The sequence below is a fragment of the Pseudoalteromonas sp. c7(2019) genome, assembly GCF_011378625.1.
Classification (GTDB): domain Bacteria; phylum Pseudomonadota; class Gammaproteobacteria; order Enterobacterales; family Alteromonadaceae; genus Pseudoalteromonas; species Pseudoalteromonas arctica.
In genome coordinates, this window is record NZ_WTKS01000020.1 from 1 (window position 1) to 57,671 (window position 57,671).

Annotated in this window: 53 protein-coding genes (1 of these 53 running past the window's edge); 30 read left to right on the forward strand and 23 right to left on the reverse strand. The window is 39.6% G+C overall.

Translation table 11 applies throughout. From position 1 onward, the window contains the following. Positions 1–81 precede the first annotated feature (81 nt). From hemF to GQR38_RS17960, 6 genes are all read right to left on the reverse strand, one after another. Positions 82–1,032, reverse strand: a complete 951-nt coding sequence (gene hemF / locus GQR38_RS17935; RefSeq protein WP_165722839.1) for an oxygen-dependent coproporphyrinogen oxidase — start codon at positions 1,030–1,032, stop codon at positions 82–84. Between the two features lies 1 nt (position 1,033). Beyond that, complete coding sequence (locus tag GQR38_RS17940; RefSeq protein ID WP_004335153.1) at positions 1,034–1,597, reverse strand: L-threonylcarbamoyladenylate synthase; 564 nt, start codon at positions 1,595–1,597, stop codon at positions 1,034–1,036. A gap of 25 nt (positions 1,598–1,622) precedes the next feature. Beyond that, on the reverse strand, positions 1,623–2,198 hold the full coding sequence (locus tag GQR38_RS17945) for a topoisomerase DNA-binding C4 zinc finger domain-containing protein (RefSeq protein WP_010555162.1): 576 nt from the start codon (positions 2,196–2,198) through the stop codon (positions 1,623–1,625). Positions 2,199–2,312: 114 nt separating this feature from the next. Then, positions 2,313–2,786: a DUF494 family protein gene (locus tag GQR38_RS17950; RefSeq protein WP_165722840.1), complete on the reverse strand. Its 474-nt coding sequence runs from the start codon at positions 2,784–2,786 to the stop codon at positions 2,313–2,315. Position 2,787: 1 nt separating this feature from the next. Then, on the reverse strand, positions 2,788–3,879 hold the full coding sequence (gene dprA, locus GQR38_RS17955; protein WP_024591289.1) for a DNA-processing protein DprA: 1,092 nt from the start codon (positions 3,877–3,879) through the stop codon (positions 2,788–2,790). A 31-nt stretch (positions 3,880–3,910) separates the two neighbouring features. Further along, positions 3,911–5,029, reverse strand: a complete 1,119-nt coding sequence (locus GQR38_RS17960; protein ID WP_007584165.1) for a LysM peptidoglycan-binding domain-containing protein — start codon at positions 5,027–5,029, stop codon at positions 3,911–3,913. Positions 5,030–5,147: 118 nt separating this feature from the next. On the opposite strand from GQR38_RS17960, the gene def reads away from it, so the two are divergent. From def to trkA, 4 genes are all read left to right on the forward strand, one after another. Next, on the forward strand, positions 5,148–5,651 hold the full coding sequence (gene def / locus GQR38_RS17965; protein ID WP_007584168.1) for a peptide deformylase: 504 nt from the start codon (positions 5,148–5,150) through the stop codon (positions 5,649–5,651). A gap of 24 nt (positions 5,652–5,675) precedes the next feature. Next, positions 5,676–6,629 carry a methionyl-tRNA formyltransferase gene (fmt, locus tag GQR38_RS17970; RefSeq protein ID WP_165722841.1) on the forward strand — a complete coding sequence of 318 codons (954 nt, stop codon included), beginning with the start codon at positions 5,676–5,678 and terminating at the stop codon, positions 6,627–6,629. Next, positions 6,622–7,917, forward strand: coding sequence for a 16S rRNA (cytosine(967)-C(5))-methyltransferase RsmB (rsmB, locus tag GQR38_RS17975; protein WP_007584175.1), 1,296 nt, complete (start codon positions 6,622–6,624; stop codon positions 7,915–7,917). The genes fmt and rsmB overlap by 8 nt, the downstream gene beginning before the upstream one ends. Before the next feature lie 86 nt (positions 7,918–8,003). Then, positions 8,004–9,380, forward strand: a complete 1,377-nt coding sequence (gene trkA, locus GQR38_RS17980; RefSeq protein ID WP_004335170.1) for a Trk system potassium transporter TrkA — start codon at positions 8,004–8,006, stop codon at positions 9,378–9,380. Between the two features lie 81 nt (positions 9,381–9,461). On the opposite strand, the gene GQR38_RS17985 is transcribed toward trkA, so the two are convergent. The 8 genes from GQR38_RS17985 to GQR38_RS18020 all read right to left on the reverse strand — a co-directional run bounded on the left by GQR38_RS17985 (position 9,462) and on the right by GQR38_RS18020 (position 17,112). Then, on the reverse strand, positions 9,462–9,677 hold the full coding sequence (locus GQR38_RS17985) for an EF-hand domain-containing protein (RefSeq protein WP_007584177.1): 216 nt from the start codon (positions 9,675–9,677) through the stop codon (positions 9,462–9,464). Positions 9,678–9,775: 98 nt separating this feature from the next. Further along, positions 9,776–9,988 carry a calmodulin gene (locus GQR38_RS17990; protein ID WP_004335174.1) on the reverse strand — a complete coding sequence of 71 codons (213 nt, stop codon included), beginning with the start codon at positions 9,986–9,988 and terminating at the stop codon, positions 9,776–9,778. 139 nt (positions 9,989–10,127) lie between these two features. Next, entirely contained in the window at positions 10,128–10,340 is a 213-nt protein-coding gene (locus GQR38_RS17995; protein WP_004335175.1) for an EF-hand domain-containing protein, read from the reverse strand. A gap of 464 nt (positions 10,341–10,804) precedes the next feature. After that, complete coding sequence (locus GQR38_RS18000) at positions 10,805–11,464, reverse strand: flagellar brake protein (RefSeq protein ID WP_165722842.1); 660 nt, start codon at positions 11,462–11,464, stop codon at positions 10,805–10,807. A 44-nt stretch (positions 11,465–11,508) separates the two neighbouring features. After that, positions 11,509–12,960, reverse strand: coding sequence for a TrkH family potassium uptake protein (locus GQR38_RS18005; protein ID WP_007584186.1), 1,452 nt, complete (start codon positions 12,958–12,960; stop codon positions 11,509–11,511). A gap of 96 nt (positions 12,961–13,056) precedes the next feature. Beyond that, a complete protein-coding gene (locus GQR38_RS18010; RefSeq protein ID WP_007377640.1) occupies positions 13,057–13,671 on the reverse strand; it encodes a YigZ family protein in 615 nt (204 codons plus the stop codon). 88 nt (positions 13,672–13,759) lie between these two features. Then, positions 13,760–15,082, reverse strand: a complete 1,323-nt coding sequence (pepQ, locus tag GQR38_RS18015; protein ID WP_165722843.1) for a Xaa-Pro dipeptidase — start codon at positions 15,080–15,082, stop codon at positions 13,760–13,762. Between the two features lie 143 nt (positions 15,083–15,225). Beyond that, the gene (locus GQR38_RS18020; RefSeq protein WP_007584188.1) at positions 15,226–17,112 is read right to left on the reverse strand and encodes a transglycosylase SLT domain-containing protein; all 1,887 of its coding nucleotides are present in this window, start codon (positions 17,110–17,112) and stop codon (positions 15,226–15,228) included. Between the two features lie 192 nt (positions 17,113–17,304). Between GQR38_RS18020 and fadB the strand changes: the two genes are divergently transcribed. The 3 genes from fadB to tusA all read left to right on the forward strand — a co-directional run bounded on the left by fadB (position 17,305) and on the right by tusA (position 21,194). After that, on the forward strand, positions 17,305–19,464 hold the full coding sequence (fadB, locus tag GQR38_RS18025; RefSeq protein ID WP_165722844.1) for a fatty acid oxidation complex subunit alpha FadB: 2,160 nt from the start codon (positions 17,305–17,307) through the stop codon (positions 19,462–19,464). Between the two features lie 4 nt (positions 19,465–19,468). Further along, entirely contained in the window at positions 19,469–20,638 is a 1,170-nt protein-coding gene (fadA, locus tag GQR38_RS18030; protein ID WP_007584192.1) for an acetyl-CoA C-acyltransferase FadA, read from the forward strand. A 316-nt stretch (positions 20,639–20,954) separates the two neighbouring features. After that, the gene (tusA, locus tag GQR38_RS18035) at positions 20,955–21,194 is read left to right on the forward strand and encodes a sulfurtransferase TusA (protein WP_007377644.1); all 240 of its coding nucleotides are present in this window, start codon (positions 20,955–20,957) and stop codon (positions 21,192–21,194) included. Between the two features lie 101 nt (positions 21,195–21,295). Here the strand turns inward: tusA and GQR38_RS18040 are convergent, their stop codons facing one another. From GQR38_RS18040 to dnaA, 8 genes are all read right to left on the reverse strand, one after another. After that, complete coding sequence (locus GQR38_RS18040) at positions 21,296–21,781, reverse strand: transposase (RefSeq protein WP_101163030.1); 486 nt, start codon at positions 21,779–21,781, stop codon at positions 21,296–21,298. Positions 21,782–22,098: 317 nt separating this feature from the next. Further along, the gene (locus GQR38_RS18045) at positions 22,099–22,548 is read right to left on the reverse strand and encodes a hypothetical protein (protein WP_165722845.1); all 450 of its coding nucleotides are present in this window, start codon (positions 22,546–22,548) and stop codon (positions 22,099–22,101) included. Positions 22,549–22,623: 75 nt separating this feature from the next. Further along, the gene (gene glyS, locus GQR38_RS18050) at positions 22,624–24,693 is read right to left on the reverse strand and encodes a glycine--tRNA ligase subunit beta (protein WP_165722846.1); all 2,070 of its coding nucleotides are present in this window, start codon (positions 24,691–24,693) and stop codon (positions 22,624–22,626) included. A gap of 2 nt (positions 24,694–24,695) precedes the next feature. After that, positions 24,696–25,598 (reverse strand): glycine--tRNA ligase subunit alpha, encoded by a 903-nt coding sequence (gene glyQ / locus GQR38_RS18055; protein ID WP_007584197.1) that lies wholly within the window; start codon positions 25,596–25,598, stop codon positions 24,696–24,698. A 142-nt stretch (positions 25,599–25,740) separates the two neighbouring features. Then, the gene (gyrB, locus tag GQR38_RS18060; RefSeq protein ID WP_008172005.1) at positions 25,741–28,167 is read right to left on the reverse strand and encodes a DNA topoisomerase (ATP-hydrolyzing) subunit B; all 2,427 of its coding nucleotides are present in this window, start codon (positions 28,165–28,167) and stop codon (positions 25,741–25,743) included. Positions 28,168–28,179: 12 nt separating this feature from the next. Beyond that, positions 28,180–29,274 (reverse strand): DNA replication/repair protein RecF, encoded by a 1,095-nt coding sequence (gene recF, locus GQR38_RS18065; RefSeq protein ID WP_008138030.1) that lies wholly within the window; start codon positions 29,272–29,274, stop codon positions 28,180–28,182. A gap of 15 nt (positions 29,275–29,289) precedes the next feature. Next, the gene (dnaN, locus tag GQR38_RS18070) at positions 29,290–30,393 is read right to left on the reverse strand and encodes a DNA polymerase III subunit beta (protein ID WP_010555149.1); all 1,104 of its coding nucleotides are present in this window, start codon (positions 30,391–30,393) and stop codon (positions 29,290–29,292) included. 13 nt (positions 30,394–30,406) lie between these two features. Continuing rightward, positions 30,407–31,795: a chromosomal replication initiator protein DnaA gene (dnaA, locus tag GQR38_RS18075; RefSeq protein WP_010555148.1), complete on the reverse strand. Its 1,389-nt coding sequence runs from the start codon at positions 31,793–31,795 to the stop codon at positions 30,407–30,409. 518 nt (positions 31,796–32,313) lie between these two features. On the opposite strand from dnaA, the gene rpmH reads away from it, so the two are divergent. From rpmH to glmU, 21 genes are all read left to right on the forward strand, one after another. Next, entirely contained in the window at positions 32,314–32,448 is a 135-nt protein-coding gene (gene rpmH / locus GQR38_RS18080; RefSeq protein ID WP_004335215.1) for a 50S ribosomal protein L34, read from the forward strand. Between the two features lie 7 nt (positions 32,449–32,455). Beyond that, a complete protein-coding gene (gene rnpA / locus GQR38_RS18085; protein ID WP_007584204.1) occupies positions 32,456–32,878 on the forward strand; it encodes a ribonuclease P protein component in 423 nt (140 codons plus the stop codon). Between the two features lie 129 nt (positions 32,879–33,007). Next, positions 33,008–33,283: a membrane protein insertion efficiency factor YidD gene (gene yidD, locus GQR38_RS18090; RefSeq protein WP_101216553.1), complete on the forward strand. Its 276-nt coding sequence runs from the start codon at positions 33,008–33,010 to the stop codon at positions 33,281–33,283. A gap of 8 nt (positions 33,284–33,291) precedes the next feature. Beyond that, on the forward strand, positions 33,292–34,929 hold the full coding sequence (yidC, locus tag GQR38_RS18095) for a membrane protein insertase YidC (protein WP_165722847.1): 1,638 nt from the start codon (positions 33,292–33,294) through the stop codon (positions 34,927–34,929). 135 nt (positions 34,930–35,064) lie between these two features. Further along, positions 35,065–36,429 carry a tRNA uridine-5-carboxymethylaminomethyl(34) synthesis GTPase MnmE gene (gene mnmE, locus GQR38_RS18100; RefSeq protein WP_007584209.1) on the forward strand — a complete coding sequence of 455 codons (1,365 nt, stop codon included), beginning with the start codon at positions 35,065–35,067 and terminating at the stop codon, positions 36,427–36,429. 1,106 nt (positions 36,430–37,535) lie between these two features. Beyond that, positions 37,536–37,985: an FMN-binding protein MioC gene (gene mioC / locus GQR38_RS18105; protein WP_024591277.1), complete on the forward strand. Its 450-nt coding sequence runs from the start codon at positions 37,536–37,538 to the stop codon at positions 37,983–37,985. A 428-nt stretch (positions 37,986–38,413) separates the two neighbouring features. Further along, complete coding sequence (mnmG, locus tag GQR38_RS18110) at positions 38,414–40,303, forward strand: tRNA uridine-5-carboxymethylaminomethyl(34) synthesis enzyme MnmG (RefSeq protein ID WP_007585991.1); 1,890 nt, start codon at positions 38,414–38,416, stop codon at positions 40,301–40,303. Between the two features lie 15 nt (positions 40,304–40,318). After that, positions 40,319–40,939 (forward strand): 16S rRNA (guanine(527)-N(7))-methyltransferase RsmG, encoded by a 621-nt coding sequence (gene rsmG, locus GQR38_RS18115; protein ID WP_007585988.1) that lies wholly within the window; start codon positions 40,319–40,321, stop codon positions 40,937–40,939. Positions 40,940–40,953: 14 nt separating this feature from the next. Further along, positions 40,954–41,739, forward strand: a complete 786-nt coding sequence (locus tag GQR38_RS18120; RefSeq protein ID WP_004335235.1) for a ParA family protein — start codon at positions 40,954–40,956, stop codon at positions 41,737–41,739. 20 nt (positions 41,740–41,759) lie between these two features. Further along, positions 41,760–42,683: a ParB/RepB/Spo0J family partition protein gene (locus GQR38_RS18125; protein WP_024607965.1), complete on the forward strand. Its 924-nt coding sequence runs from the start codon at positions 41,760–41,762 to the stop codon at positions 42,681–42,683. Positions 42,684–42,825: 142 nt separating this feature from the next. After that, on the forward strand, positions 42,826–43,206 hold the full coding sequence (locus GQR38_RS18130) for an ATP synthase subunit I (RefSeq protein WP_165722848.1): 381 nt from the start codon (positions 42,826–42,828) through the stop codon (positions 43,204–43,206). 15 nt (positions 43,207–43,221) lie between these two features. Continuing rightward, positions 43,222–44,079, forward strand: a complete 858-nt coding sequence (gene atpB / locus GQR38_RS18135) for a F0F1 ATP synthase subunit A (protein WP_010555143.1) — start codon at positions 43,222–43,224, stop codon at positions 44,077–44,079. A gap of 61 nt (positions 44,080–44,140) precedes the next feature. Beyond that, positions 44,141–44,383 carry a F0F1 ATP synthase subunit C gene (gene atpE, locus GQR38_RS18140; protein WP_007585980.1) on the forward strand — a complete coding sequence of 81 codons (243 nt, stop codon included), beginning with the start codon at positions 44,141–44,143 and terminating at the stop codon, positions 44,381–44,383. Positions 44,384–44,424: 41 nt separating this feature from the next. Next, positions 44,425–44,895: a F0F1 ATP synthase subunit B gene (atpF, locus tag GQR38_RS18145; RefSeq protein WP_004335264.1), complete on the forward strand. Its 471-nt coding sequence runs from the start codon at positions 44,425–44,427 to the stop codon at positions 44,893–44,895. Positions 44,896–44,911: 16 nt separating this feature from the next. After that, complete coding sequence (gene atpH, locus GQR38_RS18150) at positions 44,912–45,445, forward strand: F0F1 ATP synthase subunit delta (protein ID WP_007585978.1); 534 nt, start codon at positions 44,912–44,914, stop codon at positions 45,443–45,445. Positions 45,446–45,459: 14 nt separating this feature from the next. After that, on the forward strand, positions 45,460–47,001 hold the full coding sequence (gene atpA, locus GQR38_RS18155) for a F0F1 ATP synthase subunit alpha (protein WP_007585976.1): 1,542 nt from the start codon (positions 45,460–45,462) through the stop codon (positions 46,999–47,001). A gap of 60 nt (positions 47,002–47,061) precedes the next feature. Beyond that, positions 47,062–47,922 (forward strand): F0F1 ATP synthase subunit gamma, encoded by an 861-nt coding sequence (atpG, locus tag GQR38_RS18160; protein WP_007585974.1) that lies wholly within the window; start codon positions 47,062–47,064, stop codon positions 47,920–47,922. Between the two features lie 33 nt (positions 47,923–47,955). Beyond that, positions 47,956–49,341, forward strand: coding sequence for a F0F1 ATP synthase subunit beta (atpD, locus tag GQR38_RS18165; RefSeq protein WP_007585971.1), 1,386 nt, complete (start codon positions 47,956–47,958; stop codon positions 49,339–49,341). Between the two features lie 13 nt (positions 49,342–49,354). Beyond that, the gene (locus tag GQR38_RS18170) at positions 49,355–49,777 is read left to right on the forward strand and encodes a F0F1 ATP synthase subunit epsilon (protein WP_007377666.1); all 423 of its coding nucleotides are present in this window, start codon (positions 49,355–49,357) and stop codon (positions 49,775–49,777) included. 164 nt (positions 49,778–49,941) lie between these two features. Then, on the forward strand, positions 49,942–52,044 hold the full coding sequence (locus GQR38_RS18175) for a winged helix-turn-helix domain-containing protein (RefSeq protein ID WP_165722849.1): 2,103 nt from the start codon (positions 49,942–49,944) through the stop codon (positions 52,042–52,044). A 243-nt stretch (positions 52,045–52,287) separates the two neighbouring features. Further along, the gene (gene glmU, locus GQR38_RS18180) at positions 52,288–53,646 is read left to right on the forward strand and encodes a bifunctional UDP-N-acetylglucosamine diphosphorylase/glucosamine-1-phosphate N-acetyltransferase GlmU (protein WP_101163105.1); all 1,359 of its coding nucleotides are present in this window, start codon (positions 52,288–52,290) and stop codon (positions 53,644–53,646) included. A gap of 27 nt (positions 53,647–53,673) precedes the next feature. Here the strand turns inward: glmU and GQR38_RS18185 are convergent, their stop codons facing one another. Beyond that, positions 53,674–54,516, reverse strand: a complete 843-nt coding sequence (locus GQR38_RS18185) for a LytTR family DNA-binding domain-containing protein (protein ID WP_165722850.1) — start codon at positions 54,514–54,516, stop codon at positions 53,674–53,676. Between the two features lie 144 nt (positions 54,517–54,660). Here GQR38_RS18185 and GQR38_RS18190 point away from each other — a divergent pair, with 144 nt between their 5' ends. Continuing rightward, positions 54,661–55,890, forward strand: a complete 1,230-nt coding sequence (locus GQR38_RS18190; RefSeq protein ID WP_165722851.1) for an acyltransferase family protein — start codon at positions 54,661–54,663, stop codon at positions 55,888–55,890. 83 nt (positions 55,891–55,973) lie between these two features. Next, positions 55,974–57,671: the 5' portion of a choice-of-anchor I family protein gene (locus tag GQR38_RS18195; protein ID WP_165722852.1), read on the forward strand. The gene runs 96 nt beyond the window's last position; only the first 1,698 of its 1,794 coding nucleotides appear in the window; the start codon lies at positions 55,974–55,976; the stop codon falls past the right edge of the window.

Consider the following 57,671-nt stretch of genomic DNA (forward strand, 5'->3'; position numbering starts at 1 on the left):
CTACGATTTAGCAAAATCTCTTGAGTCAGACTTGTGATCAAGAGACAGCTAATTAGCGCCTTTTTGATTACTGTGTAATTGTTATAATTGCCATTCTCTGGCTATCAGCTCACTTGGTTTACTAGTTAGCCACTCTTGCGGGCGTAAGTAATACTGATATAGGTTAGCTTCTCGGCTACTTGGCTCTGGTTTATAGTTATATTCCCAGCGTGCAAGTGGTGGCATAGACATTAATATAGACTCAGTGCGCCCGCCACTTTGTAATCCAAATAAAGTGCCTCTATCCCATACTAAATTAAACTCAACGTAGCGTCCGCGACGATAAAGCTGAAAATCACGTTGTTGCTCTGTGTATTCGTCATTTTTACGACGTTCAATAATAGGTAAATAAGCATCTAAAAAGCCATTACCCACCGATTGCATAAACGCAAAGCTTTGCTCAAAACCAAGTTCGTTTAAATCGTCAAAAAACAAACCGCCTACTCCGCGAGTCTCATCTCTGTGCTTTAAATAAAAGTACTCGTCGCACCATGTTTTATATTTTGGATAAACTTCACTACCAAATGGCGCACAAATGTCGTGAGCAACTTGATGCCAATGCTGTACGTCTTCTAATACTGGATAAAAAGGAGTGAGATCAAATCCGCCACCAAACCACCATATTGGCTCTTCGCCTTCTTTTTCGGCTATAAAAAAGCGCACATTGGCATGACTTGTTGGTACATGAGGGTTTTTAGGATGAATAACTAACGACACACCACACGCATGAAAGCTGCGCCCTGCAAGCTCTGGCCTGTGTGCTGTTGCCGAACCTGGCATTGAAGCGCCAAACACATGTGAGTAATTAACCCCACCTTGCTCTATCACTGTGCCATTTGTGGTTACACGTGTGCGGCCACCACCGCCCTCTGCTCGTTGCCAGTTATCTTCTATAAATTTAGCACTGCCATCTGCAGCCTCCAAACCTTGGCAAATAGTGTCTTGCAAAGCCATAAAGTATACTTTTACTTGATCTAATAATTCGCTTTGCATATTAACCTCTAAATATTTTGCCAGTCATGGCGTCTTTTATCGTGCTTGGTTGAGTATTGCCACCTAATGGCTCATCAACGTAAAAGCCAACTTGTTCTGCAAATTGTGCTTTAGCTTGCTCAATACTAATGACCGTTTCTTGCCCTGTTAAGTTTGCACTCGTTGATACAAGCGGTTTGCCAAACTCTTGGCATAAACGTTTTACTGTTGGATGGTTAGTTACTCTTACTGCGATAGTATCAAACTGCCCAGTTAACCATTTGGGTGTATTTTTAGAAGCAGGCATAACCCACGTAATTGCAGCAGGCCAACTCGAAAATATATCAGCGCGTTTATCCATAGGTATTTTTGCATCATCTACGTATTTTAATAATTGTCCGTAGTTATCAGCAATTAAAATAAGCCCTTTTTCAACCGGGCGCTGCTTAATAGCTAATAGTGCCTCAACGGCTTGTTGATTATCTGGATCACAACCTAAACCATATACAGCTTCTGTTGGGTATAAAATAACTTCGCCTTGCGTTAAGCATGTTATTGCAGTGGGCGTATTTGAAAGGTCTGACAAAGTAGTCTCCAGATATAATTAAACGTTATTCAGTTGGGGTGAGCTTATGCATGCAGCTTTTTTGTGGGCATTGCAATAATGTGCCGTTTGCCATATTTCTCTCTATGACTATGGGCCAGTTACATTCAGGACACGGGTGTTCAACCGGTTTATTATTAAGTGTGTATTTACAACTTGGATAGCAATCACAAGAATAAAATACTTTACCAAATTTATTACTGCGCGCGACTAAATGACCTTTTTTGCATTTAGGGCAACTTGGCAAAGTGTCTTCGCTTTGTTTTTCTTCATTTTCGTTAGCAATGTAATGGCACTCTGGATAACCCGTACACCCAATAAACATACCGTAGCGCCCATTTTTAACCACCAGCGGTTTGCTGCACTGCGGGCATGCTGAATCTTCAAGAACTTTAATTTCGTTACTATCGTGATGTGCCAACGGCCTAATAAAATCGCATTTGGGATAACTTGCGCATCCTAAAAAAGGGCCTGATTTACTATTGCGGATCACTAACTCTGAACCACACTGTGGGCATATCTCGTATTCTTTTTCGAGGGCGTGCTTGTTCGCCGAGAAAAGCGAATGGTCGATTTTACTCATGGTGATCCTAATAGGTTAGTGAATTTTCGCCTAATATACCCAAACCACTTAAAGATACAAGCAATGCCGTGCTTATCCGTTTAAGTAATTTGAGTACAATTAAGATAATTATCTCTAATGAAGAAGTTCGCTGGGTTCATCAAAAATCAAATCTTCCATTTGCTCATATTCCTCTTCAGAGCCAGGAACATTAAACAAAATAATAAGTACAATCCATTTTAAATCTTCTAGGCTTATGGTTGGTTTATCTAGTGAGGCTAAACAGTCCATTACCATCTCACGAGTTACATTGTTAATTACGCCTATTTGCTCAATAAACATTAAAAAGCCACGACACTCAGCACTGAGCCTTTGGCATTCACTATCGGTAAATATACGCACAGCATCTTTAGGGTTAGTAATAAGATAAGGAGACTCGTCACTGTGTTGTAAATCGGCGAGTTGCTCTAACCAATCGAGTGCTTTAAATATCTCAGGCTTATTAAAGCCCGCGCGCAGTAGCTCATCGGTTAATTCATTTTGCTCTGCAAATATATCCGCTTCGCTATGAATGTAATTTTCAAAAAGATATAAAAGAATATCAAACATATTACCTTCCTGCGCTTAACTTAATATAACCATCTAGGACGCGCTCAATCTGATCGTCTAATTCTAAGTCGAGCAACCTAGCGAGCACTTTGTCTATTGGCCACTGTGCGCGACGTACAATGTCGTCTACGCTGGTGACTTCAAAGCCAATACTATTTAACACCTCGCATTGAGAATTTGCCTGAATAGGCTGCTCTTTGTTACATACATTATTGTCGTAAGTAAAACTCACCTCATCAAGAATGTCAGCCACGTTTTCTACCAGCTTAGCACCTTGCTTTATTAAAAAGTGACTTGCCTGCGCTAACGGATTTTTAATAGAACCCGGTACTGCAAATACCTCTTTATTTTGTTCAAGCGCGTAGCGTACTGTAATTAACGAACCACTTTTAATTTCAGCCTCAACAATAAGCACTCCCAACGATAACCCGGAAATAATACGATTTCGGCGCGGAAAGTTATGCGCATGAGCAGCTGCCCCTGGTAAAAACTCACTCACCAACAGACCGCTTTCTAAAACTTGGTCTGTTAATAGTTTATGGCGTTTAGGATAGTAAATATCAACCCCAGTACCAAGCACCGCTATGGTTTTACCCGTACCAGCAAGAGAGCCCTTATGTGCTGCTCCATCTATTCCCCGTGCCATACCTGAGGTAACTGTAATACCCGCTAAAGTTAACTCGTATGCAAATTCTGATGCTATTTCAAGCCCGGTAGGTGTGGCATTACGACTCCCTACAATTGCAATTTGTGGAGTAGATAATAACGAGACATCTCCCCTACAAAATAGTAATAAAGGTGCACTGGCAATCTGTCGGAGATCTTCTGGATAAAGCGCATCAAAAATACAGACAACGGTAATGCCCTGCTGCGCAATTAGTTGCTCATAATGGCTGACTTGTTGCCAATTGGTGTTGAGTAAATTACTCGCTTGATTAGCGGTTAATCCAAGCTGTAAAAGCTTGTCATGAGATAAGTCGAATAACGACCCAAGGGAATAGTTTGTAGATAGTGCTAAAAGGGTTTTGATACCCAACCCTTTACACATATAAAAGGCAAGCCAGTGGGCTAGCTTGCCAGATGACTGATCCATGCTCTCTCCTAGAGCACCGACTCGCTACTTCTTAATGAATAACTGCAATATCTCCAATGCGAATTGGGTGCTGGTTTTTAGTTATTAATGCATAACTTATTTTGTCATACACTTTAAAGACAATTAGCTCGCCAACTTTTTCTTTAGGCATAGTCCACGTTGTGCTCTCTTCGTCAGACTCACCACCAAATAATTGGCTCACATCAGATAAAAGCTTCTCGTATTTACTAGAATCTTCTGGATAACGAGGGCCACGAGGACCATCAATAACCGTTGGCGATTGACGTTCTAGATCTAATACATGACCCGCTTCTATGTTTTGTTCACTGCCTAAGTTTAGCACTACAACATCCATTGTGCTGAATTCTCTAACTTGTCGTGGGGAAGCAATAATATTCCCTGTTACAGGCTCAGAAGGACGGTGAATATTAAAGTACGCAGGAAGCATTTGACCTTCCATTGCCGGCATTAAAAAATCGCCTTGCTGAATTTCTCGTTTAACAGATTCAACACGTAATGACGAAGGCACGCCATTGTGTTCATCACCCGCTCTAAACGCACGTGCGATACCAACGTAAGATGCACGCGTTGCTAACACTTCACCGGTTAAATCGGTGTAAGGGTCACCTTTATGGTAAATGGCATATGCTTTATGTACTTGTAAGTCGCCTTTAACATATAAAATATGGCCTAACGTTTGTGTTTTAGTATTTTCGTTAGCACCTAAAATATAAGGTTTGCCTTTAATATCGTCACTGTTCATTGCTTGCTCGTAACTGATATAAGGTTTGATCATTTCAAGCGGCAAAGTAGTAATAGCATTACGCCCTTTTGGTGTAATACGACCCTGAGGAGATAGCTTTCTATATCCTTTATTAATCACTAAACGTGGGTTTCCATCTGCATCGTATATCAGCGCTAATGCATCACCGGGGTAAATTAGGTGCGGGTTGTCAATTTGTGGATTCATTTGCCAAAGTTCAGGCCATAGCCAAGGCTCATCTAAATAGATGCCAGAAATATCCCAAAGTGTATCGCCTTTTTTTACAACATACTGTTTTGGTGCATCTTTTTTTATTTTAAGCACGTCAGCAATTGCGGGAAACGCAGCACTTAACGTAAGCATGATTGCAAGTAATGGAGATTTCATTGAGCTTCCTTGTATTGTTTTTTCATTATTATTGCCCAAAACCTGTTAAAGGTGAACGCGAATGGCTAAAATAAGAGCATACAATACCCTAAATTAAGCACAAGTGAAAAAGGTAACTATGGCTAGGTTAGAAGTTTTAAGATTTCCAGATGAACGTTTACGTACTATAGCAAAAGATGTTGCACAAGTTGACGACACAGTACGCCAAATTGTAAAAGACATGCTAGAGACAATGTACGATGAAAATGGCATTGGACTTGCGGCCACGCAAGTAGATATTCATCAACGAATCGTTGTTATTGATGTATCAGAAGAGCGCGACGAGCCACTGGTATTAATTAATCCACAAATCATTAAAAAAGACGGCTCTACCGTTAGCGAAGAAGGCTGTTTATCAGTACCTAACTCGTATGCAAAAGTAGACCGCGCTGAAACAGTAACAGTCGCTGCACTTAACGAAAACGGTGAAGAGTTTGTACTAGATGCAGATGAATTACTGGCTATTTGTATTCAACACGAACTAGATCACCTTCAAGGTAAGCTGTTCATTGACTACTTATCTCCATTAAAGCGCCAACGTATTCGTAAAAAGCTTGAAAAAGAAGCTAAATTTGCAGATTAGTAATAAGTACCTTAGGAAAACTCAGTGACTCAACCATTACGCATTATATTTGCCGGTACGCCGGACTTTGCAGCACGTCATTTACAAGCGCTGATACAAAGCGAACACCAAATAGTGGGTGTATATAGCCAGCCAGATCGCCCTGCAGGTCGTGGTAAAAAATTAAAAGCCAGTGAAGTGAAAGCGCTAGCGCTTGAGCACAACTTACCTGTTTTTCAGCCACAGTCATTAAAAAATGATGAAGCACTAGCAGAGCTAACAAGCTTAAATGCCGACATTATGATTGTTGTAGCGTATGGCTTAATCTTACCTAAAGCTATATTAGAAGCCCCACGTTTGGGTTGTTTAAATGTGCATGGCTCTATATTACCGCGCTGGCGCGGTGCTGCACCTATTCAACGCGCAATTTGGGCAGGCGATGAGCAAACTGGCGTAACAATAATGCAAATGGATGAAGGGCTAGATACCGGCGATATGCTACATGTAAGCCGCTGCCCTATTAGCGCCACCGAAACCAGCGAAAGTTTATATACAAAACTTGCTGAGCTAGGCCCAGACGCGTTGATTGAAACCATTAATAAATTAGCGAATGGTGAGATCACCCCTGAACCTCAAAATGATGAACTTGCTAACTACGCTAAAAAGCTTTCTAAAGAGGAAGCGAATATCGACTGGTCAATGAGTGCGCTGCAAATTGAGCGAAACATTCGCTCTTTTAATCCATGGCCAGTGTGCTTTACCCAAATGGGTGGGCAAACAGTAAAAATTTATCAAGCGCAGGTTGTGCTGCAATCAGGTGATCCTGGGCAAATTTTATCAAGCGATAAAAATGGCGTAGTAGTGGCGTGCGGCGAACACGCTTTATGTATTACGCAATTACAGCCGCAAGGTAAAAAAACAATGGCAATTAACGACTTTTTAAATGGTCGTAGTGACTGGGTTACCCCTGGCACAATATTAGGCGAAAACAATGAGTAATGTTCCAAACGTACGAGCGCTGGCCGCTGAAACTTTATATAACGTAGTTGATAAAGGCGCATCGCTTAATCAAGAACTTCCATTTGCAAGCCAAGGCTTGCCGCCTAAAGATAAAGCGTTGCTACAGCAAATTTGTTATGGCGTTTTACGCTACTTACCGAGCCTTGAAAATTACTGCCAACACTTAGTAGAGCAGCCATTAAAAGGTAAACGTAGAATATTTCAGTTTTTATTATACGTAGGTATTTATCAACTGCAGCATATGCGCGTACCACCACATGCTGCAATTTCAGAAACTGTAAACGCACTGGCTCAACTGCGCGCTTTAGGATTAAAAGGGCTGATAAACGCCATTTTACGTAGTTTTCAGCGCCAACAAGCAGAGCTTGAAGAAAAAGCGAAGCTTATTCCGGTATGTTTATACAACCATCCAAATTGGTTTATTAAACAGGTGCAAACAGCCTACCCAGATAGCTGGGAAGCACTACTTGAAGAAAACCAGCAACAAGCGCCAATGTGGCTTCGTGTAAACCAAGCACAATTTAGCACGCAAGAATACAGCGAAATGCTTAGCGCTAACGATATTGAACACACCTTAAACCCTGACTTTATTGATGGGATTAAGCTTGCCAAACCACGTGATGTATTTTCGTTGCCTGAGTTTGATACAGGTGCATGTTCAGTACAAGATGCTGCAGCACAGTTGGCAGCCCGCTTTTTAGAACCTAAAGCAGATGACTATATTTTAGATGCCTGTGCAGCACCTGGCGGAAAAACGTGTCATATATTAGAGCTTGCTGATGCTGATGTACTTGCACTTGATAGCGACTCAACTCGCCTTGAACGCGTTAAGCAAAACTTAACTCGTATTGGCTTAGGTGCAGACCTACAATGTGGCGACGCATCACAACCACATACTTGGTGGGACGAAAAATTATTTGATCGTATTTTGCTTGATGTGCCTTGTTCAGCCACTGGCGTAATTCGCCGTCACCCTGATATAAAATGGTTACGTCGCGCATCAGATATCGAAGACTTATCTAAGTTACAAAACGATATTCTTGATAGCATTTGGCCACTGTTAAAACCAGGTGGCACATTGGTATATGCTACGTGTTCGGTTCTTCCACAAGAAAACCAACAGCAAGTTGCTAAGTTTTTAGCTAATAACGATGATGTAGAACATATACCTCTACACGAAAATGATACCGTAACAACTCCAGGTTTGCAGTTACTGCCCGGTGAAAGTGATGGATTTTATTACGCTAAGCTAGTTAAAAAAGCCTAATAGCCGTACACTAAATAGTTAGCCATTTATGAAACATTAAATGGCTATTTTTTTAATTAAATTATGATCAATACCACGGGTAAATAATGAAAATAATTATACTCGGTGCCGGGCAAGTTGGTGCTACGCTTGCTGAAAACTTAGTTGGCGAACAAAACGAAATTACCGTTGTTGATATAGACGGTAACCGATTACGTGAACTTCAAGATAAGTACGACTTACAAGGGGTTATGGGCCACAGCGCGCACCCTGATGTATTACGCCGTGCAGGCGCTGAAGATGCCGATATGATTATAGCGGTAACCAGTTCAGATGAAGTGAACATGGTTGCATGCCAAGTGGCGTACAGTATTTTTAAAACGCCCACTAAAATTGCCCGCATTCGCTCAGAGCAATATTTAAAATACCGCGAAAAACTATTTCAAAACGATGATTTACCAATCGATCATTACATTGCTCCCGAAGCACTGGTCACTAAGTATATTCGCCGTCTAATTGACTACCCTGGTGCTCTGCAAGTATTGCAGTTTGCTGATGGCATGCTCTCGTTAGTAGCCGTAAAAGCTTACTATGGGGGTTTATTAGTAGGTTATGCGTTATCTGCACTTAAAGAACATATTCCTAATGTAGAAACTCGTGTTGCCGCTATTTATCGTCAAGGTAAAGCAATCAAACCACTGGGTACCACCGTTATTGAAGCCGATGACGAAGTATTCTTTATTGCCGCTACAAAACATATACGCGCAGTAATGAACGAGCTACAAAAACTTGAGCGTTCGTACAAAAAAATTATGATAGCTGGTGGCGGTAACATTGGGGCAGGCCTTGCCCGCTCACTTGAAAAAAACCACACCGTTAAACTAATTGAACGCAGTAAAGAACGTGCCGAGCAACTCTCAGAAATGCTCGATAACACGGTCGTTTTTTGTGGTGACGCATCTGATCAAGAACTGCTCTCAGAAGAACATATTGAACAAGTCGATGTATTTATTGCTGTAACCAACGACGATGAAGCAAACATTATGTCGGCCATGCTTGCAAAACGTATGGGCGCACAAAAAACCATGGTACTTATTCAACGTGGAGCTTACGTTGATTTGGTACAAGGCGGCGAAATAGACATTGCCATATCGCCACAACAAGCAACTATATCAGCGTTATTAACGCACGTACGCCGTGGTGATATTGTTAACGTGTATTCACTGCGTAAAGGCGCAGCAGAAGCCATTGAAGCGGTTGCTCATGGTGATGAAAACACATCTAAAGTGGTTGGTCGTGCGATTGCCGACATAAAACTTCCTGCAGGTACAACCATTGGGGCAATAGTACGTAATGACGATGTGCTGATAGCTCACGATGATACAATTATTATGTCGGGCGATCATGTCATCATGTTTTTAATCGACAAAAAACACATTACCGTTGTAGAAAAACTATTCCAAGTAAGTGCTATATTCCTTTAACTAGTTACTCTAATTAGTTAATTTAATACACAAAAAAGCCGCTGACTAAGGCGGCTTTAATGGAGTATGCTTAAATATTGATTACTGTACTTTTGAAAACTCTTCTTTAGAGATTTCACCATTACCATCAGTATCCAAATCATCAAAAATCTTTACAAGCTGAGGGTTAACCTTTGCTTCTTCCATTGTAATAGCACCGTTACCGTCTGCATCAAAAGAGGCAAAATCTACTGCTGCATATGCTGCTGATGAAGATGCTAAAACGATAACTGCAAGTGTTGTATTTAATGTTTTCATAATAATATTCCTAGTAATATGGGAAGTCCTTTTCAAAGATCCCTGACTGTGAAAAATGTTTAATCTGAAAAGATTAATTAGTAATTAGTAATTAGTAATTAGTAATTAGCGAATTCTTCTTTAGAAAGCTCGCCGCTACCGTCGGTATCTAGCTCAATAAATTCAGCCATTAAATCAGTATCGACTGCCGCTTCGCTTGGGCTAATTGTGCCGCTACCATCGATATCAAGACTGTCAAAATCTGATGCTGCAAATGCAGCGGAAGAAGATGCTAGTACTATAAGTGCTAATGCTTTATTTAAATGTTTCATAACTTAATCCTTCAATGTTCTATCAAAAAAATTGCTTCGTTTAACTTAAAACGTAATTTTTCACTTCCTTGTTATCCTCTTTCGTAAGCTCCCTTGCCTACTTAGGTGTCTTTGGCAACTCAGGATAAATACTTTTTAATTAAGCTTCTGAAAATTCTTCTTTTGATAACTCACCATTTTGGTCAGTATCAAGCTCAGAAAACATGCTCATTAGCTTTGCATCTACTGATGCTTCTGCTTGGCTAATTGTGCCACTGCCGTCTACATCCAGTGTGTCAAAATCTGTTGCAGCAAAAGCGGCTGAAGAAGATGCAATAGCGATAAGTGCTAAAGTTTTATTAATGCTTTTCATAATATGTATCCTTCAAATTTATGTGTGTGCGATTAAGTATTTCACTTTGAATCACGATTTCGTTCAGTACACTTAGACTATTACAACTTAGATGCCAACATTTAAAAGCTATTAATTTTCAATGAGTTAAATATAAAACGTACAACAAGAAGGCATTTTTAGAATAGTTATTGTTGCCCTTTAGCAACACGTTTTAAATGGTCTACATTAAAACCTTTAAAAACATATAGTTATGTTTATATAAAAAGATACATTTTTAAATGTATGGTTTTAAAAGGAGGGATTTAAAAGAATAATTGAGATAAATTTTAACGAGGTAGCTTTAATAACAAAAATAAGCTGTAAAAAATAATACGTAATCAGTTGTTTTATTTAAATAATAATTTTAATTATGAAAGAGAAAAAAAACATTTTATAAATACTGACGTAAAATGCCTTTTTGTTGCAAATAAGCGAAAAGCTACTTATTCAACGGTAGGCTCAAGCGCAGAAGGGTCTATAAAATGCTCTTTCATAAAGGCTTTCATTTCATCCTCGCTTGCTAGTAACTTAATTCCACAGTACACACCGGCGGCATGCTCTTTAACACTGCAAATTTCACCTTCAAAATCTTTATCACTGCTATTAAGTACGACAGTGCATTGCATATCTTTAATACTTTCAACTTGCTGATCGCCTCTAATATCAAACATTACACCAGTGAGTGAAATGTCTTTAATAAGGCCTTCAAGTACCCTATCGTCACTTAGCTTTAGCTTTGCAGGTAATAAGGTAGGTATGCGTGTTTGTGAGCGTAGCGCAAATAACTGCACTTGCTTTGGAAAGTTTATAAACACGAGTTTAGCGGGATGAGAGGCTACCGACATAATTTGCTGGCGAAACGCAATAACTTGCCCACCACTACCTTCAATAAGCGCTCTTACAACAACCATTACGCCATCACGTAAATAGTCACTCGCCACAGGTAAACGCTTTGCATTGGGATAATTTAAAATAATAAACTGTTTATCGAGTAAACCAACTAATTCAGTTTTAACACGCTTACTGCTTGTAGGTGTTAATATTTCTAGGTCGACTAAGCTGCCTACACTTATATGCTTTAGCTTTTCTAAATTTGTTGGCATATCCCTTTCCCAATAGTTCGTAATTTAAAACTTAAGCCGCTCGTTTATCCACGCCAAAATGTAGGCGTAAATAACACTAATAAAGTAAATATTTCTAAACGACCAAACACCATTGCAATGGTAAGCAACCATTTAGCACCATCGGTTATAGCGCCATAATGCGATGCTACATCCCCCAGACCTGGACCTAAGTTATTTAAACAAGCCGCAGTGGCTGAGAACGCAGTTATGTTATCCATACCCGTGCCCATAAGCGCTAGCATAATAATAATAAACACTAATGCATACGCAGAGAAAAACCCCCACACAGCTTCTACTACTTTGTCTGGCAACGCCTTTCGACCCAGCTTGATTGAATATATAGCCCGTGGGTGCACCAAACGATTAAGCTCACGCACACCCTGCAAGTACAGTAAGAACACGCGCACTACTTTCATACCACCACCAGTAGAACCCGCACAGCCACCAATAAAGCTCGAAAATATAAGTAAAATAGGTAAAAACAAAGGCCATGTTGAAAAGTTATCAGTAGCAAAGCCTGCTGTTGTACTCATAGAAACAGCCTGAAATAACGCCTGATCGAGGGTTTCATCGCCATTAGCAAATATTTCGTTAGAGGAAAGTACGGTAAAACAAATAACCACCAGCGCTAATTGAATACACAAAAACACCTTAAACTCAGGGTCTCGAATATAAACTTGTATGTTACGACTGGCTACTGCAGCGTAGTGCAGGGAGAAGTTAACAGCGGCAATAATTAAAAAGAACACACAAATAAAGTTAATTACAGGGCTGTCAAAGTGCCCCATGGAAGCATCGTAAGTAGAAAAACCACCTATCGCGACCGTTGAGAATGCATGACATATCGCATCAAACCACTCCATCCCGGCTGCCCAATAAGCCAGCATACAAGCAATAGTCAGTGACACATAAATATACCAAAGGTGCTTTGCTGTATCGGCAATTCGCGGGGTCATTTTGGAATCTTTTACAGGCCCAGGTATTTCAGCGCGATATAACTGCATACCACCAACACCTAGCATGGGGAGTATAGCGACAGCGAGTACGATTATACCCATACCGCCAAACCACTGGAGTTGCTGGCGATAAAACAACACCGACTTGGGTAAGTACTCAATACCGGTAAGTACTGTAGCGCCGGTGGTTGTTAAGCCAGAGAATGCTTCAAACACCGCATCGGCGAGCGATAAATTAGGTTCTTGTAAAAATATAAGCGGCAAGGACGCAAACGCCCCAAGTACCAGCCAAAACAAAACAACAATTAAAAAGCCTTCACGTGCTTTTAAGTCACCGTTTTCATGGCGGTTTGGGTAATAAGCCATCATGCCAATAACAACACTAAAGATAAATGCTAAAACAAAAGGAACACCACCACCGTCTTTATATATTAAAGACACCAGTGCCGGAGGCACCATGGTAATACTAAACAGCGCAACAAGTTGGCCAAGAATTTTTATGATGGTACGAAATTGCATTTAGCTTGTCGCTTTTATTATTAGTAAATTCAGGCTGAGTAGTATCAACCAAATTAAATAGGGTCAGTATGCATTACATGCAATTTGTGTAGGTTATTACTCTTTAATAGTTAACTCAACTGCGCCGTGACTTAAATCAAAAATATCTTTGATTGCTTGCTGAGCTTCGCGGCTATCTATTGTAATCACCCATTCAATATTAGCAGTAAATTGCTTATCAATATTAAGCACTTGATACTTTGTTTTTAATAACTGCTCAATCGCACCTTGCATGCTGTACTCACTACTCCCAGTAATTTCAACACTGGGAACTTTAAGTACCGTTTGCAATTTTACTAATGCATTATTTAATGAGCCACCATAAGCACGTACTAACCCGCCCGTGCCTAATTTTATGCCGCCAAAGTAACGTGTAACAACAGCTGTGATTTCGCCAAGGCCTGAACCCACCAGCACATTTAACATAGGTTTTCCTGCAGTGCCATTTGGTTCACCATCGTCCGAAAAACCATAAACATGGCTGCCACCGGGGTTGCCTGCCACATGTGCCCAGCAGTTATGACGCGCATCGCTATACTTTTCTTCAATGCTTTTAATAAATGCTTTAGCTGAATTTAAATCGGGGGTATGTGCAATGTGAACTATAAACGTACTTTTTTTAATTTCTTCTTGATGAAAAACGTCAGCAGCGGGATATTTATATTCAGACATATTTTAAACTTGTAAAAAGGGGGCCAAAAGGCCCCTTTAAATAATGTACGTATTTTAACGTGTATAAACTAATTAGTGTTAACTAGAATTAATCGAGCGCTAAATCTCGTGTCATATTCTCTAAGCTATCTTCGTGAACAATAATGTTATCTTCAATACGAATACCGCCAAATGGTTTAAATGACTCAACCTTTTCCCAATTAATAAATTGCTTATTATCGGTTTGCGCTAAATCACCAAGCAGTGAATCAATAAAATATAAACCTGGTTCAATGGTAAACACTTGGTTTTTTTCAATCAGGCGAGTACAACGCAAGAACGGATGCCCTTCAGGCGATGGCTGATGTGTGCCCTTTTCGTCACTCATAAAACCACCCATATCATGCACTTGTAAACCTAGGTGATGCCCTAGTCCATGCGGGAAGAAAGTAGAGGTAATTTTACGCTCAACAATTTCCTCAGCGGGTAGGTTAACAATTTTAAAGTCATTGAGTATTTGTGCAATACGGTTATGGCATTCAACGTGTAAATCACCATAAAGCATACCCGGCTTTAAACCTTTACCTAACTCGATTTGTTGAACCGTCATCGCTTGTACAAGCTCAGCAAACTCACCCTGCTTTTTAAAATCATACGTACGAGTAATATCAGCGGCATAACCATTAAAGTTTGCACCAGCATCAATTAAAAATGAGTTATGAGTGTGTGGCGCTTTTGGATCAAAGTGCGTGTAATGCAAAATAGCGCAGTTTTCGTTAAGTGCAACAATGTTGCCGTACGGCATTTCATTTTCGCTTTGACGTGTTGCCATTAAGTACGCTTGCTGAATATCGAACTCGCTACCACCATTAAAAAATGTGTCGCGTGCGGCTTTATGCCCATCTACTGCAATGCGGTTAGCGTTGCGTAAACATTCAAGTTCGTACTGCGTTTTATAAGCGCGATGGTAATGAAAATAGTTAAGTACAGGCTCAGGGTTCATAATACTAAAACCAAGTGCTTGCGCTACTTCAATATATTCGCCCATGTAAGCGTATTTAGCTTTGTCGTATGGTAATAACTTTTCAACTTGATCAGGCTGAAGTAATAGCTCTATATCAAAGTACTCAGCCCAAAAGTCACGAGGCTCGTCTGGTACTTTATGCCAAAAATCTACCGGACGATAAAATATTAGTTTTGGTTTGTCGCTGCCATTTACCACAATCCAGCAATGAGGATTATCAATAACCGGTAACCACGCTTTAAACTGTGGATTAACTTTAAATGGATAATACATATCATCTAAAAACTGGCGCTTAGCTTGGCCTGAATGAATTACTAATCCTTCTAACCCTTCGCTATTACAAATTGTACGAGTACGCTGTTGCAGTGTTGCAATATGTTCGGCGTATAAAACGGCTAATTTATCCATTGTTAATCCATCTGTTAAATTTAACTTGCTCTGAGTCTACCACTTAAACACTAAGCGCTCAAAAAAGGGGGATATTTAACATGTAAACATCCCCCTTATTAATACCTATCGTGTTAAGTTATTGGTCGATTGGTATCATATATTCAACCGCCCATTTTCATTTCGAGTAGCGGCGCTAATACATTACCTTCTCGGCCCATTCTTGTATGGTAAACCTGCCTGTACGCAAATACATTTTTTACGTAATCGCGGGTTTCGCGATACGGAATAAGCTCTACCCATAACTCAGCCGGAATAGCGTCATCAGGTAACCAACGCTTTATACGGTGATAACCCGCATTATAAGAAGCTGTTGCCAGCACCTCATTGCCATGGTTTTTCTTTTTTAAGTACTGTAAGTAACTCGTACCCAACCTAATATTTGTTTTAGGTTGATATAAACGACTACTTGTCACACTGCCTTTATTTACATACTCAGCAGTACTAGGTAATAACTGCATTAAACCACGTGCATTAGCATGCGAGCGTGCATCTGGCGCAAAAGAGCTTTCGCGCCTTGCGATAGCAATACTCCAGGCAACATCTATCTTGCTACGTTTACTGTAGCGCTCAAAAACATCTTGAAACGCAAACGGAAAACGTTGCTCTACGTTATCCCACGCTTTAATTTTTGCTAAAGTAAAAATAGTACTGTCGTGCCAACCTAAATCGGTAGATAGTTGTGATGCTGCTAGCTTTTCTTCATCGCTAGACGTATCCGTTAAATAATTCCACTCACGGCGCGCCGACGTAAAGCGCTCAATATCATAAAGTGCTTTTGCACGCTTAAAGCCAGGTGCATTACTTACTTTATCTACAAGCACCTTATCGACTGCTAAAGGTTGATTATTTAAATCAACGGGCAAACCTAAACGTGCTGCTGCTAAAAAGCCGTAATAATCACGATTAGCCGCTACTTTTTTCCAAATATCGTCTGCTTTTTGTTGCTCGCCACGTTTAGCATAGCTATAAGCTAACCAATATTGCTGGCCAAGGCTTAAATCCTCTTTTCCTGTAAAAAACGCAGCAATCCCTTCCCAATCTTGGGTTTTGAGCATATTGCCCAGTTGCCATTGAATAAGCTTGCTGTCTAATCGCTCTTTCGGCACTTTATTTAGCCAAAAGCTCGCTTGCTTATGCCCGCTTGAAGCAAGTGACAACGCAAAGGTGTAATACACGTCAGCTTTATCTTCATCACTATACTTAAATATTTTTTCTAGTTTTTCCCATGCTTTTAAAGCAAGCTCTTTATCGCGCCAAACCAAACGCTTAACACCATAAATTGCTATTTGGCCTTCTTTAGCCGACTTGTTTTTATATCGATATAATCCAGCTGCCGTGCTTGGATCTTTTCGCACTTTTAAATATAAGTCAGCTAAGTAACGATCCTTACTTGGCAATAAAGTTTTTAAGTAAGGTAATAAGCTTTGCGTCCCGCCTTGTGCAGCAAGTGTTACACGCTTCCAAACCGTTTCTTCTTTCATGTAGCCTTTTTTACGCCACGTAGAAAACAAACTATCACAGCCATTAGGTTGCGATTTACCAACGGCCCATAAGTCGGTCACCTGATTTAGAATCGCCTTTTCAGGCGCGCCCAAGTCGAGCTGAAAATCTAAATAAGTACAGGTAAGCCCAGTATTAGAAGTTTCACGGTAGTTGCGTATATACGCCGCTTTTTCATTGTTCTCTTTTAAATACTCCAACCACGCTTTGCGCACCGGCCACTCAAGCGGTGTATGCTGATATATATTTAAATAGTCTTCTATCTCTGCCTGATGCTTAATACTCGGGTGACGTTGCCAATATGTTTTTTCAACATACGGTTTTAACGGATGATTTAGGTTACTAACCGCTTGTTTAAAGTCTTGGTAACTTCCATACCTTACTTTTTTTTCGGCATCTAAAAAGGCATCGTTATCGATACTTGCCTCGGCAGAGTGAAGAGGGAAAATGAATGCAGCTGCCGCAACACTTAGTAAATATTTTTTCATAATGTCCTTTAATAAAAATTAAAGTAGTGAATAAAAACTTTTCAACCACCTTAGCACCAAACCAGCTATATTTTAACCAGTCGATTGTAACCGAGTTAAATTTTTCGTTGCATTTTTAATTTAAAGCAAGCACACTGATTGAAATGCAAACTCATCGTACCAGTCTTAGTTCGTCAACTAGGGAGAATAATAATGTTATATAAAAGCGATTCCTTTGAAGTTAGCTTCCTAAAGGAAAACATCGCCGAGTTTAAGTTTTGTGTTGCAGGTTCTGTAAACACATTATCTCAAAAAACTCTTTCAGATTGCGCAGCAGCATTAAAAGAATTAGCTGCCAATACTGATATCAAAGGCATGATTTTTACCAGTGATAAAGACCACTTTATTATTGGTGCCGATATCTTCGAATTTTTACCTACATTTACTAAACCTGAAGAAGAATTAGTAGTGTGGATCAAAAACGCAACCGACGTTTTTGATGCAATCGAAGATTTACCATTCCCAACTCTAAGCGCTATAAACGGTATGGCACTTGGCGGTGGTTGTGAGTGGGCACTTGCTACCGATTATCGTGTGGCAAGCGAAACAGCTAAAATGGGCCTACCAGAAGTTAAACTTGGCATAATGCCTGGTTTTGGTGGCACAGTGCGCTTACCACGTATCATTGGCGCCGATAACGCGATGATGTGGATTACCTCAGGCGCAGAAAACCGCGCAGCAGATGCCCTTAAAGTAGGTGCGTTTGACGCGGTAGTTAGTGCTGACAAACTTTTAGAGTCAAGTGTATCAACACTTGAGCTGGCGATTGCTGGCAAGCTAGATTGGCAAGCAAAACGTAACGTAAAACTACAGCCACTTAAATTAAACCGTGTTGAGCAAGGCATGAGCTTTGCTATGGCAGAAGGTATGGTAATGGGTAAAACCAAAGGCCACTATCCTGCACCGGTTATGGCTGTACGTACTATTAAAGCAGCGGCAAACTGTACTCGCGATGAAGCAATGGCAATCGAAAACGCTAACTTTGCTAAATTAGCACGTACACCTGAAGCAGCTGCACAGACAGGTATATTCCTAGCTGACCAATACATTAAAGGTAAAGCACGTAAATTTGCTAAACAAAGCGATGTAGAAATTAAACAAGCCGCTGTATTAGGTGCTGGTATTATGGGTGGCGGTATTGCATACCAGTCTGCTTATAAAGGCACACCTATTATAATGAAAGACATCCAACAAGATGCGCTTGATTTAGGTATGGGTGAAGCGTCTAAGTTATTAGGCGCAAAAGTTAAGCGTGGCCACATGCCAATGGAAAAAATGTTGGCAACACTTAGCAAAATTAAGCCAACACTTAACGCGTCAGACCTACAAAGTGCCAACATTATTGTTGAAGCCGTTGTAGAAAACCCTAAAGTTAAGCAAGCAGTACTCGCTGATCTTGAAAAGACCATGCCAGAAGGTACGGTACTTACTTCAAACACATCAACTATTTGTATTGATTTATTAGCAGAAGCACTCGATAAACCAGAAAACTTCTGTGGTATGCACTTTTTCAATCCAGTGCCCAAAATGCCATTAGTAGAAATTATCCGTGGTGCTAAAACGTCAGATAAAACAATTAATGCAGTAGTCGATTACGCGCTTAAATTAGGTAAATCGCCAATTGTTGTTAATGATTGCCCAGGCTTCTTTGTAAACCGTGTTTTATTCCCTTACTTTGCAGGTTTTAGCAAATTAGTGGTTGAAGGCGCTAACTTTGCAAAAGTAGATAAAGTAATGGAAAACGTATTTGGCTGGCCTATGGGTCCGGCTTACCTACTTGATGTTGTAGGTATTGATACAGCGTTCCATTGTACTGGCGTAATGGCCGACGGTTTCCCTGAACGTATGGCGCGTGCTGATAAAGACCCTGTGACTATTTTTGCCAACGAAAAACGTTTTGGTCAAAAGAACAAAGCCGGTTTTTACAAATACGAAACAGATCGTCGCGGTCGTCTTAAAAAGTCTCATGACGAGACAGCAGTTGAGCTACTAAGCCCAATTACAGACGCACCAAAAGAATTTGATAAACAAGAAATCATCGACCGTTGTATGATTCCAATGATCAACGAAGTGCTACTGTGTTTGCAAGAAGGCATTGTTGCCTCTGCGCAAGAAGCAGATATGGCATTAGTTTACGGTGTTGGTTTCCCTCCATTTAGAGGCGGCGCGTTCCGTTACTTAGATCAAACTGGTTTAGCTAACTTTGTTGCAGCAGCAGACAAATACGCTCACCTAGGTGCGATTTACCAAGTATCTGAGCAAACTCGCAAGTGGGCCGAAGAAGGTCGTGTTTTCTATAAGGTGGAAGGTTAATATCATGAATAATCCAGTAATTGTAGATTGTATCCGCACACCAATGGGTCGCTCTAAAAGTGGTGTATTCAAACATAAACGTGCTGAAGACTTAAGCGCACATTTAATGAAAGGCTTACTTGATCGCAACCCAGCAGTTGATCCAGCATCAATTGACGATATTTATTGGGGTTGTGTACAGCAAACATTAGAGCAAGGTTTTAACGTAGCACGTAACGCAGCATTACTTGCCGGTATCCCACACAGCGTACCAGCTGTAACGGTTAACCGTTTATGTGGCTCGTCTATGCAAGCATTGCATGACGCAGCACGCGCAATAATGACAGGCGCTGGCGACACTTACCTAATTGGTGGTGTTGAGCACATGGGTCACGTACCTATGACTCACGGCAACGACTTTCACCCAGGCCTTGCAACAACGATTGCACAAGCATCGGGCTCAATGGGTTTAACAGCAGAATACCTTGCAACGCTTCATGGCATTAGCCGTGAGCAACAAGATGAATTTGCTTACCGCTCACATCAACGTGCACAAGCGGCAACTGTTGAAGGCCGTTTTCGTCGCGAAATTTTAGCAATGGAAGGTCACGCAGCAGATGGTTCTCTTATATTAGTTGAAGACGACGAAGTAATTCGCCCAGAAACAACAGTAGAAGGCCTATCAAAGCTTCGCCCTGTATTTAATCCTGCATCGGGCACGGTAACAGCCGGTACGTCTTCTGCACTTTCTGACGGCGCATCTGCAATGTTAGTAATGAGCGAAGAAAAAGCAAAAGAACTTGGCTTACCAATTCGTGCGCGCATTAAAGCAATGGCAGTCGCTGGTTGCGATCCATCAATTATGGGTTACGGCCCAGTACCAGCAAGTAAAAAAGCACTTGCTCAAGCCGGTATTACAATTGATGACCTAGGCGTAGTAGAACTTAACGAAGCCTTTGCAGCACAATCATTACCTGTAATGAAAGATTTAGGGTTAATGGATGTTGTTGACGAAAAAGTGAATTTAAATGGCGGCGCAATCGCACTTGGTCACCCTCTGGGTTGTTCGGGTTCGCGTATTAGCACATCGCTTATTCACTTAATGGAAGACAAAAATGTACGATACGGTTTAGCAACTATGTGTATTGGTTTAGGCCAAGGCATTGCCACTGTATTTGAACGTGTTCAAGACTAATTAGTTTTAAACATGTAAAACCATCTTGGTGATTAAAAAGGCGGACTGATTTTATTCAGTTCGCCTTTTTTATTAGCTTTAATTAAGTGAAAACGACCCTTTATCAAACAAGCATGTAACAGCGTAATTATGTGATCGGGCGTATTATTAAATAAAGTCTTTTGCAGCAATAAAGTTTCAAATAATATGGGCATATTAAGATAAGTAAAATAGTTAAATTACACTTAAAATTGCGTTAAACTCCCAAACTTATTAATTGCTATACCTAAGCACTCGCGTACACAGCAATCACTTTAATTAAACAGGCCAATTTATTATGAGCTTTGATAATCCCGATCACCAATTAGATGCCATAGGCCTTCGCTGCCCAGAGCCAGTAATGATGGTACGTGCTGCTATTCGTAAAATGAGTGATGGTGAAACGTTATTAATAACTGCTGATGACCCGTCAACAACTCGCGACATTCCGAGTTTTTGTACGTTTATGGATCACACGCTGGTGGCTAAAGATGCAGAAGAAGCACCGTATAGATATGTGGTTAAGAAAGGGCTTTAAAATAACGTAGGTTGGGTTGAGTTTTACGAAACCCAACGTATCTTATAATAATCGAAATAATTTCACTCATCGTATATATCGTTTAACTTATTATCACTCCCTCAATTACTCGGTAATTTTGAATCTTTGACATATCGATGAAAACTCGAAAAAGGCCAATTACTGACTTTAGAAACATATTTATGTTTCACAGGGTTGTAGTGGATATAATTAATATGGTTATTTAAGTCTTCTTCATCTCTAATTTTATGCTCCCAATAACGGCGCTGCCAAATTCCACGCTCTCCCTTCGCTATTCGACTTTTATTACAAAATTCTGTTGCTGGAAGCTCTCGAGAAAAGCCTGATTTTATAAGCCGCCAACGCATTGCGTAATTATTATCGCCTTTTGGTAATTGCCAAATAACATGAAGGTGATCAGGCATGATAACGATTGCAATCGTCTTTATTGGATGCTTTTTTGCCACCTTTGAATACACACGACGTAATAACTCTATATTTTCCACGAGTAAATGCTGAGATCTATCTTCTAAATTTACCGTAAAAAAATAACATGCGCCCGCCTCTAACATACGTTTATAACGCATATTTTTACCTATAAAATAAACAGATAAATAAGAGTATAGATTAGTTTTGTTAATTGTAATCAAGGCAAGTTTAAGTCAAACTTATCCATGATATTGTTGCATACTTATAAAACTAGTTTCTGGCGTAGGTTGGGTTGAGTTTTACGAAACCCAACGTATTTAATAACCACCAAAATAGTTTTATGCGCCACACATGTTGGGTTTCGTTTCACTCTACCCAACCTACGAACCCCCCTTGGTGTTAATGTTGAATAAACACTACAACGTCCTTGTCACAAATCCATTAATTCACTCGGGCTGCTTTAAAAATACAGCTATCACTTCTTCGTTATCGTCACTTGTGGCTTGTCGTAGTCACTGTAATCAATACTTACTATGTATGTGCCTTTGATTGCTGGTGTGAAACTAAAGTAGTTATAAATAGTATTACAGTCTGCGATAGCTGGCTGGCCGAGTGTTAGGCTTTGTCCTGCTGGTTGTGCATCGCTGTAACCACAGTTGTAGCCTTCACTAAAATCGGCATCGGCTATTTTAAATTCGTACACTTTACCAGACGTACTAAATTTAACTTGCGCTTGATAAAGCGCGGGTCCAACTGGCCCAAACTGATACTGGGGTTCTGCATCCCACAGTGTAAAGTCGCCACGTAAGTAAATTGTGCGGTCAAGCTCTTGCTGTGGCAATACATCGTTAATCGAAATTTGGCTTGTACAGGCAGTAAGTAAACCAGCAATTGCTAAAGTTAAAATTCGTTTCATAGAAATCATCAATGGGGTTTCCTTTGCATACAGTGAAAACTAAAAAGCCAGCAAAACGCTGGCTTTCAAAATTGCTAATCGGTGTTATTTTTGTAAAACAGAAATATCTGCAATACCTAAAAACAATCCGCTTAACTGGCTTAGCAGCGCAAGACGATTTTGCTTAACAGCTTCATCGTCGGCCATAACCATTACGTTGTCAAAAAAGTTATCAACACTTTCGCGAATACCTGCCAATTGGCTTAATGCTTCTTGGTAGTTTCCATCTGCGTAAAGTGGTGCAAGGTCAGTGGCAAATTTTGCTACTTGTGATGCTAATACTTTTTCAGCGTCGTCGCTTAATAAGCTCTCATCAACACTACCTTGGCTGGTAATGTCGTTTTTAGCCAGAATATTACCTACACGCTTATTAGCTGCTGCAAGCGCTTCTGCTGCGTCTAATGTACGGAAGTGGCTTACGGCTTTAACACGGCGATCAAAATCAACAGGTTTAGTCGGACGACGTGCAAGCACTGCTTGAATTACGTCTACTTCAATACCTTCGTCTTGATACCAAGCACGGAAGCGCCCTAGCATAAATTCAAATACGTCAGTTGATACATTTAAGTTAGTTAACTTGTCGCCAAACAATGTTTGCGATTTAGCTACTAGGTCTAAAATATCAAGTGGTAGTTCTTTTTCTACCATAATGCGAAGTGCACCAATAGCAGCACGACGAAGAGCAAATGGGTCTTTGTCACCTTTAGGTGCCTGGCCTATACCAAAAATACCCACCAGCGTATCAAACTTATCAGCAATAGCTACTGCACAGCTAATTAAATTTGTAGGTAAGTTGTCGCCTGCAAAGCGTGGCATGTACTGCTCGTTTTGCGCTACGGCTACATCTTCGGCTTCACCATCGTGGCGAGCGTAATGCATTCCCATTACACCTTGCACGTCGGTAAATTCCATTACCATTTCAGTCATTAGGTCAGTTTTACTTAATAAGCCTGCACGCTGTGCTAGTACTTTATCAGCACCTAATTGCTCAGCAATGTAACCCGCAAGTTCACTAATACGCTGAGACTTATCTTTAAGCGTACCAAGTTGCTTTTGGAACAATACGCTATCAAGCGATTCTAATCGGCTTTCTAGAGTTTTCTTTTTATCTGTTTCAAAGAAGAACTGTGCATCGGCTAAACGCGGGCGCACTACTTTTTCGTTACCAGAAATAACCACACTTGGATCTTTACTTTCTATGTTAGATACAAACAAAAATTTATTTAAAAGTTTGCCGTTTTGATCTAATAACGGGAAGTATTTTTGATCGTCTTTCATGGTATAGATTAACGCTTCGGCTGGTACATCTAAAAATGCTTCTTCAAATGTTGCCGTTAAAGTAACTGGCCACTCTACAAGTGATGTTACTTCTTCTAGTAAATCTTCATCCATAGCAACAATAGCGTTAACTGCTTTTGCAGCTTCTTCTATTTGTGTACGAATTTGCGCTTTACGTTGTTCGTAATCAGCAATAACGTAGGCAGATTTAAGTACGTCAAAAACGTCATCTGCATGGTTTATACTAATTTTTTCTGGGTGGTGAAAACGATGACCCTGAAGCTGGTTAGTTATTTTCTTACCAAGGATCTCACCTTCAAGTAACTCATCACCAAACAAAATAGTTACCGTATGCACAGGACGAATAAATTGTGTTTTATTCGCGCCCCAACGCATTGGTTTAGGAATTGGTAATTTAGCCAACGCTTTAGTAATTGCACCTGTCATTAGCGTTTTAGTTTCTTGCCCTGCTACTTTAGCAATGTGCAATAACCATGCGCCTTTGTCTGTTTCGAGTGTTTGTGCATCTTTTACTTCAATACCACAACCACGTGCCCAACCCATTGCTGCTTTTGTTGGGTTACCGTCACCGTCAAATGCAGCTTTAGTTGCTGGGCCGCGTTTTTCAACTTCTTTGTCTTGTTGCTTAGCTTCAAGCGCTTTTACTTGTAAACCTAAACGACGAGGCGATGCATACCAGCTTACGCCTTGATGTGCTAACTCTAGTGTTTCTAGCTCTGCAGTTAAGTTTGCAGCAAAAGCTTCTGCTAATTTACGCAGCGCTTTTGGTGGCAACTCTTCTGTGCCAATTTCTACTAATAAATTTTGTGCTGACATACTTACTTATCCTTACACAGCGGGAAACCAAGTGCTTCGCGTTTGTCATAGTAACTTTGTGCACACGCTTTTGATAACGCACGAACGCGTAAAATATAACGTTGACGTTCGGTTACCGAAATTGCGTGGCGTGCGTCTAGTAAGTTAAATGCGTGCGATGCTTTCATTACTTGCTCGTAAGCCGGTAGTGGTAAGTTTGCTTCAATTAACTTTTGGCTCTCTGCTTCACATTTATCAAACTGAGCAAATAAGTCTTCTACGTTTGCGTGTTCAAAATTGTAAGTAGACTGCTCTACTTCATTTTGATGGAACACGTCGCCGTAGGTTACGCGCCCTAGTGGACCGTCTGCCCATACTAAGTCGTAAATACTATCTACGCCTTGAATGTACATTGCTAAACGCTCTAGGCCGTAAGTGATCTCACCCGTTACTGGTGAACACTCAATACCACCAACTTGTTGGAAGTAGGTAAACTGCGTTACTTCCATGCCGTTTAACCAAATTTCCCAACCTAGGCCCCACGCACCTAACGTAGGTGATTCCCAGTTGTCTTCTACAAAGCGAACTTCGTGAGTTAGTGTATCGATACCCATAGCCGCTAAAGAGCCTAAATAAAGCTCTTGGATGTTATCTGGCGATGGCTTTAAAACTACCTGAAATTGGTAGTAGTGTTGTAAGCGATTTGGATTTTCACCGTAGCGACCATCGGTAGGACGACGACACGGTTGCACGTATGCACTCGCCATTGGCTCTGGACCAATAGACTTTAAAAAAGTTTGCGGGTGAAATGTCCCTGCGCCCACTTCCATATCAAGTGGTTGAATAATGACACAGCCTTGCTGCGCCCAATAATCCTGTAAAGCCAGGATCAAACCTTGAAAGGTTTTTACGTCATATTTTTGCATATTTGGCTTTTTACTATCTAAGAAGTAGCGTGAAAATTACCCTTAGTATACCGTGTGTACACTCAGGTTTTAAGCAGTTTGTGTAATTGAAGAAAATAAAAAAGGAGCCATTAGGCTCCTTTTTCTATGTAAGCAATATTTTTTACACGTCTAAGTTAACTACACGTAGTGCGTTCTTTTCAATAAACTCACGACGAGGCTCTACTTGGTCACCCATTAAGGTCGCAAATAATTGATCCGCGCCAACAGCATCTTCGATCGTTACTTGTAACATACGGCGAGCACTAGGATCCATTGTGGTCTCCCAAAGCTGGCTTGGGTTCATTTCGCCCAGTCCTTTATAGCGTTGAATATAGATCCCGCGCTTCGATTCTGTGATCAACCATTCCAAAGCATCCACAAAGTTATCAACAGGTTTTGTTTTCTCACCACGTTGAATATATGCACCTTCGCTAAGGATGTTTGCGATGTTAGTACCAGTCACAGCAATGCGTTGGTAGTCACGTGACGCAATAAAGTCATAATGAAGTACGTGTGCTTTATCTACACCGTGCTGACGAATATTCACAACCGGGTAATACATATTACGCTCAGCATCATGCTCTGTACCAGCATGGAAAATAGTCGCATCTTCATCACGTGCAATCAGGTCGTCAACCAACACTTTAGTCCAAGCAATTACTTTAGCTTCATCTGAAAGGTCATCAGTTTTCAATTCTGTTTGATAAATTAAGCGTTCCATTACCGTGTTAGGGTATTTACGCTTTAAACGCTCAATTACTTTAACTGTGTTTTGATAATCGTGAACGATTTCTTCTAGTGCCTCACCTTCAAGAGCTGGTGCATCTGTACTTGCATACAACGCTGCACCATTAAGAGCAAGCGATGTTAGGTATTCAACTAATGCAGGGTCATCTTTAATATAACGCTCTTGCTTACCTTTTTTCACTTTATAAAGTGGTGGTTGAGCAATGTAAATATAGCCGCGTTCTACAATTTCAGGCATTTGGCGATAGAAGAATGTTAATAGTAACGTACGAATGTGAGAACCATCCACGTCCGCATCGGTCATGATGATGATACGGTGGTAACGTAATTTCTCAGGGTTATATTCGTCACGACCAATACCACACCCTAATGCAGTAATTAGTGTTGCTACTTCTTGTGAAGATAACATTTTATCAAAACGTGCTTTTTCTACGTTTAAGATTTTACCTTTAAGCGGAAGAATAGCTTGGTTTTTACGGTTACGTCCCTGCTTGGCTGATCCGCCAGCAGAGTCCCCTTCCACTATATATAGTTCAGATTGGGCAGGATCTTTTTCTTGGCAATCAGCTAGCTTACCAGGTAAGCCTGCTAAGTCCATTGCACCTTTACGACGTGTCATTTCACGGGCTTTACGCGCCGCTTCACGAGCACGTGAGGCATCAATAATCTTACCTACAACAATTTTGGCATCAGTTGGGTTTTCTAATAAAAACTCAGTGAATTTTTCAGCCATTGCTTGTTCAACTGCAGACTTAACTTCACTTGAAACAAGCTTGTCTTTAGTTTGCGATGAGAACTTAGGATCAGGAACTTTAACACTAACAACAGCCGTTAAGCCTTCACGGGCATCATCACCGGTAGCATTGCTGGTTGTTTTAGCTTTTTTGTTAAAGCCTTCTTTTTCCATGTAGTTATTAAGTGTACGTGTTAGCGCTGATCTAAAACCGGCTAAGTGAGTACCACCATCACGTTGTGGAATATTATTTGTGAAACAGTAAATATTTTCTTGGTATGCATCATTCCACTGCATTGATACTTCAACGCTAATACCATCTTCTTCACGTTCGTGAGTAAAATGGAATACACCTTTATGTATAGGTGTTTTATTACGGTTTAAGTATTCAACGAAAGCTTGAATACCGCCTTCGTATTTAAAGTGGTCAGATTTATTTTCTTCACGTTCATCATTTAAAATGATGCTCACACCTGAATTTAGGAATGAAAGCTCGCGTAAACGCTTAGCTAAAATTTCGTAATGAAAATCTAAGTTTGTGAATGTTTCACCACTTGGCCAAAAACGCAGTTCTGTACCTGTCGTGTCCGATTCGCCAATAACAGCTAAAGGTGCATCTGGAACACCCATAGTGTAAAACTGCTCATGAAGTTTACCTTCACGGCGAACTGTAAGTTTTAGCTTTTCTGAAAGTGCATTTACAACAGAAACACCAACACCGTGTAAGCCACCTGATACTTTATAAGAGTTATCATCAAACTTACCACCGGCATGAAGTACCGTCATAATAACTTCGGCTGCTGATACGCCTTCTTCTTCATGGATAGAAGTTGGAATACCACGACCGTTATCTCGTACTGAGACAGAACCGTCTAAGTGAATCGTTACATAAATATCATCACAATGACCTGCTAAGGCTTCATCGATCGAGTTATCAACGACCTCAAACACCATGTGGTGTAAGCCTGTGCCATCATCGGTGTCCCCAATATACATTCCAGGACGCTTTCTTACTGCGTCTAATCCTTTAAGTACTTTAATACTCGACGAGTCATAATTCTCAGACATGGTTAATCCCACTTATCTTGTTATTAGGTTGCCATGTTTCACGTGGAACATTTGTAGTTCTCGTTGCATGGGTTCCACCACAGCAGAAATACTTTCAGACAAAATTGAAGAGATAAAAATTTGAGAACTGCAGTGAGCAAGTAATTGTCCCACTTTCTCTTTTGTATCTTCGCCTAACTCTGAAGGTAGATCATCTATTAGCAATATAGATTGCTTATCTGTCTCTGACTCAATTAAGCTATTTTGCGTAACTTTTAACGCATATAATAGTAACTTCAATTGACCGCGTGAGAATGTATTCTCCACGCTGTTGCCAGCGACACTAAAACTAAAATCGGCCTTATGAGGGCCTTTACTTGTAAACCCTTGGCGAGCATCTCGCTCAAAGTTTTGCTCTAACGCATCTGCAAGAGATTCGGTCTCTTTCCAGCCAGCGTTAAAGGTCATTTCTAAATCACGTACAAGCGTTAATTCTGCACACATTTTATCAAAAAACTGCTGCTTAAACCTACTTATATACGCCAATCTTAATTTATTTATTTCTTCAGCCAGTCTAACAAATTCTTTGTCCCAAAACTTAATTTGGTCAAAATAATTCTTGGGCTTAGTTTTTAACAATGCATTACGTTGTTTAAGTACTTTATTAAACGATTGCCATAAAAAAAAGAACTCATGTTCCACGTGGAACAAACCTAAATCTAAAAACTTTCTGCGCTCTTTAGGCCCACCAAAAAACAAAGAATAGCTCTCTGGTGTAATAATTTGCACTGGCATGAGTTGAGCTAGTTCGGATATTTTACGGCTCGCCTTACCTTGAATTTTTAAATTAGTTTCACCCGTTTGGGTTTTACTAATACCAATTGGAATAGATAAGTCGTGTATTGTTTTGCGCCCGTGAATTACAAACTGCTCTTGCTGATGCGCGATAATACTTTTGTGTTTTGGAGTACGAAAAGATTTGCCGTGAGAAAGGTAATAGATAGCCTCTAAAAGGCTGGTTTTTCCGCTGCCATTTTCACCATATATTATATTAACGCCGTTAACTGGTTCTAGCGTCAGCGCCTCAATATTACGAAAATATTTGAGGCTCAAATGACTTAAGCTCATTATGTATTTATAGTCTTATAAACGCATAGGCATAACAACGTACATTGCTTCTTCATCGCCTGCACCTTCAATTAATGCACTGCTGTTTGAGTCGGCTAATGTAAATAGTACGTCTTCTGTTTTTAATGTGTTTAGTACGTCTAATACGTAAGACACGTTAAACCCTATTTCTAGGTCGGCACCTTCGTAACTTACTTCAACAACTTCTTCAGCTTGTTCTTGCTCTGGGTTGTTGGCCGTAATTTTTAATAAACCATTTGATAAGTTTAAGCGTACGCCACGAAACTTTTCATTAGATAAAATAGACACTCGTTGGAACGCATTACGTAACCATTCTCGGTTAGCTGTAATTACTTTGTCGCCACCACGTGGTAATACACGACGGTAATCTGGAAAACGCCCATCAACCAGTTTACTTGTAAATGTAAACTCAATATCAATAATACGGATATGGTTAGCACCAAACTGAATTGTTACCAATTCATCGTCAGCTACCATAAGGCGCATAATTTCTTGCACACCTTTGCGAGGTATAATTAATTGACGTTGTGTATTAAGCGATTGCGTTAATTGCTTTTGCGCTATAGCTAAACGGTGACCATCTGTTGCTACTGTTTTTATATCGGTATTATCTACTTCAAACGACATACCATTTAAGTAATAACGTACGTCTTGATTTGCCATCGAAAAATGCGTGCTTTCGAGTAACTTACGAAGCTCTAAACGAGTTAGTTGAAATTCAACCTCTCCGTCCCACTCTTCTAAATTAGGAAAATCATCAGCAGATAAAGTCGTCAATGAAAAACGGCTTTTACCACTGGTTAAAAGTAATTGATGCTCTTGCAAGCTTAAAGTAATGTCTGAACCATCTGGTAGACTTTTACAAATATCGAGTAACTTTTTAGCGGGTAACGTTAGTTTTGTATCGGCAATATCATCACCTACAAATACGCCAGAAACTAGTTCAATTTCAAGGTCAGTACCCGTCATTGAAAGTTGTCCGTTTTCTACCACTAACAAAACGTTAGATAAAATTGGCAACGTGTGTTTGCGCTCTATTGCGCCCGACACTTGCACCAATGGCTTTAAAAATTGTTGTCTTGATATTGTTATTTGCATAATAAAGTCAGCCCTAAGATGACAATGTTCTTATTAAGTTTTGGTAATCTTCTTTAATTTCGTGGCTTTCGTCACGTAGTGATTTTATCTTACGACATGCATGTAATACGGTCGTATGATCGCGCCCACCAAATGCGTCACCAATCTCAGGTAAGCTGTGATTAGTTAATTCTTTAGACAATGCCATAGCTACCTGGCGCGGCCTCGCTATAGAGCGGCTGCGGCGCTTAGATAACAGGTCTGATATACGAATTCGATAGTACTCAGCAACAGTGCGCTGAATATTGTCTATGGTAACCAGTTTATCTTGCAAGGCAAGTAAATCGCGTAGCGCTTCTTTTACAAAATCGATTGAAATAGGACGACCGGTAAAGTTCGCATTAGCGATTACACGGTTAAGTGCACCCTCTAGCTCACGAACATTTGAACGTAATTTTTTGGCAATAAAAAAAGCAACTTCGTGTGGTAAGTTAATCTTACTTTGCTGGGCTTTTTTCATCAAAATAGCAACGCGTGTTTCAAGCTCTGGTGGCTCAATCGCAATTGTTAATCCCCAACCAAAACGTGATTTTAGCCTGTCTTCAACGCCTTCAATCTCTTTAGGGTAACGGTCAGAGGTTAAAATAATTTGTTGGTTGCCTTCAAGCAATGCATTAAAGGTATGAAAAAATTCTTCTTGTGAACGCTCTTTGTTAGCAAAAAATTGAATATCATCAATCATTAATGCATCAACACTGCGGTAATAACGCTTAAATTCTTCTATCGCATTATTTTGAAGTGCCTTTACCATGTCTTGAACAAAGCGTTCTGAATGCATGTAAACAATTTTAGCATCTGGCTTATTTGCCATAATGCCATTACCTACTGCATGTAATAAGTGAGTTTTACCTAAACCAGTGCCACCGTATATAAATACAGGGTTAAAAGCAGAGCCAGGATTGTCGGCAACCTGTGTGGCCGCAGCTTTTGCTAATTGGTTTGATTTACCTTCAACAAAGCTATCAAAAGTATAGTTTTCTTTAATGTTAGATTTGTAACCTGACTTAGGTGCAGGTTCAACAACTGGCTTTTGCTCGCGAGGCTGTTGTTTTGCTGAAGCGTGTGCACTTGGTGCCGATTGAGTTTCTATAACCGGTGCAGCTTGTGCATTTAATAAAGGTTTACTACCTACATCAAAACGTAGTTTTGGTGCTTCAACACCACAAATTTCTACTAGTAATTCGTTAATTCTATTTAGGTACTTTTCTCTCACCCAATCAAGCACAAAGCGATTAGGTGCATAAATCGTCAAGGTATCTTCGGTACTTTCTGCTTGTAGCGGTCTTACCCACATACTGAATTGCTGCGAAGGCAGCTCATCTTGCAATACATATAAACAACTTTGCCAAACCGACAGATACACAGTTAAACTCCCAGAGATATAATTTTTATTCCCGCACATCATTAATGATTATAAATCATACATTTATTGCGTTCAAATGGTCCAATAAGCGACCCAAGACCGCGTATTATGAAGACACTTTATCCACAAGTAAAAGATTGATTTTTATAAAATTGTTGATATCGATGTATAAAATCATTAACAAGCTGATTTAAAACAGTTTTTATTTTAGATCCTGAGAGGGGATCATAACAAAATAACACCAAGATCGCGAACCAAATTTACGATCCAATTTACTTTTCCCCCGCTTTTATTCACTTTTTATACAGGGGCTGTGGAAAACTTCTTATTTATGATGATCCTAACAGATCGCCTTATATGATCTCTTATATAGTAGTAGGTGGGTTATATACCCTTAACGTAATTATGATTGACTTTACATTACTTACTCTATAATATCTCGCGCTCGCAATGGCACCTATGCCAGGATCGCGACCTGTATAGGATGTTTTAACTTTAACCGATCGGATGAGATTGTTATGAAAAGAACTTTTCAACCTAGCGTTTTAAAACGCAAACGTGCACACGGCTTCCGTGCTCGCATGGCAACTGTAAATGGCCGTAAAGTATTAGCACGTCGCCGCGCTAAAGGCCGCAAAGTTCTTTCTGCTTAATTTATAAGTGGAAGACTTTAGCTTTGGCAGGGAGTTACGTCTGTTAACTCCCTCGCATTACTCTCGCATATTTAATGAACCCGCTCGGGCTGCAACTCCTTTCTTTACTCTATTAGCTAAACCAAATGACCAAGAAAAACCTCGGTTAGGTCTTACTGTTGCTAAAAAACGTGTAAAAAAGGCATGCCAACGAAACCGTATTAAACGTCTCGCTCGCGAAAGTTTTCGTTTAAATCAACACAGCATCGATAATATTGATATTGTGCTTATGGTTAAAAATGGTATTGATGAGCAGTCTAATGAAGAAATAACCAAACAACTTACTAAATTATGGCGAAAAATTAACGAACGCTGTAAACCAGGTGCACCTAAACCGCCACCTTTTAAGAAACGCCCAAACAAATCAGCTAAATCTAACAAACAAACCTAATTGCAATAGAATTGCAGGGTTAATTAATGTATCTTTAGCTCACCTTTTAATCATGCATTTAAATTTTCTAATTGAGTCTTTAAATACATGATATCTATCTCACTAAACTTAAGTAGGGGCATAAACATCATGAGGTTACTTAAACCACTTGTTGCTTTACCAACTTTTTGTTTAGTGTTATTTATCCGCGGTTATCAAAAGTGGATTAGCCCGCTGTTAGGTCCGCATTGTCGTTTTAATCCAACCTGTTCTAGTTATGCTATTCAAGCAATTAAATTGCATGGATCGGTAAAAGGTAGTTGGTTAGCTTTAAAACGCATATTAAAATGCCATCCTTTACATTCAGGCGGAAACGACCCCGTTCCTGAAAAATTAACCCATATTAACCACCAACACGAGAAATAAGAGCTGTTATGGAATCGCAACGCACGTTTTTATTAATTGGCCTAATGCTAGTGTCGTTTTTATTGTTCCAAGAATGGGATAATGATTACAACAAGCCTAAAGTCGATCCAAGTGCCACAACACAAACACTACAAGCAAATTCACCAGAGTCGGATGATTATATTCCTTCATCGTCAGATTCAGAGTTACCTGCTTCAGCAACTTTAGCTAAGCGTTCAGTTATTGAAATTACAACTGACGTTTTTAAAGTTAAAATTGACACCAAAGGCGGTGACATTGTTGAAACAGACCTTCTTCAATACGAAGAGACAAAAGGCAGTGAAACGCCTTATATGCTTCTTGGTCAGCTTGATGGTGGCAAACAATACTTTTCACAAAGTGGCTTAATTGGCTTAAATGGCCCTGACGCATCAGCTAACGGTCGCCCTACTTACAATACCGAACAAAAGTCATATACCTTAACGGGTGATGAGCTTCGCGTTCCACTTCAGTTTACTGATAGTAATGGTGTTAGTTTTACTAAAACGTATGTATTCAAAAAAGGTCAGTATGACGTAGGCCTAGAATACAAAATTAACAACACTACCAGCGCACCTCTTCAAGTACAGCTATACACGCAAATTAAGCGTACCGTACAAGAAAAAGGTAGCATGGTTGATCAAAACTATTTAGGTGCTGCATACGGTACTGATGAAGAAAAATACGAAAAGTATAGTTTTTCAGATATGGCTGATAAAAACCTAAATAAAAGCACACAAGGTGGTTACGTTGCCTTTATTCAACATTACTTTGTAAGTGCTTGGGTTCCAATGCAGGACCAATCAAATACACTTTATAGCTTAATCACAAAAAGTAATGCCGCTATTATTGGTGCTAAAGATCCCGCTGTAAATATTCAAGCTGGTAGTGAGCAAATACTAACTGCTACTTATTATATGGGCCCGAAAGAGTCAGATATTCTTGAAGCGATTCACCCAGACCTAGACCTAACCGTAGATTACGGTTGGTTATTTTTTATCTCGCAACCTTTATTTGTATTGCTAAAATGGCTACACAGCATTTTAGGTAACTGGGGTGTAGCAATTATTGCCATCACTATTATCGTTAAATCGTTAATGTACCCACTTACTAAAGCGCAATACACTTCAATGGCAAAAATGCGTGCCCTACAGCCTAAAATGGCAGCCCTTAAAGAAAAGTTTGGTGATGACCGTCAAAAGTTCGGTCAAGCAACTATGGAAATGTACAAAAAAGAAAAAGTTAACCCAATGGGTGGCTGTTTCCCTATTTTGCTACAAATGCCAATTTTCTTAGCCTTGTTCTACGTATTCTTAGAGTCTACTGAACTTCGCCATGCTGAATTCATTTTTTGGTTAACAGACCTTTCTGCGAAAGACCCGTACTACGTATTGCCAATATTATTTGGTGCGAGTATGTTTGTGACGCAAAAGCTACAACCTATGACGGTTACTGATCCAATGCAGCAAAAAATGATGACCTTTATGCCGGTTATCTTCTCTGTATTCTTCTTATGGTTCCCATCTGGTTTAGTTCTTTACTGGTTAGTGTCTAACCTTATTTCTATTGTCCAGATGTTAATCATCTACCGTGGCATGGAAAAGAAAGGAATTAAAGTAAGAGGCTAACTAAGCTCCTACTTATATAAAGGCGACTTCGGTCGCCTTTTTTATTGCCTGTTTTTCACCACAGCTATTCGCTACAAATAAATCGATAGGTTACAATACGGGCATAAAGTTACTCATCGTTGGCAAATTAATAGCATGATCAATCAAGATACAATTGCAGCACAAGCAACAGCACCTGGACGTGGTGGTGTTGGTATTATTCGCGTTTCAGGTAGCCTTGCTAAAAGTGTCGCCGAAAAAGTAGTAGGTAAAATACCTAAAGTTCGCTACGCCGATTATGTGCCATTTAAAAGCCTTGCTGGCGAGCAACTTGATCAAGGTATTGCCATTTACTTTGCAGGTCCTAACTCATTTACTGGTGAAGACGTACTTGAATTACAAGGCCACGGCGGTCCTGTAGTACTGGATATGTTACTTAAAGAAATTAGTAAAATAGAGGGCGTTCGTTTAGCAAAGCCTGGTGAGTTCTCTGAACGCGCATTTATGAATGACAAGCTTGATTTAACACAAGCAGAAGCCATCGCCGACTTAATTAATGCCACTAGCGAGCAAGCCGCTAAAAGCGCCCTACAGTCTCTCCAAGGTGAATTTTCTAAGCACATAGAAACACTCGTAGAAAAAGTAATTCACTTACGTATGTATGTAGAAGCGGCAATAGATTTTCCTGATGAAGAAATTGATTTTTTATCAGATGGTAAAGTGTCAGGCGACTTAGACGCGATTATTACTCAGCTTAACACTGTAACCAACCAAGCCAAGCAGGGCAGCATCATGCGCGAAGGTATGCGTGTTGTTATTGCAGGTCGCCCTAATGCGGGTAAATCAAGCCTGCTTAACGCTCTAGCCGGTCGTGAAGCCGCAATCGTAACAGAAATAGCCGGTACCACTCGCGACGTACTACGAGAGCATATACATATAGATGGTATGCCACTGCATATTATAGATACAGCAGGCCTACGCGAAAGCCCAGACAGAGTAGAACAAATAGGTATTGAGCGTGCATGGGATGAAATAAACCAAGCCGATCGCGTTTTATTTATGCTTGATGGCACTGATACTATAGATACTGACCCGCACAAAATTTGGCCTGAATTTATGGCAAAATTACCAGAAGGTATGGGGGTTACGGTCATCAGAAATAAAGCTGATTTATCGGGCGACATAGTCGGAATGGAGCAAGAGCAACAATACCCGGTCATCAGCTTAAGTGCTAAAAATGCTGACGGTATTGAACTTGTTCGCGAGCATTTAAAAGCTTGTATAGGCTTTCAAGGTGCAACAGAAGGTGGCTTTATGGCGCGCCGTCGTCATTTGGATGCACTAGAAAGTGCTGCGTATCATTTAGAAACGGGTAAAACACAGTTAGAAATGCACATTGCTGGTGAAATACTCGCTGAAGAACTGCGTTTAACACAGCAGTATTTGAATGAAATAACCGGTGAATTTACCTCAGACGACTTACTTGGCAAAATATTTAGCTCGTTTTGTATTGGTAAATAAACACCCTATTACAGATATATTTTTATTATAAGAGCACTTAGGTGCTCTTTTTTTATGTAAAATATTCTGCTGTAAAATATGTATTTATACACCTGATGCCTGCAAATTACTGCCAATAAAATCATATCCAAAACTACCTTTGTTACGTGCTAAGAGAGGTCATATTATATAGAGTAGACAATACTGAGAGTGCTTATTGAGGGAATTAATAGCACAAATTACACCTATTATTAAGGTTAAAATCGATACATTTTTAAACAACCGCACGCTTTAATAGCGTTATATGTCATACAAAAAGTAGTTATAAATGGCTTCCTTATACTTACTTTAGCGCACAAAAATGCACTAAAACACACCTGATACACGCAATAAATGATGCTATTCGCTCAATTAAAGAGCTAAAAAACACTGATTAGTACTCTAAAAAGCTTACTTTTGACAACATATAATTTGATAATCACTGTGATTTTTAAATAAAATAACTCAACTGCTAAGTATTCAAAACTTTTGATCTGCTAACTCCACCAGCAAAATTAATAAAAATAGCAGCTCTTAATTCGCATAAAATTAAAAATACCGAGATCACTTATCCACAATACCTAATTTTCAGCTCAAATAAATACCAAAACTAGGTAAATCAGTCGCAAAAACCTCATGATCAATTGTAATTTATCTATTTATGAACTTATTTTTAATTAATTTCATTAGATCTGCTTTATTAGATCATTTTAAAAAATTATTTTCGATCTAAATTTAAGGTTATCAACAGGCTTTATATCCACATTATGATCAACATGTATTTTTAATTGAGATATTTACAATTTAATTTTTTACTGACAAGTAATATCAATAACTTAGCGAATATAAAACAACCTAAAAAAACAGTTTAAGCAGAGCTTCCCCCACTGTTATCAACAACTTGATCAGAAGATTACATTTAAAGACAATTTGTTAAACACTATATTATCAACAACTTAAAGACACAATTTTGAATGAGTGTAAAATTACCGCAAAAATAGTTATACAAAAAAGCACTCTTAACTTTACTGTTATCCTCACTCAGTTATCATAGGCGGCAATTATAACCAATGTGATCACTAATATTCATGAGTTCAGTAAATCTTATTGTCGGCAGCCAAATGGGATCAGCCGAGTATGTTGCAGAGCAATTAAGCGACGCGCTTAATAACCTTGGTATTACTACGCAACTACATGATCAACCTGAATTTAGCGATATTGATCAGCAAAATACCATTTGGTTAATCTGCACATCAACTTATGGTGCAGGTGATTACCCTGAAAATCTTATTAGTTTTGTTGAAGATGTAACTCAAGCAGATGATTTATCTGAATTAAAATATTCAGTAATCGCTTTAGGCGACACTAGTTATGACACTTATAACCTAGCAGGACGTAATATAGATGCCTTATTAACTCAAAAAGGAGCTATAAAAGTAGCAGAACGTTTAGAGCTTAATATTCTCGATGAAGCACTACCAGAAGACACTGCATTAACGTGGTTAGACTCTTGGATAGCTCAAACAGGCATAAAATAGATAGATCAAGTAAAAAGTTATATATAAAGTTACCCACAATTTACTAATAATTTAATAGGTTTTGTGGATAAAGATTGAATAAACTGCGTTTTAAAGCATGCTTATCCATTGGATAAGATCCAACTGATTCAACCCTGTGCATAAAGTGCCTTTTTGATCAGAGCTTATTTGCTGGATGATCCGATCATATTAACACCTTTAGATCTGATCTAATTTCATGTTTTAAATGAAGATCTAAACCTTATCAACAGAAAAGTCGATCAGTAGTAGTAATAGTAATAAAAGATCTCTTTAAAAGATCCTTTATATTATTAGAGATCACATACTTAGATCTTGCCCTTTGTTTAATCATTTATCTTCTGCCAATTTCTAGGTAGAATACGCTCCCTTTTGAAGTTTACCGGTTTGATTTAAGTAGGATCCCATTAATGATTTTTCACGAAAATTTTGACGTTATCGTAGTAGGTGGTGGACATGCTGGCACTGAAGCCGCATTAGCAGCTGCCCGTATGGGGATGAATACCCTGCTACTGACTCACAATATGGATACCCTTGGTCAAATGTCTTGCAACCCAGCAATTGGTGGGATTGGCAAAGGTCATTTGGTAAAAGAGATCGACGCGCTTGGTGGTGCAATGGCACAGGCCATTGATAAAGGCGGGATCCAATTTCGTACACTAAATTCTTCAAAAGGACCTGCTGTTCGTGCTACTAGAGCACAAGCAGATCGCGCTTTGTACAAAGCAGCTATTCAAACAACATTACAAAACCAAGATAACCTTAAAATTTTTCAACAATCATGCGATGATCTTATTGTTGAAAACGATCGTGTTACTGGCGTAGTAACTCAAATGGGTTTACGTTTTAGTGCACCAAGTGTTGTTTTAACCGTGGGTACTTTTTTAGGCGGCTTAATTCATATTGGTTTAGAAAATTATAAAGGCGGTCGTGCAGGCGATCCTCCTTCAATCGCTTTAGCTGATCGCTTACGTGAACATCCATTTAGAGTTGATCGTTTAAAAACAGGTACACCTCCACGTATTGATGCACGTACTGTTGATTTTACAAAAATGGAAGCACAGCCAGGTGATACACCAACTCCTGTGTTTTCGTTTATGGGTAAACAATCAGATCACCCACAACAGATACCGTGTTACATAACTTACACAAACGAAAAAACACATGATGTTATTCGTAAAAACTTACATCGCTCACCTATGTACTCAGGTGTTATTGAAGGTATTGGTCCACGATACTGCCCTTCAATTGAAGATAAAATTGTTCGTTTTGCAGATAAAGATAAACATCAAATATTTGTTGAGCCTGAAGGTTTAACATCATACGAATTATACCCAAATGGTATTTCGACTAGTTTACCGTTTGATGTACAACTTGAAATTGTGCAATCGATTACAGGTTTTGAAAATGCACATATTTGTCGACCTGGTTACGCAATTGAATATGATTACTTTGATCCACGTGATTTAAAACAATCTTTAGAAACTAAATTTATTGAAGGTTTATTTTTTGCGGGTCAAATTAACGGTACTACCGGCTATGAAGAAGCGGGTGCACAAGGCTTAATTGCAGGTATGAATGCTGCACTAAAAGTACAAGGCAAAGATTCTTGGACACCACGTCGTGATGAAGCTTACGTTGGTGTATTAATCGACGACTTAGCAACACTGGGTACAAAAGAACCATACCGCATGTTTACCAGTCGTGCCGAATACCGTTTATTACTTCGTGAAGATAATGCTGATATTCGTTTAACTGAAAAAGGCCGTGAACTAGGTTTAGTTAATGACGAACGCTGGCAGGCATTTAACGAAAAAATGGAAGTAATCGAAAAAGAGAAGCAACGCATTAAAGATACGTGGATTCATAAAGATCACGCCGTTGTAGATCAAGTAAATGCATTACTGAAAACACCGCTTACACGTGAAGCAAGTTTAGAAGAATTACTTCGTCGCCCAGAGATTCGTTATAACGATCTTATGGCTATAGAAGGATTAGGATCTGAATTTACAAACAAAGCGGCACTTGAACAAGTTGAGATCCATACTAAGTACGCAGGTTATATTGCGCGTCAACAAGATGAGATCAACAAACAGCTTCGTCATGAGCAAACAATTTTACCAAAAGAGTTTGATTATAAAACCGTATCTGGTTTGTCAAATGAGGTAGTTGCCAAGCTTATTGAGTCGCGTCCTGACACTATTGGTCAAGCATCGCGTATTTCTGGTATCACCCCAGCGGCGATTTCGCTATTATTAGTGTATCTGAAGAAGCAAGGCTTATTACGCAAATCCGCGTAACGGTAAGGGTACATAGTGTTACAGCAACAATTAACTACATTGTTAGCGCAAACTGATATTGCGCTAACAGAAAAACAACAGCAACAGCTAGTTCGTTACGTCGAGTTATTGAATAAGTGGAATAAGGCTTATAACTTAACCTCAGTACGCTTACCTGAAGAAATGATGATTAAGCATATTATGGATAGCTTAGTTGTTGCGCCTCACTTACCCGGTCATCATTATATTGATGTTGGAACGGGTCCTGGATTACCGGGTATCGTATTAGCAATTGCATTACCTAATACACATTTTGTGTTATTAGATAGCTTAGGTAAACGTGTACGATTTTTAATGCATGTTAAACATGAGCTTGGTCTTGATAATGTAACCCCGGTTCAGTCAAGAGTTGAAGAATATCAACCAAGTGTTAAATTAGACGGCGTACTAAGTCGTGCTTTTGCTTCATTACAAGATATGGTTGACTGGTGTTCGCACTTAATCGATCATTCGGGTAAATTTATAGCACTTAAAGGCGTGTTCCCTAGCGAAGAGCTAGAGTCACTACCTGCAGGCGTTAAGTTTGAGCAAAAAATTGCATTAGAAGTACCTAATTTAGATGCACAACGACATTTAATTATTCTTTCTAAAGACTAGGGATCAGAGACACCGTGGCAAAAGTCATCGCATTAGCAAATCAAAAAGGTGGAGTGGGTAAAACTACAACCGCTGTAAACCTCGCTGCGTCTATGGCTGCAACGAAACGTAAAGTGCTGTTAATTGATCTCGATCCGCAAGGTAATGCGACTATGGGTAGTGGCGTAGATAAGTATGGCGACGTGCCAACTATTTACGACCTACTTATTGAAGATAAACCTATAGAAGACGTTATCATTAAAGAAACGTCTGGCGAATACCACATGATTGCTGCAAACGGTGATGTAACCGCTGCAGAAGTTAAATTGATGGAATTATTTGCCCGTGAAGTGCGTTTACGTAATGCACTTGAAAAAATTCAGGACCAGTACGAATTTATTTTTATCGACTGTCCACCCTCTCTAAATATGTTAACTGTTAATGCAATGGCCGCAGCTGATTCTATTTTAGTGCCAATGCAGTGTGAGTATTATGCACTTGAAGGGTTAACCGCATTAATGGATACGATTACGCAGCTTGCTAAGTTAGTGAATCCTAGCTTACAAATTGAAGGCATACTTCGTACTATGTACGACCCGCGTAACCGTTTGGCAAATGATGTATCAGAACAATTAAAACAACATTTTGGCGATAAAGTATACCGTACGGTGATCCCGCGTAATGTTCGTTTAGCTGAAGCACCTAGTTTTGGTACTCCTGCTATGTACTATGACCGGGCATCAAGCGGCGCTAAAGCATATTTAGCACTCGCTGGTGAAATGTTACGCAGAAAAGAAAAAACAGCGTCCGTTGTCGCCTAACTTTGAGGTAAAAAAATAACATGTCTGCTAAAAAACGAGGTTTAGGCCGAGGACTCGATGCACTTTTAAGTTCGTCAAAGCCTGCACCAAGCCCAAGCAAGGAACAAGACACATCAAACGTTTCTGAGGCTGTGCAAAATGCCGCGGCTAATAATAGTGAATTACAAAAACTTCCAATAGAGTTTTTACACTCTGGTAAATACCAACCTCGTAAAGACATGTCTGAAGAGGCGCTAGAAGAGCTTGCTAGTTCTATTCGCTCACAAGGTATTATTCAACCCATTGTTGTGCGCCCTATTGCACACAATAGCTTTGAAATTATTGCTGGTGAACGTCGTTGGCGCGCAGCGCAAATAGCTAAGCTTGAAACAGTACCTTGTATTATTAAAGATGTACCTGATGAAGCTGCCGTTGCGATTGCACTGATAGAAAATATTCAGCGTGAAGATTTAAATGCCATGGAAGAAGCAGTTGCACTTAATCGTTTACTAATAGAATTTGAATTAACACATCAGCAAGTAGCAGATGCGGTGGGTAAATCACGTACGACTGTAACTAATTTACTGCGTTTAAATAACTTAAATAGTGATGTAAAAATTCTGTTAGAGCATGGCGATATTGAAATGGGCCATGCTCGTTGCCTGTTAGCCCTTGAAGGTGAAGCGCAGTCAGATGCTGCTCGTTTAGCTGTAGCTAAAGCATTAACAGTTCGAGAAACTGAAAAGCTCGTACGTTCAATTTTAGAACCTTTACCTGCTAAAGAAATAACCGAAAAAGATCCAGATGTTAAGCAGTTAGAACAGCAACTCGCTGAAAATCTAGGTGCTAAAGTAGAGATTAACTACAATAAAAAAGGCAAAGGTAAACTGGTTATTTCGTATACTAACCTAGATGAACTTGACGGCATTTTAAATCGTATCAATCACGACAATACCCACCATTAGTTTTCTACATGTCTAAAAAGGGACATTTGTAGCTATTTCGTGTTACAAAGCATCTACTCAAGTTGCAAAACTGGCAGGATTAAGTATAATTTCGCCAGTTTTCACACCCTAACAATTAGAACGCAATAAAGGTTAACTAAACGTGACTGATAAGTTAGCGAGTCCATATCGACTTGCCGTATTAAAGTTAATTTGCCTTCAGGGTGTTGTAGCATTAGTTGCTGCTGTAATTGTTTTTTTTAGTTCGGGAGTCAATGCCTCGCTTTCATCACTCGCTGGTGGAGCTGTAGCAGTACTTCCGCACTTTGTATTTGCACTTTATGCATTCAGATATATGGGTGCAAGTCGAGCAAATCAAGCGTATGCCTCGTTGAAACGCGGCAACGGATTAAAGTTTATGCTAACAATTGTATTGTTTGCGCTAGTACTGAAGCATTTTCCGGTAATTTTATTACCCTTTTTTAGTACTTATATACTGGCGCTCTTTACTGGATTGTTCGCACCCGTTTTTTTTAAACATTAACTTTTGGGATATAACATGGCAGCAGAAGAAGTTACTCTATCTGGCCATATCCAGCACCATTTGACCAATGCTAAGATGTGTTCGACCGATACAGGTCTCGCCTTCAATAAAGCATGTACGGACAGTGGATTCTGGACATGGCATATAGATACCCTTGCATGGTCTATCGGTTTAGGTCTTATATTTTTATGGATCTTTCGTAGTGCCGCTAAAAAATCAACACTAGGTGTACCTGGGAAATTTCAGTGTTTTATTGAAATAATCGTAGAATTTGTTGGCGACAACGTACGCGATACTTTCCATGGTAAAAGCAAGCTTATTGCACCATTAGCCTTAACGATTTTCGTTTGGGTGTTCTTAATGAACTTAATGGATTTAATACCAGTTGATTTCATTCCAGCACTTGCAGGTTTCGTTGGTGAGACTGCATTTGGTATGGATTCACACGATGTGTACATGAAAATTGTACCAACGACTGACATTAATATGACTTCAGCGCTAGCGCTGGGTGTATTTATACTAATGGTTGGCTTTTCAATCAAAATAAAAGGTATTGGCGGGTTTATTAAAGAGTTAACGCTTCATCCGTTCAGCTCAAATAACATGTTTGTTCAAATTATTTTGATACCATTTAACTTATTACTTGAACTGATTGCACTCGTTTCTAAACCGTTTTCATTAGCACTACGTTTGTTTGGTAACTTATATGCTGGTGAGTTGATTTTCATCTTGATCGGCGCTATCGGTTTTATGCAACTACCGTTGCACTTTGTTTGGGCTGTATTCCATATTCTAGTTATTACATTACAAGCATTCTTATTCATGATGCTTACGATTGTATACCTAAGCATGGCAAGTTCAGATAATCACTAATTTTTAGATTTACAATTTTACTTTTACTTTTAACTTTACAATTGAAACTTTGGAGAAATAAATGGAAGCTTTAGAATTATTAACAGGCTTAAAATACATCGCAGTAGCTTTACTAATCGGTTTTGGTGCAATCGGCACAGCAATCGGTTTTGGTAACATGGGCGGTAAATTCCTTGAAGCATGTGCGCGTCAACCTGAGCTTGCACCTTCGCTACAAGTTAAAATGTTTATCCTTGCTGGTCTAATCGATGCTGTAGCAATGATTGGTGTTGGTATCGCTATGGTATTGTTGTTCGTACTTTAATTTTATTCTTTGAACAGCTTACTATTTAAGGAGGAGCGGTTGTGAATTTAAACGCCACTCTTATCGGTGAATTGATTGCGTTTACGGTGTTCGTATTATTTTGTATGAAATACGTATGGCCACCACTAAACGGTGCAATTGAAGCTCGCCAGAAAAAAATCGAAGATGGTTTAGCTGCCTCTGATAGAGCCGAAAAAGACTTAGAACTTGCGCAAAAGAAAGCTGCTGAACAGCTTAAAGATGCAAAAGCTCAAGCGGCTGATATCATTGATCAAGCTAAAAAGCGTGCAGTGCTAATTGTTGACGAAGAAACACTTCGTGGTCAACAAGAGCGTGAAAGTATCATTGCTCAAGGGCACTCTGAAGTTGAGTCTGAACGTAATCGCATAACAGAAGAACTACGTAAGCAAGTAGCAACTCTGGCAGTGATTGGCGCAGAACGTATTTTAGAGCGTGAAATTAATCAAGCCGCACATAGTGACATCGTTGAAAAACTTGTCGCTGAGCTGTAATTAGGAGGGTATGAGCATGTCTAATTTGACTACTATCGCTCGCCCATACGCTAAAGCGGCTTTTGAACTTGCCGTTGAGAAAGGCACTCTAGAAAGCTGGAATGATATGTTGTTCTTTGCAGGCCATGTAGCCAGCAATGAGCAAGCATCGTCTGTTTTAGCGAGTATGCCTACAGCTACTGCACAAGCTGAATTATTTATTCAACTTTGTGCTGAGCAGCTCAACGAACAAGGTCAGAACCTAGTTAAGGTGATGGCTGAAAATGGACGTTTGACAGCTCTACCTGAAGTTGCACAGTTATTTGCTGAATTTAAAGCAGAATACGATAAAGAAATCGAAGTAGATGTGATTTCTGCAACTCCTCTTGTTGCTGCGCAACAAGAGTCATTGGTAGCGGCACTTGAAAAACGTTTCGCACGCAAAGTTAAGCTGAATTGTAGTGAAGACGCGTCAGTGGTTGGTGGACTTATTATTAGGTCTGGCGACACTGTAATCGACGGTACTATTCGCGGTAAATTAAACCGCTTAGCTACAACACTACAATCGTAATTGGGAAAAAGAGCATGCAACTTAATTCCACTGAAATTTCAGATCTGATCAAACAACGTATTGAGAAGTTCGAAGTTGTAAGTGAAGCTCGTAACGAAGGTACTATTGTATCTGTTACTGACGGTATCATCCGCATCCACGGTCTTGCTGACTGTATGCAAGGTGAAATGATTGAGCTTCCTGGCAGCCGTTATGCTATCGCACTAAACCTTGAGCGCGACTCAATTGGTGCAGTAGTAATGGGTCCGTACGCTGACCTTACTGAAGGCGTAAAAGTATATACAACTGGTCGTATTTTAGAAGTTCCTGTTGGTCCTGGTTTACTTGGTCGTGTTGTAAACACACTAGGTGCTCCAATCGATGGTAAAGGCGCTCTAGATAACGACGGGTTTGAACCTGTAGAAAAAATTGCACCAGGTGTAATCGAGCGTAAATCTGTAGATGAGCCAGTTCAAACTGGTTATAAATCTATTGATGCGATGATTCCAGTTGGTCGTGGTCAACGTGAACTTATCATTGGTGACCGCCAAACAGGTAAAACTGCACTAGCAATCGATGCAATCATCAATCAAAAAGACACAGGCGTTAAGTGTGTGTACGTTGCGATTGGTCAAAAAGCTTCTACTATTGCAAACGTAGTTCGTAAATTAGAAGAGCATGGTGCACTAGCAAATACTATCGTAGTTGTTGCATCTGCTTCTGAATCTGCGGCACTTCAGTACTTAGCACCGTTCGCGGGCTGTACTATGGGTGAATACTTCCGTGACCGTGGTGAAAACGCATTAATCGTATATGATGATTTGTCTAAGCAAGCAGTTGCTTACCGTCAAATTTCATTACTACTTAAGCGTCCACCAGGCCGTGAAGCATACCCAGGTGACGTATTCTACCTTCACTCTCGTCTTTTAGAGCGTGCATCGCGTGTAAACGCAGATTACGTTGAAAAGTTCACTAATGGTGAAGTGAAAGGTAAAACTGGTTCATTGACGGCATTGCCAATCATTGAAACTCAAGGCGGCGACGTTTCTGCGTTCGTACCGACTAACGTTATCTCTATCACCGATGGTCAGATCTTCTTAGAAACTGACTTATTCAACTCAGGTATCCGTCCGGCAGTAAATGCTGGTATCTCGGTATCGCGTGTTGGTGGTGCTGCACAAACTAAAATCGTTAAGAAACTAGGTGGCGGTATCCGTCTAGCCCTAGCTCAGTACCGTGAATTAGCTGCGTTTTCGCAGTTCGCGTCTGACCTTGATGATGCAACTCGTGCTCAACTTGAGCATGGTGAGCGTGTAACAGAGCTAATGAAGCAGAAACAGTACGCGCCAATGTCTGTTGCTGATATGTCTTTGTCGTTATTTGCTGCTGAAAAAGGCTTCCTTCAAGACATCGAAATCGCGAAAATCGGTGACTTTGAAGCAGCTTTACTTTCGTATGCAAATAGCACATACGCAGAGCTTGTGGCTCAAATCAATGAAACTGGTAACTTGAATGCCGAGATCGAAGCGCAGCTTAAAGAACTTCTAACGAAGTTCAAGTCTACGCAAACTTGGTAATTTAGTTATTAATGGTGCGCTTTAGGAAACTAAAGCACACCTTGATTCGGAGAGAGAGTCATGGCCAGCGGAAAAGAGATTAAAAGCAAGATCGGGAGTATTAAAAATACTCAAAAGATCACTAGCGCAATGGAAATGGTTGCTGCGTCTAAAATGAAAAGGGCGCAAGAACGCGTTGCTTCAAGCCGTCCATACGCTGACAAATTACGTGAAGTAATTGGTCGTGTTGCTCAAGCAAATCTTGATTTTACTCACCCGTTCTTAAAAGATCGTGAAGTGAAACGAGTTGGTTATATTGTTATCTCTACAGACCGTGGTCTGTGTGGCGGTCTAAACTCAAACGAGTTTAAGAAAGTTGCACTTGATGTTAAAGCGTGGAAAGAAAAAGGTGTTGATGCTGAATTTGCTACTTTAGGTAGTAAAGCAGCTGGCTTCTTTCAACGTTTTGGTGGTCAACTACTCGCTAAAAAAGCGGGCCTAGGAGATAAACCTTCAGTACAAGACGTTATTGGTCCTGTAAAAGTTATGCTTGATGCATTTTCTGAAGGCAAAATAGACCGTTTATTCTTGGTATATAACAAATTCGTTAATACCATGAGGCAAGAGCCAATTATAGATCAGTTACTCCCTTTGCCAAAAGCTGAAGAAGAAGTATCTGCTCACACATGGGATTACTTATACGAGCCAAATCCAGAGGCTATTTTAGAGTCTTTGTTAGTACGCTTTATTGAGTCTCAAGCATACCAAGGTGTGGTAGAAAATGCTGCCTCTGAACAGGCTGCTCGTATGGTTGCAATGAAAGCTGCAACTGATAACGCAGGTGACCTTATGGACGAGCTACAGCTTGTTTATAACAAGGCTCGCCAAGCAGCAATCACACAAGAAATTAGTGAGATTTGTTCTGGCTCAGCAGCAGTTTAATGCTTCGGGTAAAGATTAACGAGAGGAATAGACATGAGTTTAGGTAAGGTCGTCCAAATTATCGGCGCCGTTGTGGATATTGAATTTCCACAAGATAGCGTGCCAGCGGTATACCACGCACTAAGAGTAACAGATGGCGATTTAGCTGGTTTGACTCTAGAAGTTCAACAACAGCTAGGTGGCGGTGTAGTGCGTACTATCGCTATGGGTACTACTGATGGTTTACGTCGTAGTGCTTTAGTTATGAATACAGGTGAATCGATTCAAGTTCCAGTTGGTAAAGCAACACTTGGTCGTATCATGAACGTACTTGGTGAGCCAATCGATGAAGCGGGTCCAATCGGCGAAGAAGACCGTATGTCTATTCACCGTGCAGCACCTTCATACGAAGAGCAATCAAGTTCAGTTGAACTTTTAGAAACTGGTATCAAGGTTATCGACCTTGTATGTCCGTTTGCTAAAGGTGGTAAAGTTGGTTTATTCGGTGGTGCCGGTGTTGGTAAAACTGTAAACATGATGGAACTTATCCGTAACATCGCAATCGAGCATAGCGGCTACTCAGTATTCGCAGGTGTTGGTGAGCGTACACGTGAGGGTAACGATTTCTACCATGAGATGAACGATTCAAACGTACTTGATAAAGTATCGCTTGTATACGGTCAGATGAACGAGCCTCCTGGTAACCGTTTACGCGTAGCGTTAACTGGTCTTACTATGGCTGAAAAGTTCCGTGATGAAGGTCGCGATGTACTTTTCTTCGTAGATAACATCTACCGTTATACTCTTGCTGGTACAGAAGTATCTGCACTACTTGGTCGTATGCCATCAGCGGTAGGTTACCAGCCTACACTTGCTGAAGAAATGGGTGTGCTTCAAGAGCGTATCGCTTCTACTAAGACGGGTTCAATTACATCAATCCAAGCGGTATACGTACCTGCGGATGATTTAACGGATCCATCTCCAGCAACTACCTTTGCTCACTTAGACGCAACAGTAGTACTTTCACGTGATATCGCGTCACTTGGTATCTACCCAGCGGTAGACCCACTTGATTCATCTTCACGTCAACTTGACCCACAAGTAATTGGTCAAGAGCACTACGATACAGCACGTGGCGTTCAAACAGTTCTTCAGCGTTATAAAGAACTTAAAGACATCATTGCAATCCTAGGTATGGACGAGCTTTCTGACGAAGATAAGCAACTTGTATCTCGTGCACGTAAAATCCAACGTTTCCTATCTCAGCCATTCTTCGTGGCAGAGGTGTTTACAGGCGCGTCTGGTAAGTACGTATCACTAAAAGATACAATTTCTGGCTTTAAAGGCATCTTAAACGGTGAATTTGATGATATGCCAGAGCAAGCGTTCTACATGGTTGGCTCTATCGAAGAAGCTCAAGAAAAAGCCAAAGGCATGTAACTAGGAGGGTAGTATGACAGCTATGACTGTACATCTTGACGTAGTAAGCGCTGAGCAGAGTTTGTTCTCTGGTCTTGTTGAATCGATTCAAGTATCTGGTAGTGAAGGCGAGCTGGGTGTAAACCTAGGCCATGCTCCACTACTAACTGCCCTTAAACCTGGTATGGTACGTTTAGTTAAGCAATTTGGTCACGAAGATGTGATATATGTTGCTGGCGGTACATTAGAAGTTCAACCAAATCACATCACGATTCTTGCAGATACTGCGGTTCGTGGTGAAGATTTAGATGAAGATTCTGTACAAAAAGCTAAACGTGAAGCTGAAGAACATATGGCGAATTCGTCAGCTGTTGAGTTTGATTATCAGCAAGCGGCTACGCGACTGGCAGAAGCAGTTGCTCAGTTACGCGTAATTCAGCAATTACGTCACAAGTAAGCCTATCCGGTTTGTAAAAAGCCCACTTTAAGTGGGCTTTTTTGTGCCTGAAGAGATGACACTGAAACACTAAACTGTTAACCTTCAGTTAATGGAGTGTGGCGGTTTGTTGTGAAAATCAAGCAACGAATAGACTGCTATAAGGATATAAAGTAAGTGAAAAAATGAAACAAGCAGAGTTTTCTGATTCAGTAGTAGAAGTCAAATTTGGTGCTTGGTGTTTAAATATAAAGCGGCAAATAATTAGTGATGGCACTGTAGAAAAAGAGTTAGAGCCACTACTGTACAAAATTTTAAGTTACCTTATCTTAAATCAAAACATGATTATTACCCGCGAAAATCTAATTGAAGATGTTTGGTGTCAGACTTATGTTGACGATAACGCCATTAATCGAGCTATTTCAGAACTTCGCAAAATATTAAAATCGCCGCAACAAAGCGAGCTAGTAGTAAAAACCCATTATCGTAAAGGATATAGTTTTGTTCCTAGCGTTGAATTTATTGAAAGCGAATACCAAAACCTCCCCATAGATAACCTTAATAAACCAGATGTAATAAAAAAAGCAAAACCTGTAATAAATAAAACTCGCTTAAGGGCGTTCCTACTACTTTTATTAGTTAGTATCCTGTTAATTTCTTTTATTTGGCCAGCCAAAAATCGTGAAGTAAAAACAACTTACAAAGACTACCAAGAAGAGGTTCTATCAATGAAAGATGGAACCCATAGTTTTCTTGTACTTTCACCTAATGAAAAGAACTTAGCGTTTATTGTTTCAAAAAATGAAGGGCTAGAGTCTTATTTAATCAATAAAGATCTTATTACAGGCAGAGAAAAGGTATTATTTAAAATAGGATATGAATTAACTCCAGTTGGTTGGTCATATAATAATAGTGATATTATTTATAGACAGAATAGTGGCAAGAAAGACTGCCAAGTGTTTATTATTGATAGTAATTTTATAGGTGAAGCAAAGCATTTGTTTGATTGTAATAATTTACCTTTTTTTGGTGAAGGGGTTAATAATACGAATTTTGTATATTCTAAACTTGGTTACCGTAATCGGGATGAGCTTGCTGTATTGATGAATCGTAACCTCATAACGGGTGAAGAGTATCAAATAAGCTCTCCCAATTTAAATTCTTACGGTGATAAATTTCTGGCTCATATAGAAGATAAAAATAAGGTGGTTTTCGAGCGCCATCAATTTGGTTTTAGTGAATTGTACATTGCAGATACTGAAGGCGGAGCTCAAACTCACCTTTATACGACCAAAAATCGTATCTGGTCATTAAACTACGATCAAAAATCGAACTCATTACTTTGGTACGATAATGTTGATAATATTCTTTATCAGTACTCCCTCGTTAGTCAAAAATTACTTCAAAAAGTATCTATGCAGGGAGTTTCAGGTTATTCAACTACGTTACCTTTGAGCCCAAGTGAAATGCTAGCGACACAATACCCATACACCCGCCACATTTATCAACTCAGTTTAGATGCCCTTAATTTAGAAGATATTGCACCGGAAAATATAAATACATTCAACGCTCAGAACACTAATAATGGATATATTTATTATTTACTTAATGATGCACAAATAAAAAGGTTAGCTGTTTTAGATACTGCTACGGGCACTGTGAGTATTAAATCAAACATTATTGATTTTTCAATAATGAAAGTTTCAAGTGATGGGGAAGAGCTATTAGCATTAAAGAGCAATGTAATTGATATTCGCGACACTGCTGAGTTAAGTTTAAAAGATACTATTACAGTTGATGGTAATATTGTAAATGTAGAGTATTTGAATAACAAAAATATAGGCTACATTTTGCGGGGTGATACAGCTACCAGTAACACGGCTTACCTATATGATAGGGCTACCAAAAAAAGTATGTTGCTACCAATTAGCAATCCAGTTTGGTTTGAGCAACTTTCAACCTCAAAGTTTATATTCCTTTCTGCGCAAAATAAGTTACAGATTTTTGATAGTTGGAATAATTTGATAACCCATGAATTTGAATTAAACTCTGTTCTATACAAACATTCATTTGCACTTAATGATAATAAACTTTTTCATTCTGATGGCTCTAATATCTATTTATATGATTTGAATTTAGGCTTTAAAGCGAATGCTGAGCTTATTTACACATTAAAGGTTGGTTTGATAACACAGCTAAGCTATGCAAAAGAGCTTGGTACTCTAGCCTTTACCACTATTACTATTAACAATAATAAGCTAGTAAAAGCTATAGAAGTGCCTAAGTAAGCTTTATTGAGTTTTTTACTTTTTAATTTAATAAGAGTGGAAGTACTATAACGATAATTTTCACTTATATCCTTCACCAATCCTCGCTACAATAACGTCATCCAATTAAGTGTGTTTTTTCAGTCAAGATTCAGTACTAATAAACTAACCTACTGAGTATTTGCACAAGAAGTGATTTACGTAATCTTCTGATCAAACATAAGACTTATTTAGCTAAAACAACGAAAAAAGGAAATTGTTTTAATGGCTCTAACAACTATTATTCTTGCTGCGGGTAAAGGTACTCGTATGCGCTCTGCTCTACCTAAAGTTTTGCACAAAGTTGCAGGTAAACCAATGGTACAGCACGTTATTGATAATGCGATGGCATTAGGTGCAACGACTACAAACCTAGTTTACGGACACGGCGGCGAACTATTACAACAACAACTTGCCGATAACAATGTAAATTGGGTACTTCAAGCTGAACAACTTGGTACTGGCCACGCAGTAGCGCAAGCCAACTCTCATGTTAATGATGAAGACACGGTATTAATTTTATACGGTGATGTACCACTAACAAAGCAATCAACACTAGAGCGTTTATTAGCCGCAACACCTAAAAATGGTTTAGCTGTATTAACGGTAAATTTGGTAAACCCAAATGGCTATGGTCGAATGCTTCGTGCCGGTGGTAAGTTAGTCGGTATTGTTGAGCAAAAAGATTCAAGCCCAGAGCAGTTACTTATTAACGAAGTAAATACAGGCATTATGGCTGTTAACGGTAAGCTATTAAAAACATGGTTAGGTAACTTATCTAACAATAATGCACAAGGCGAGTACTACTTAACAGATATCGTTGCAATGGCTCACAGTGAAGGCGTAGAAATCACTTCAGCTCAGCCAGACCATGCAATGGAAGTTGAGGGCGCAAATAACCGCGTACAACTTGCAGGCTTAGAGCGCGCTTACCAAGCATGGCAAGCAGAAGAGTTAATGTTAAATGGCGCAACACTTGCTGACCCTGCGCGTATTGATGTGCGAGGAACAGTTACCACCGGTGAAGATGTACTTATCGACGTAAACGTTATTTTTGAAGGCACGGTCACGCTTGGTAATAATGTACAAATAGGTCCTAACTGTGTCCTTAAAAATTGTAGTATTGGCGATAACGTTATTATTAAAGCTAATACGCTGATTGAAGATGCCACAGTTGCAGATAAGTGTACGCTTGGTCCTTATGCTCGCCTTCGCCCAGGCGCTGTAATGGAAGAAGACTCGCACATTGGTAACTTTGTTGAGATGAAAAAAACCCGACTAGGTAAAGGCTCTAAAGCCAACCACTTAAGTTATTTAGGTGATGCTGAAATTGGCGAAAAAGTGAATATTGGCGCTGGCACTATTACCTGTAACTACGATGGTGTTAACAAAGCAAAAACTATTATTGGCGATAATGCCTTTATTGGTTCTAATTCATCACTCGTTGCCCCAGTAAATATAGGTGCAACTGCAACAATTGGTGCAGGCTCTGTGATCACCAGTACCGTTGAAGATGACCAATTAGCAATTGCACGCTCTAAACAGCGTAATTTAACGGGTTGGAAACGCCCAGTTAAAAAATAACAATAGAGGCTACTTAGGTAGCCTTTTTTATTTTAGCTGAAGTTTAAATTGCTCTTTATAGCGTCTAGACAAGTTAAGTACTTTACCTGTTGTTAGTTTTATTTCACTGTCGCCACTGGGGAGTGCTGTAATGGACTCCACTTTATCGAGTTTTACGCCATGGCTGCGGTGAATTCTACAAAATCCCTGTACTTCAAGTTGTTTGCTCAATGCTGTAAGCGTTGCCCTTAACGGATATATGCGTGAGCCTATATGTAGGTTTACATAATTACCCGACGATTCAAGCCAATCAACATCCTCTATTTTTATAATGAATTCTTTTCCGAGCTTTTTAACTAATAGGCGGTTTATGGTCGATGTTGTTTGCTGCTCACTTTCTTCAATTGAAGAGGCTTCACCTAGTAACTGCTGCACCACATATTGATATACTTTGATAAGTACGATGAAAAACACAAAGCTTATAGCGTCTTTCTGGTATTCATAAATAAGCTCAAACCAGCTAAGTCCAAAGTTGTAAGACCCATCATTCAACAAATATATGAATTTACGAACCCCTACCATAATACCAACGTGTAACACGCTAAATATAATAGAGGCACCAAAGTACATACCTAATGAAGCCGTAATATTTTGCCAATTAAAAGATAAGTGTCTTAAAAACCAAATTAAAATAGGGAATATAAGCAAAGTACTCAAGGCACTTGAATACTCCCAAACAAATGGCTCCCACATTAAAAAAGTTAAAGCCCCTTCTCTTTGGGCTTCCATTATTTGGGTTGTAGCGTTTACTGTATTATTAATTAATACGTAAGCACACAGTAATACTGATGCGTAAATGCTTTGAAAACGTTGAAAGTGCTGTAGGTTCATAAATGTATGCTTATTGCTGACGTGGCACGCTTATCCCTGTATACCACCTTTTATCACTATTGCTTGTAATATAAGCACTTATAGATAGTTTTAGCGAGAGCTTTAGGTATGAATAACGCATAACATATATAAAGTAGTAAAAGCATGAGCACTCAAGTACAACAACCTTCATTAGTTAATTCGCGTAAATATTATCTTGATTGGCTTAGGGTAATCGCATTTGCGTCGCTAATTTTTTATCACATTGGCATGTTGTATAGCGAAAACTGGGGATTTCATTTTAAAGGTAATTATACATCACAGTATGTTGAATATTTAATGTTGGTGTTTTCACCTTGGCGCATGTTGCTCATTTGGTTTATATCGGGCGTAGCACTGCGTTTTATGATTGATAAAGTACGCAGCTTTAAGTCTTGGTTACATTTCACCTTATACCGCTCTATTTTTTTACTATTACCCTTGCTGGTGGGGTTATGGTTAATAGTGCCTTTACAGCTGTTTGCAGAAATGTCACAGCAAGGTGTTATTGATATTAGCTATTGGCAATTTTATTTAGCTTTTATAGAGACAAACAATACGCTTTTTATTAATTATCAGTCTGGAGTGTGGCCGAATGTGGATGTAAATCACTTATGGTATTTGCGCTCGTTGTGGCAATTTATGCTGATCATTATCGTTTTAACTCTTTTTGCACGCTTGCCTTTTCTTACGCCTTTAAAAACATTTGTTAAAGGGGATATGTCATTTGGGCTTTTAATTACCTTGCTCACTATTGCCGTACTATTTACAAGCCATTACTTAACTGGCGATTCAATCAGAGAGACTAACGGCTTAATACTGCTACTCGCAGGATACATACTTGCCAAAAACACTTACTTTTGGAACTGCTTAAATAAAAACTTGGTATTACTAGCTTTGAGTTTTGCGGTTTTGTTTGTACTTATAATATTAAGTTATCAGAAGGTGTTTACTCTTCCTCATTTTATTTTAAGCGCTAGCTACAATATTCAACGTGTTGTAGGTGTATTTTTTGTACTCGCGTTCGCTCACCGATTTTTAAATTTTAATACTTACTATTTAAAACAGCTCAATGTATGGGTGTTTCCCTTTTATTTATTGCATCAAAGCATTTTGATTATTTTGTGTTTTTTACTACAGCCTTTAAGTTTAGGGCCTGTTGCTGAACCATTCATCATTATTACAGGGACTTGGTCTTTTTGCGGTGTTATTACATGGGGTATTACACGTATTGATGTACTTAGACCTTTGTTAGGGGTTGCAATTAAACGAGATTATTCCCCGACTGTAAAAATTCTTGGTTATACGGCCGCTTTAATTTTAATAACTCCGCTAGCGTATAAGCTAATTACTTAGGCTGAGAGGCTGTATTAAAACTGCCATAATCTTGTCATGCCTGTGTGTTGATATTTAGCAAATACAATACTAAGGAAAATCACATGTTTAAAAAATCAATTATTGCGCTGTCACTTATATCTGTTCTTACTGGTTGCTCACTTGATGGTGACGATGGTCAAAACGGCTCTCAAGGATTACAGGGAGAACAAGGCACAGGTGGGACTAATGGGTTAAATGGTATAAATGCCAATTCAGCATTAAATATTAACCTTGTGGGTAGAGGTGTATTAAATACACAAAGCCCAGAAGGTGCAGCTGAAATAGTTGCATATCAAGCATCTAAAAAATGGATTTACGCTATTAACAGTTCAGGTGATGACGCTGTTATTAATATTTTACCCGCAGACACCTTTGATACTGCCGCACTCGTTAAAGATAACGAAGGGGTTATAAACGGCACAAATTTAACATCCGTTATTACGTTGCCTTTAAACGAGTTTACCCAAGGCGATGCAAACAGCATTGCTATTGATGAAAATAACAATCTACTTGCAGTGGCAATGGCTGCTGAAAGCACGGGTGATGCAGGTCAAATTGCTTTTTACGATATAAGCGGCGACTCACCTGTATTTATTAAAAATGTTACAGTCGGATTTTTACCAGACATGGTGACGTTCACCCATGATGGTGCAAAGGCAGTGGTTGCTAACGAAGGTGAACCAAGTGGCGACTACAGCGTAGATCCTGAAGGTTCTATTAGTATTATCGATATAACAAATAATGTAATAGCCGATACAGCAATAAATATTGATTTTAAAGCCTATAACAACAAACAAACCGAACTAGAAGCGCAAGGGGGAGTTTTTGCAAACCCAAATGGTCGTACTATTAACGGTAATCTAATAAATACCACCGTAGCTATGGATTTAGAGCCCGAGTACGTTAGCATTTCTAAAGATAACAAATATGCTTATGTATCTATTCAAGAAAACAATGCACTTGCAATAGTTAACCTACAAGACAACAGTCTTGAGCTAAAGGGCTTAGGCTTTAAAAATTGGTCAAGCTTACAACTTGATGCCTCAGATAAAGACGGCGGCGTGAATTTTAAATCATACCCAGGGCTCTATGGTATGTACCAGCCCGATACTATTTCAAGCTTTAGTTGGAAAGGCGCTAACTTTATAGTCACTGCCAACGAAGGTGACGCAAGAGAATACTTTTTTGATACAGCTGATGAAGCAGACTGTATAGCAAAGGGCGGGCTTGATTACGATAAAGACGATGGCTGCTTAGCTTATATAGATGAAAGCCGCGTTGAAGACTTAACGCTTGCTGCTAATTTTGATTACTTAAATAATGACAATGATGATATTGGTCGCTTAAAAGTAACAACAATAAAAGGCGATACCAATAACGACGGACAATACGAATCGCTTTATGCTTATGGTGCACGTTCTTTTACTATTTGGGATAGCAATGGGCTGGTGGTTTTTGATTCAGGTGACGATATAGCACGTATAACAGCATCTGTGCATGGTGAATCATTTAACAATAATGAAGATGAAAACAAAGGTGACTCACGTTCAGATGATAAAGGCGCAGAGCCTGAAGCGCTGACTATTGGTAAAATTGACGATCGTACATTTGCTTTTATAGGGCTTGAGCGTATGGGTGGGATTATGGCTTACGACATTACCAATCCATATAATGTGCAGTTTGAAGACTACTTCTATAATAGAGGCTTAATTAAAGGAGCGAATATTACAGGCGATTTGGCACCTGAAGGAATGGTATTC

Excerpts from the sequence above, each read along its gene's own strand:
- glyS (WP_165722846.1), bottom strand. The coding sequence starts at position 24,693 with ATGTCAGCACAAAATTTATTAGTAGAAATTGGCACAGAAGAGTTGCCA.
- glyQ (WP_007584197.1), bottom strand. The coding sequence starts at position 25,598 with ATGCAAAAATATGACGTAAAAACCTTTCAAGGTTTGATCCTGGCTTTA.
- dnaN (WP_010555149.1), bottom strand. The coding sequence starts at position 30,393 with ATGCAAATAACAATATCAAGACAACAATTTTTAAAGCCATTGGTGCAA.
- fadA (WP_007584192.1), top strand. The coding sequence starts at position 19,469 with ATGAATAATCCAGTAATTGTAGATTGTATCCGCACACCAATGGGTCGC.
- mnmE (WP_007584209.1), top strand. The coding sequence starts at position 35,065 with ATGATCAATCAAGATACAATTGCAGCACAAGCAACAGCACCTGGACGT.
- glmU (WP_101163105.1), top strand. The coding sequence starts at position 52,288 with ATGGCTCTAACAACTATTATTCTTGCTGCGGGTAAAGGTACTCGTATG.
- rpmH (WP_004335215.1), top strand. The coding sequence starts at position 32,314 with ATGAAAAGAACTTTTCAACCTAGCGTTTTAAAACGCAAACGTGCACAC.
- GQR38_RS18010 (WP_007377640.1), bottom strand. The coding sequence starts at position 13,671 with ATGTCTGAATATAAATATCCCGCTGCTGACGTTTTTCATCAAGAAGAA.
- GQR38_RS18000 (WP_165722842.1), bottom strand. The coding sequence starts at position 11,464 with ATGCCAACAAATTTAGAAAAGCTAAAGCATATAAGTGTAGGCAGCTTA.
- atpA (WP_007585976.1), top strand. The coding sequence starts at position 45,460 with ATGCAACTTAATTCCACTGAAATTTCAGATCTGATCAAACAACGTATT.
- GQR38_RS17960 (WP_007584165.1), bottom strand. The coding sequence starts at position 5,029 with ATGAAATCTCCATTACTTGCAATCATGCTTACGTTAAGTGCTGCGTTT.
- GQR38_RS18045 (WP_165722845.1), bottom strand. The coding sequence starts at position 22,548 with ATGATTTCTATGAAACGAATTTTAACTTTAGCAATTGCTGGTTTACTT.
- gyrB (WP_008172005.1), bottom strand. The coding sequence starts at position 28,167 with ATGTCTGAGAATTATGACTCGTCGAGTATTAAAGTACTTAAAGGATTA.
- mioC (WP_024591277.1), top strand. The coding sequence starts at position 37,536 with ATGAGTTCAGTAAATCTTATTGTCGGCAGCCAAATGGGATCAGCCGAG.
- tusA (WP_007377644.1), top strand. The coding sequence starts at position 20,955 with ATGAGCTTTGATAATCCCGATCACCAATTAGATGCCATAGGCCTTCGC.
- GQR38_RS17950 (WP_165722840.1), bottom strand. The coding sequence starts at position 2,786 with ATGTTTGATATTCTTTTATATCTTTTTGAAAATTACATTCATAGCGAA.
- GQR38_RS18185 (WP_165722850.1), bottom strand. The coding sequence starts at position 54,516 with ATGAACCTACAGCACTTTCAACGTTTTCAAAGCATTTACGCATCAGTA.
- GQR38_RS17945 (WP_010555162.1), bottom strand. The coding sequence starts at position 2,198 with ATGAGTAAAATCGACCATTCGCTTTTCTCGGCGAACAAGCACGCCCTC.
- GQR38_RS17995 (WP_004335175.1), bottom strand. The coding sequence starts at position 10,340 with ATGAAAAGCATTAATAAAACTTTAGCACTTATCGCTATTGCATCTTCT.
- GQR38_RS17985 (WP_007584177.1), bottom strand. The coding sequence starts at position 9,677 with ATGAAAACATTAAATACAACACTTGCAGTTATCGTTTTAGCATCTTCA.
- yidC (WP_165722847.1), top strand. The coding sequence starts at position 33,292 with ATGGAATCGCAACGCACGTTTTTATTAATTGGCCTAATGCTAGTGTCG.
- GQR38_RS18040 (WP_101163030.1), bottom strand. The coding sequence starts at position 21,781 with ATGCGTTATAAACGTATGTTAGAGGCGGGCGCATGTTATTTTTTTACG.
- atpE (WP_007585980.1), top strand. The coding sequence starts at position 44,141 with ATGGAAGCTTTAGAATTATTAACAGGCTTAAAATACATCGCAGTAGCT.
- GQR38_RS18125 (WP_024607965.1), top strand. The coding sequence starts at position 41,760 with ATGTCTGCTAAAAAACGAGGTTTAGGCCGAGGACTCGATGCACTTTTA.
- mnmG (WP_007585991.1), top strand. The coding sequence starts at position 38,414 with ATGATTTTTCACGAAAATTTTGACGTTATCGTAGTAGGTGGTGGACAT.
- GQR38_RS18175 (WP_165722849.1), top strand. The coding sequence starts at position 49,942 with ATGAAACAAGCAGAGTTTTCTGATTCAGTAGTAGAAGTCAAATTTGGT.
- GQR38_RS18170 (WP_007377666.1), top strand. The coding sequence starts at position 49,355 with ATGACAGCTATGACTGTACATCTTGACGTAGTAAGCGCTGAGCAGAGT.
- GQR38_RS17990 (WP_004335174.1), bottom strand. The coding sequence starts at position 9,988 with ATGAAACATTTAAATAAAGCATTAGCACTTATAGTACTAGCATCTTCT.
- atpD (WP_007585971.1), top strand. The coding sequence starts at position 47,956 with ATGAGTTTAGGTAAGGTCGTCCAAATTATCGGCGCCGTTGTGGATATT.
- yidD (WP_101216553.1), top strand. The coding sequence starts at position 33,008 with ATGAGGTTACTTAAACCACTTGTTGCTTTACCAACTTTTTGTTTAGTG.
- fadB (WP_165722844.1), top strand. The coding sequence starts at position 17,305 with ATGTTATATAAAAGCGATTCCTTTGAAGTTAGCTTCCTAAAGGAAAAC.
- trkA (WP_004335170.1), top strand. The coding sequence starts at position 8,004 with ATGAAAATAATTATACTCGGTGCCGGGCAAGTTGGTGCTACGCTTGCT.
- hemF (WP_165722839.1), bottom strand. The coding sequence starts at position 1,032 with ATGCAAAGCGAATTATTAGATCAAGTAAAAGTATACTTTATGGCTTTG.
- atpB (WP_010555143.1), top strand. The coding sequence starts at position 43,222 with ATGGCAGCAGAAGAAGTTACTCTATCTGGCCATATCCAGCACCATTTG.
- GQR38_RS18005 (WP_007584186.1), bottom strand. The coding sequence starts at position 12,960 with ATGCAATTTCGTACCATCATAAAAATTCTTGGCCAACTTGTTGCGCTG.
- def (WP_007584168.1), top strand. The coding sequence starts at position 5,148 with ATGGCTAGGTTAGAAGTTTTAAGATTTCCAGATGAACGTTTACGTACT.
- dprA (WP_024591289.1), bottom strand. The coding sequence starts at position 3,879 with ATGGATCAGTCATCTGGCAAGCTAGCCCACTGGCTTGCCTTTTATATG.
- atpG (WP_007585974.1), top strand. The coding sequence starts at position 47,062 with ATGGCCAGCGGAAAAGAGATTAAAAGCAAGATCGGGAGTATTAAAAAT.
- recF (WP_008138030.1), bottom strand. The coding sequence starts at position 29,274 with ATGAGCTTAAGTCATTTGAGCCTCAAATATTTTCGTAATATTGAGGCG.
- GQR38_RS18020 (WP_007584188.1), bottom strand. The coding sequence starts at position 17,112 with ATGAAAAAATATTTACTAAGTGTTGCGGCAGCTGCATTCATTTTCCCT.
- pepQ (WP_165722843.1), bottom strand. The coding sequence starts at position 15,082 with ATGGATAAATTAGCCGTTTTATACGCCGAACATATTGCAACACTGCAA.
- rsmB (WP_007584175.1), top strand. The coding sequence starts at position 6,622 with ATGAGTAATGTTCCAAACGTACGAGCGCTGGCCGCTGAAACTTTATAT.
- atpH (WP_007585978.1), top strand. The coding sequence starts at position 44,912 with ATGTCTAATTTGACTACTATCGCTCGCCCATACGCTAAAGCGGCTTTT.
- GQR38_RS18190 (WP_165722851.1), top strand. The coding sequence starts at position 54,661 with ATGAGCACTCAAGTACAACAACCTTCATTAGTTAATTCGCGTAAATAT.